Origin of the sequence: Chromobacterium fluminis, assembly GCF_011602385.1 — a bacterium.
Classification (GTDB): domain Bacteria; phylum Pseudomonadota; class Gammaproteobacteria; order Burkholderiales; family Chromobacteriaceae; genus Chromobacterium; species Chromobacterium fluminis.
The window spans coordinates 56,817-112,117 of sequence record NZ_JAAOMA010000017.1 but is presented as its reverse complement, the minus strand read 5'-3'; the positions used below and the strand labels follow the sequence as shown (position 1 = coordinate 112,117).

Here is a 55,301-nt window from a genome sequence, read left to right as displayed (position 1 = left end):
GCGCAGATCGCGGTGCAGGCCTCGTTGACTGGTCACCTGGTGCTGGCCACGCTGCACACCAACGACGCCGCTTCGGCGGTGACGCGGCTGGTGGACATGGGCGTCGAGCCCTTCCTTTTGGCGTCCAGCCTGTTGGGCGTGATGGCGCAACGGCTGGTGCGCCGTCTGTGCCCGCACTGCAAGGCGCCGCATCCGGTGCCGTTGGAAGGTTCGGAGGACACGCCCCACTACCGGCCGGCGGGCTGCCCGAGCTGCGGCCATTCCGGCTACAAGGGGCGCTACGGTGTTTATGAACTGCTCTTGGTCGACGATCAATTGCAGCGCTTGATCCACGATCGCGCTTCCGAGCAGAAAATGCGCGATTACGCCGCCCGCCACGGCATGCGCTCGCTGCGCGACGACGGCCTGCGTTGGGTCAAGGCCGGCGAAACCTCGCTGGAAGAAATCATGCGGGTGACGAGGAACTGATGGCAGCCTTCCGCTTTACCGCTTTCGACCCTGCCGGCAAGGAGCAAAGAGGCTTGCTGGAGGCGGACTCCGCGCGCGCCGCGCGCAGCCAGCTGCGCGAGCGCGGCCTGCTGCCGCTGGAGGTGGAAAGCGTCAGCGCCAAGAACGGAGACGCCGGCAGCTCGGCGCTGCGCCGCGGCCTGCCGCGTGCGGAACTGGTGATGATCACCGAACAGCTATCCACCCTGCTCAACGCGGGCCTGCCGCTGGAAAAGGCGCTGACCGCGGTGACCGAGCAGTGCGAACACCCGCGCAGCCGCACCGTGCTGGCCGCTTTGCGCAGCGATATTCTGGAAGGCAAAAGCTTCGCCCAGGCGCTGTCCGCCGCGCCGGGCGTGTTTTTCCCCTTGTATCGTTCGCTGGTGCAGGCTGGAGAGCAATCCGGTCATCTCGACACCGTGATGGCACGCTTGGCCGAATACCTGGACAAGCGTCAGAACACCCAGCAGAAAGTGATGCTGGCGATGGCCTATCCCGCCGTGGTCACCGTGGTGGCCATCCTGGTGGTGGCCGGCTTGATGAGCTATGTGGTACCGCAGGTGGTTAGCGTGTTCGCGCAGACCAAGCAGACCTTGCCTTTCCTGACGCGGGCGCTGGTGGCCGCCAGCGATTTTCTGCGGCAGTGGGGCATTGCGTTGCTGGCGGGCATCGTCGCCGCGCTCTTCCTGACCGTGCGCGCCTTGCGCGCGCCGGCGCTGAAGCGACGCTTCCACGCCCTGCTGTTGAAGCTGCCGGTGTTCGGCCGCCTACTGCGCGCGCTCAACACCGCGCGGATGGCCAGCACCCTGTCCATCCTGGTGGGCAGCGGCGTGCCGCTGCTGACCGCGTTGGAAACCGCGCGCGGCCTGATGACCTTGCTGCCGATGCAGGACGCGGTCAGCGAGGCGATGGCCAAGGTGCGGGAAGGCGTGGCGCTGTCGCGCGCGCTGCACGCCACCCGTCAATTCCCGCCGGTGCTGATTCATCTGATCGGCAGCGGCGAATCCAGCGGCACGCTGGCGCATATGTTGGACCGCGCCGCCCAGCAGCAGGAGCAGGAGGTGGAGCGCAAGCTCGCCACCTTCACCACCCTGATGGAACCGCTGCTGATCCTGTTCATGGGCGGCATGGTCTTGTTGATCGTACTGGCCATCATGATGCCCATCATCGACATGAACCAGATGGTGCATTGATTTTCGCGGAAAGAAGCACGGCAATGTCTCACAAGGCAGTACTACAGCAATGGGTGTTGGAAGCGCTGGCCGCGCACGGCGGCAAGGCGGATCGGCTGACGGTGGCCAAGCACATCTGGCATACGCGCGGGCGCGAGCTGGAAGGAACCGAGTTGTTCTACACCTGGCAATACGATATGAGCTGGGCGGCGAGCGAGCTGAGAAAGCTGGGCCAGCTCAAGCCGGCCAATGCCGGACCCGCCGGCGTCTGGGAGTTGTCCAGCGACGGCCCCTCCCTGTTTTGACCCTTTGAAACCTCGGTAGTAGGAGTAGATATGCGACACCTTTCCAAAGCGGCCCAGCGAGGCTTCACCCTGATCGAAATCATGGTGGTGATCGTGATTCTCGGCGTACTCGCGGCGTTGGTGGTGCCCAAGGTGATGAGCCGTCCGGACGAGGCGCGCGCCGTCGCCGCCAAGCAGGACCTGGGCGCGCTGAGCCAGGCTTTGAAACTGTATCGGCTGGACAATGGCCGTTATCCCAACAGCGAGCAGGGCCTGCAGGCGTTGGTGCAAAAGCCGACCTCCGCGCCGGAGCCGAAAAACTGGAAGCCGGGCGGCTACCTGGAGCGCTTGCCCAAGGATCCGTGGGGCAATCCCTACCAGTACGCCAACCCGGGCACTCACGGTGAAATCGATATCTGGAGCTTCGGCGCAGACGGGGAGCCGGGCGGCGAGGGCGTGGACGCGGACATCGGCAACTGGGACGCGGTCAAGTAAGACCGGAGCCACTGATGAGCTCCTCCCTTCCGGCGCGCGGCTTCACCCTGATCGAGGTGATGGTGGTGATGCTGATCATCGGCGTGCTGGCCACCACGGTGACGCTCAGCATGCGGCCGGACACTCACCGCCAGGCCTCGGACGAAGCCTACCGATTGGCGCGGGTGCTGGAGCAGGCGGCGGATGCCGCTGAAATGGGGGATCCGCTGGCCCTGATGTGGGATGCCAAGGGTTACGGCTTCCGCCGCCGCGGCGACAACGGGGACTGGGGCGGCGCCAACGACGAATTGCTGGCCGACCGGTTGTGGCCGGAGGGCGTGCACGGCGGCGCTTTGTTGCTGGACGGCCAACCCTGGCCGGCGGGGCGGCCGCTGCCCTTGTGGCAGGACGGGCGCGCCAACGCGCTGGCCCTGCAGATCAAGACCGAGACGCGTGGCCTGGCCGTGACCCTGTCGCCGTTGGGACGAAGCAGGGTGGATGAAGGCTCATGAAGCGCGAGCGCGGCTTTACCTTGTTTGAAGTGCTGGTGGCGCTGGCCATCATCGCAGTGGCTTTGGGCGCTTTGTTGCGGGCCACCGGCCTGGCCGCCGACAACGGCGAAGGGATGAAGCGCCGGATGCAGGCCGCTTGGGAAGCGCAGAACATGATCGCGCTGATGCAGGCGCGCCGCGAATGGCCGGACGTGGGCGAACAGGCGGGAGAGCTGGACGACGACGGCGCGCGCTGGCGTTGGCAGCGCGTGATCAGCCAGACGCCCAACCCCAATTTCCGCAAGGTGGTGGTGCGCGTGCTGGCCCAGGGCGACGGCCGTTACGTGCTGGCCGAGATGACCGGCTACCTGCGCATGAATGTTGGGGGCGGCTCGTGAGGCGCGGCCGGCAGGACGGCATGACCTTGATCGAGATCCTGGTGGCGATGAGTTTGCTCGCCATCTTGTCGGTGCTCGGCTACAAGGCCTTCGGCTCCTTGCTGATCTCGCGCGAACGACTGATGCAGACCAGCGAGCAATGGGTGGACGCCGCGCGCGCCTTCCGGCGGCTGGAAGGCGATTTGACCGGCCAGATGCCGGCGCCGACGCAAGGGCAGGGGCCCAGTCTGGGCGGCAGCCAGCTATTGCTGCAAAGCGACGGCGACGGCCAGACGCTGACCTTGCAGAGTTTTTCCGCCCGCTATCCCGGCGGCCAGGAGCGCATCAGCTACCATGCCGGCGCTCAGGGCCTCAGCTGGGCGGCGGGCGACGCCCAGGGCGCGGCGCCGACCGCCTACGTGCTCTTGGGCAAGGACGCCGCGGTGCGCTGGCGCGTGCTGCTGGACGACGGCAATTGGCTGGACAACTGGCCGTCGCGCGAGGCCAGCCCGGCGCACAGCCCGCGCGCGCTGGAAATGCGCATCCGCATGCCGGGCAATGAATGGGCGAAACGGATATGGGCGCTGCCATGAGGACGCCGGAAAGCCGGAAGCAGCGCGGCATGGCGGTGATCATGGCCTTGCTGATCGTGGCGCTGGCCACCACCGCCGCCTCGCTGGTGCTGTGGCAGCAAGGCCTGTGGTGGCACCAGCTCGACAACGACCGCAATCGCGCCCAGCTGCGCCTGGTGGCCGACGCCGGCCTGGGCTGGGCGATGGAAATCCTGCGCTTTAACAACGGCGCGGCCGGCAACGGCGTGGTGGCCCTGTCGCAGCTGTGGGCCCAGCCCTTGCCGCAGACCGAGGCCCAGGGCGTGACCGTGTCCGGCCGGCTGAGCGATCTGCAAGGGCGCTTCAATCTGAATTCGCTGGTGCAGAACGGTCAGACCAATGCGCGCCAGCTGGTGTTCTACAAGCGGCTATTGACCACGCTGGGTCTGCCCACGCGCTTGTCCGAACCGCTGGTCAAGCAACTGCGCGGCGGCAAGGATCCGGAGGACGCCAGCCAACCAGCGGGAGAGGGCCGGCCGCCGGAGCCGGGTGCTGCCCAGCCCGGCAACCCCTTGCTGCGGGTGGAGATGCTGCGCTGGCTGCCGGGTTACACCCCGGAGGTCTTGGACAAGCTGCTGCCGCATGTGGCCGCCTTGCCGGCCGACGTCAGCCAGATCAACATCAACACCGCCACGCCGGCGGTGATGAAGACGCTGCTGCCGGGCGTGGGCGAAGGCAATCTGCTGGTGCTGCTCAATCAGCGCAAGGTCAATTACTACAAGGACGCCAATGATTTCAAGGCGCGGCTGCCAGCGCCGGGCATCATCGCCGACACCGATATCGCGGCGGCGTCCAATTACTTCATGCTGGACAGCTCGGCCCGGCTGGAGCGGGCGCGGCTGGAAATGCGGGCGCTGATCTACAGCAATATGAACGTGGTGAAGACGCTGTGGCGGCAAGACGGCGCGGCACGCCCGCCGCCGGCCAGGGGAAACGGAAACCAGAATGACAACGCTTAGACTGTATTTGCGGGCCGGTTGGCCCGATAGCGAACCGGGGCTGCCCTGGGCCCTATTGGGCCCGCGCGGCGAACCTAGCGCTCAGGGCGACAGCGCGCCGGCGGGCTGGCCGCGCGCCGATCGTTGCGAACTGATCCTGCCCGCCGGCCGCACCCTGTTCACCCAGGCGCGGCTGCCGGCCGCGGTCAAACAGCCGACGGCGGCGATGATGGGTTTCGCTCTGGAGGAGGGGCTAATCAATGATCCCTCCACCAATCTTTACGCTCTTGGCGGGGAGTTGCCGGACGGTAGTCGGGCGGTGGCGGTGACCGAGGCTTTTCCGGTACGCCGCGCCGTGGCCATGCTCAAGAGCGCGGGGCGGCTGTGCGACCGCATCCTGCCGGAGGAAAGTCTGCTGCCGTCGCCGGCGCGCGACGGTTGGAGCGTGGCGCGTGGCAGCGAAGGCTGGTTGCTGCGGCTGAGCGCCACGCGTGCGGCCTGGCTGCCCTATTGCGGCGAAACGACAGAACAACTGCTGTTCGCGCGGCTGGCGACACAGCTGCCGCCGGCCAGCCTGACCGTGTGCGGGGCTGAAGCGGCGGGGTTGATCGGTTCGCGCCTGCCGGCGTGGCAAGGCGAGCCCAAGCAATTGGCCGCTCATGATTGGCGGCAGGGCCAGGCGCAACAGGCTTTCGACTTCGCCAACGGCGAACTGGCGGCCAATCGGCGCTGGCGCGACTGGGGGCCGGCGCTGAGACGAACCGGCCTGGTGTTGGGCGGCTTGTTGGCGGCGCAACTGGCGCTGACCCTGGGCCAGGCCGGCTGGTACGCCTGGCAGAAACAAAGCCTGTCGGCCGACATCCGCGCCGCCGCCAAGCCCTGGATCGGCGGTCAGGCGATGCCGGGCAGCAGCGCGCTGGCGATGACGCGGGCGGTGGACAAGCTGCGGCTGAGCCACGGCCTGCCGGCTCGCGACGACGCCTTGGAGCTGATGGGCGCGCTGGCCGCGCTCAGCGGCCGCGATCTGCAGACCCGCACGCTCAGCTACGAAGGTGGGCGGCTCAAGCTGCAAGTGGCGGACGTGCCGGCGGAAACCCTGCAGCGCTGGCGCAGCCAACTGGGGGCTAAGCAGATCCGCTTGGACGTGACCGCCACTCAGCAAGGGACCAAAGAACTCAGCCTGTCCCGGGAGCCTTGAAATGAAGCAATACCGTGAACAATTCGTCGCCTACTGGCGACAGCGCAGCCGCCGCGAACAAGGGTTGCTACTGGCGATGGCCGTCGTGCTCGGCGTCGGCGTGCTTTACGCTGGCGTTTGGGAGCCGGCCGGCAAATCGGTGGAGCGCAACCGCGCCGCCGCGGCGCGTCTGCAAGCCGAGCTGAGCTATGTGCAGTCTTTGGCTCGCGAGGCGGAGCAACTGAAGCGTCAGCCGGCGCAAGCGGCGCTGCCGGCCAAGGAACTGTTGCCGGTGATCCGTCAGGTGGCGCAGAGCCAGGGCTTGTCCGAGGCCGGCTGGCAATTGAGCCCCGAGGGCGAGTCCGGCGTGGCGATGGAGGGGACGATGGCGTTCGACGCTTGGGTCAAGCTGGCCGGCGTGCTGGCGGCTCAGCATCAGGTACGCGTGCTCAGCGTGAGGGCGGAGGCGCAGCCGATGCCGGGTCAAGTGCATATCAAGGCGCTGCTGGCGCATGCCGGAGGCGGCGCATGAAACGGAAGATTCTGATAGGCGCGCTATTGGGCGCGCTGTTTCTGGCCGGCCTGATCGCCGCCTTGCCGGCGAGCTTGCTGTCGCTGCCCTTGTTGCGCGCCACCGGTGAGCGCTGGCAGTTCAGCGGCGCGCAAGGCACGGTGTGGCAGGGCAAGACGCAGTTGGTCTATGTCGGCGACAAGGGCGAGGTGTTGCCTATGAGCCGGATTGGCTGGCATTTCCAGCCCAAGGCCCTGTTGTCGGGCCGGGCGATCTGGTTGCTGGAGAGCGACGGCCAGGACGGCAGGCTGGAGTGGGGTTGGGGCGGCGTGGAGGTGAACGGCGTGAATCTGACGCTGCCGGTGGCGGCCTTGGCGAATTTGTCCAAGACCTGGCAGGCGGCGCGGCTGGGCGGCGATCTGCAGCTCAAGGTCGGCCAGTTCAGCCGCAAGGGCGGCCAATTGGCCGGCAATCTGCAGCTCAGCTGGCTGGGCGCGGCCTCGCCCTTGAGCCCGTTGTCGCCGTTCGGCTCCTACCAAATGGACGTCAACGGGGCCGGCGCGGGCGTGGCCTTGAACGTGGCGACGCTGGACGGACCCTTGAATCTGAGCGGGCAGGGGCAGTGGCAGCCGGGGGCGGCCTTCTCGCTGGCCGGCAGCGCCGACAGCCCGCCGGAAAAATACGACGCCTTGAAGCCGCTGATGTTGATGCTGGGCAAATCGAGCGGACCGACCAGCGTGCAGTGGCAGATCCGTCCCGGGGCTTGATGGTCGTTCATTTGTCATGTTATGGAATTTTCTTGTGGTTTTTCCTGTTCAGCGTTACTATAGAAAGGTTTAACCAAACGGGACTGATGCGCCAGGCATCGAGTCCCGTTCTTCACATAAAGCAATTCGAAAACTTAGGGTTGGGACAGATCCCCTCTGTCGCGGCGGCGGTCTTGCGCGAGCAAGGCGGCCGGGCAGGCGGACGGGGTCAACAAAACCGGCGCAGCCGGTTTTTCCTTACCCGTCGCAAACGCAATAGGAGCAGCTTGTGTCAACCGTACCCGCAATCCTTGTCTTGGCCGATGGCACCGTGTTCAAGGGCAGTGCTATCGGGGCCGCCGGACATACGGTGGGCGAGGTGGTGTTCAATACCGCCATCACCGGCTATCAGGAGATTTTGACCGACCCCTCCTATACCAAACAGATCGTCACCCTGACTTATCCCCATATCGGCAACGTCGGCGCGAATTCGGAAGACACCGAATCTCGCGCCGTTTTTGCATCCGGCCTGATCATTCGCGATCTGCCGCTGTTGCATAGCAACTTCCGCGCCGAAGACTCCTTGTCCGCTTATTTGAAGCGGCACAATGTCGTCGCCATCGCCGACATCGATACCCGTCGCTTGACCCGCATTCTGCGCGAAAAGGGCGCCCAGGCCGGCTGCGTGATGGCCGGGGATGTCGATGAGGCGCGTGCGCTGGAGCTGGCGCGGGGCTTCGGCTCCATGGCAGGCCAGGATCTGGCCCAGGTGGTCAGCTGCGACAAGCCTTACGCCTGGACCGAGCGCGAGTGGAAATTGGGCGCCGGCTATCAAGTGCAGGCGTCCACCCGTTTCCACGTGGTCGCCTACGATTTCGGCGTCAAGCACAACATTCTGCGCATGCTGGCCGAGCGCGGCTGCCAACTGACCGTGGTGCCGGCCAAAACTCCGGCCGCCGACGTGTTGGCGCTGAATCCACACGGCGTCTTCCTGTCCAACGGCCCCGGCGATCCGGAACCCTGCGATTACGCCATCGCCGCCATCCGCGACATCCTGGACGCCAAGCTGCCGGTGTTCGGCATCTGCCTCGGCCATCAACTGCTGGGCCTGGCCAGCGGAGCCAAGACGTCCAAGATGAAGTTCGGCCATCACGGCGCCAACCATCCGGTGCAGGACCTGGACAGCGGCCGGGTGATGATTACCAGTCAGAACCATGGTTTCCAGGTGGATGAAACCAGCCTGCCGGCCAATGTGCGCGTTACTCACCGCTCCTTGTTCGACGGCACGGTGCAGGGCATCGCATTGACCGACCGTCCGGCCTTCTCCTTCCAGGGCCATCCGGAAGCCAGCCCGGGGCCGGAAGACGTCGCCTATCTGTTCGACCGCTTCATCGCCTCGATGGCGGAACGCGTTTAAGCGGGGAGCGGGAACATGCTAGGGATTACCGATCTCACCACCTATCTGCTGGGCGCCGTTCTCATCGTGCTGTTGCCGGGGCCCAACTCCATGTACGTGCTGTCGGTGGCGGCGCAGCGCGGCACTCGCGCCGGCTTTGCCGGCGCCGGCGGCATCATCATCGGCGACTTCATCCTGATGACGCTGGCGGCCACCGGCGCGGCCGGCCTGCTGAAGGCCAATCCGGCGCTGTTCGCCGTGGTCAAGTACTTGGGCGGCGGCTACCTGGCCTGGCTGGGCTTCAATATGCTGCGCGGCGCGCTGACGGCTTGGCGCCGCTCCGCCCGTGGCGAGGCGGCCGAGGCCAAGTCGGTGCTGGTGGGCGAGGAGAATCCCTTCGTCAAGGCCCTGCTGATCAGCCTGATGAATCCGAAGGCCATCCTGTTTTTTGTGTCCTTCTTCGTCCAGTTCGTCGATCCCGCCTACCCGCATCCGGCGCTGACTTTCGTCGCGCTGGGGCTGATCGTGGAAGTATGCAGCACGCTGTATCTGACCGCGCTGATCGTCGCCGGCCACCGGCTGGCCCAGGCCTTCCGCCGTCGCCGCAAGTTGAGCGCGGCGCTGGGCGGCTCGGTGGGCGCGCTGTTCGTCGGCTTCGGCGCCAAACTGGCCGCGGCCAGCCTGTAAGGCAGAGATTTAATATTCGCCGTGAAGCGGCCAGGCGTCTCAGGCGTCCGGGCTTCGCGGCAAACAAAATGCAATCATAAAGAGTAGAACCATGCCAAAGCGTAGCGACCTCAAAAGCATTCTGATCATCGGAGCCGGCCCCATCGTCATCGGCCAGGCCTGCGAATTCGACTACTCCGGCGCACAAGCGTGCAAGGCCCTGCGCGAAGAGGGCTACAAAGTCATCCTGGTGAACTCCAACCCGGCCACCATCATGACCGACCCGGACATGGCCGATGTCACCTACATCGAGCCCATCACCTGGAAGGTGGTGGAAAAGATCATCGCCAAAGAGCGCCCGGACGCCATCCTGCCGACCATGGGCGGCCAGACCGCGCTCAACTGCGCGCTGGACCTGGCCAAGAACGGGGTGCTGGAAAAATACAAGGTGGAGCTGATCGGCGCTACCGAGGACGCCATCGACAAGGCCGAAGACCGCGGCCGCTTCAAGGAGGCGATGGCCAAGATTGGCCTGTCCTGCCCGCTGTCCTTCGTTTGCCACACCATGGAAGCGTCGCTGGAAGCACAGGCCAAGGTGGGCTTCCCGACCTTGATCCGTCCGTCCTTCACCATGGGCGGCTCCGGCGGCGGCATCGCCTACAACCGCGAAGAATTCCTGGCCATCTGCGAGCGGGGCTTCGAAGCCTCGCCCACCCATGAGCTGCTGATCGAGCAATCGGTGCTGGGTTGGAAAGAGTACGAGATGGAGGTGGTGCGCGACAAGAACGACAACTGCATCATCATTTGTTCGATCGAGAACTTCGACCCGATGGGCGTGCACACCGGCGACTCCATCACCGTGGCGCCGGCGCAGACGCTGACCGACAAGGAATACCAGATCATGCGCAACGCCAGCCTGGCGGTGCTGCGCGAGATCGGCGTGGATACCGGCGGCTCCAATGTGCAGTTCGCCACCAATCCGGCCACCGGCGAGATGATCGTCATTGAAATGAACCCGCGCGTGTCGCGTTCGTCGGCGCTGGCGTCCAAGGCTACCGGCTTCCCCATCGCCAAGATCGCCGCCAAACTGGCGGTGGGCTTCACGCTGGACGAACTGAAGAACGACATCACCGGCGGCGCCACCCCGGCCTCCTTCGAGCCGTCCATCGACTACGTGGTTACCAAGATTCCGCGTTTCGCCTTTGAGAAATTCCCGCAGGCCGACGACCGCCTGACCACCCAGATGAAATCGGTGGGCGAGGTGATGGCGATGGGCCGCACCTTGCAGGAATCGATGCAGAAAGCGTTGCGCGGCCTGGAAACCGGCCTGGCCGGCTTCGACCCGGTGACCAGCGACGAAGCGGCGATCCGCCACGAACTGGGCACGCCGGGGCCGGAACGCATCCTGTACGTGGCCGATGCCTTCCGCATCGGCATGAGCCGCGACGACATCCACGCGGTCAGCAAGATCGATCCCTGGTTCTTGGCCCAGATCGAAGACCTGATCGGCGAAGAACAAGCGCTGGCCGGCCGCAAGATTGAAGAACTGGACTACGCCGAGCTGCGCCGCCTGAAGCGCAAGGGTTTCTCCGACCGGCGGTTGGGCGAACTCTTGGGTTCGGATCAGGCCGCGGTGCGCGCCAAGCGCTGGAGCTTGAACCTGCACCCGGTGTACAAGCGCGTGGACACTTGCGCGGCGGAATTCGCCACCAATACCGCCTATATGTACTCGACCTATGAGGAAGAGTGCGAATCCAATCCCTCCGACCGCAAGAAGGTGATGGTGCTGGGCGGCGGACCCAACCGCATCGGCCAGGGCATCGAGTTCGACTACTGCTGCGTGCACGCGGCGCTGGCGCTACGCGAATCCGGTTTCGAGACCATCATGGTCAACTGCAACCCGGAAACCGTGTCCACCGACTACGACACCTCGGACCGCCTGTACTTCGAACCGCTGACGCTGGAAGACGTGCTGGAAATCTGCCGCATCGAAAAACCGTTCGGCGTCATCGTCCAGTACGGCGGCCAGACCCCGCTGAAACTGGCGCGCGCGCTGGAAGCCAACGGCGTGCCCATCATTGGCACCTCCCCGGACATGATCGATGCCGCCGAGGACCGCGAGCGCTTCCAGAAGCTATTGCACGAGCTGGGCCTGAAACAGCCGCCCAACCGCACCGCGCGCGCGCCGGCCGAAGCGATGAAGCTGGCCGAGGAAATCGGCTACCCGCTGGTGGTGCGCCCGTCCTACGTGCTGGGCGGCCGCGCGATGGAAATCGTCCACGAGCCGGCGGACCTGGAGCGCTATATGCGCGAGGCGGTGAAAGTGTCCAATGACAGCCCGGTGCTGTTGGACCGCTTCCTCAACGACGCTATCGAAGTCGACGTCGACTGCGTGTCCGACGGCGAGAACGTGGTGATCGGCGGCATCATGCAGCACGTGGAACAGGCTGGGGTTCACTCCGGCGATTCCGCCTGCTCGCTGCCGCCCTACAGTCTGTTCCCGGCGGTACAGGACGAAATCCGCCGTCAGACCGTGGCCATGGCCCGCGCGCTGAACGTGGTTGGCCTGATGAACGTGCAGTTCGCCATTCAGGGCGACACCCTCTACGTGCTGGAAGTGAACCCGCGCGCCAGCCGCACCGTGCCCTTTGTCTCCAAAGTGACTTCCGCGCCGCTGGCCAAGATCGCGGCGCGCGCGATGGCCGGCATCGGCCTCAACGAGCAGGGCTTCACCAAGGAGGTGATCCCGCCGTTCTACGCGGTGAAGGAAGCCGTATTCCCCTTTATCAAATTCCCTGGCGTGGACACCATCCTGGGTCCGGAAATGAAGTCCACCGGCGAAGTGATGGGTGTGGGAAAAACCTTTGCCGAAGCCTACGTCAAAGGCCAGTTGGGCGCAGGCGACCGCCTGCCCAAGACCGGCAAGGTGTTCTTGTCCGTGCGCGACAGCGACAAGAACGGCGCGGTGGAAGTGGCGCGCGAACTGCAGCGCCTGGGCTTCGGCGTCTGCGCGACGCGCGGCACCGCCAAGCACTTGTCTGCGGCCGGCATCGTGGTGCAGGTGGTCAACAAGGTCAATGAAGGCCGCCCGCATATTGTCGACATGATCAAAAACTCGGAAATCGATCTGCTGATCAACACCGTCGATGAAAAGCGCCAGGCGATTCAAGACAGCCACTCCATCCGTCGTTCGGCCTTGCAGGCGCGGATTCCGCAGTACACCACCCTGGCCGGCGCCAAGGCGGTATGCGTGGGCATGGCTCACGCCGAGGAGTTCGACGTCTACAGCGTGCAGGAACTTCACAGCCAGATTCAGGGCTGAGTCCTGACGCGGGGGCTTGGAAGCGGGAGGGGTTTGCCGTTACAATCCCTCCCATAACCCGCTACTTCAAGCCGCCGTCCAGTACGGCGGCTTGTGCTTTTGATGAAGGCGGATGCCGCCTCTGGAGAGAATTCTGAAATGATCAAAGTCCCGTTGACCGTGCGCGGTGCCGAGCTGCTGAAAGAAGAGCTGCAACGCCTCAAGAGCGTGGAGCGTCCGGCCGTGATCGAGGCGATTGCCGAAGCACGCTCGCATGGCGACCTGTCGGAGAACGCCGAATACGACGCGGCCAAGGAGCGGCAGGGCTTTGTCGAAGGCCGTATCGCCGAGCTGGAAGCCAAATTGTCCAATGCGCTGGTGGTGAACCCGGCCGAACTGGACGCCGACGGCCGCGTGGTGTTCGGCGCCACCGTCGAGCTCATGGAGCTGGAGACCGAGGAAAACGTCACCTACCAGATCGTTGGCGACGACGAGGCTGACATCAAGGTGTGCAAGGTGTCGGTCAATTCCCCGATCGCGCGCGCGCTGATCGGCAAGGAAGCCGGCGACGTGGCCGAGGTGGTGGCCCCGGGCGGCATCCGCGAATACGAAGTGCTCGACGTCAAATACATCTGAGTCCCGCCGGCGAGCGGGCTTGACGGTCCGCGCGCGGCGCGGCGTGGGAGAGGGGCTGAGACATGGATGGATTGCGTTCCATCGCCAAGACGTTCTGGATTGGCGGCTTGTGGGTGATCGGCATCATCGTGGCGCCGGTGCTGTTCGCCATGCTGGACCGGGTCACCGCCGGCATGGTGGCCGGCAAGCTGTTCGCCAGCATCGCCTGGGTGGGGCTGGTGTGCGGGGCGATCCTGCTGGTAGACCATATCCGCCGCAACGGCGCGGCGGGGATCAAGGAAAGCGGTTTCTGGCTGGTGATGGGCATGCTGGCCTGCACGCTGATCAATCATTTCGCCGTCACTCCCATCATCGCCAACCTCAAGGCGCAGATGAATCATGCGGCCGAAGGCCTGTTCGGCGGAGGCTTCGCCACCTGGCACGCGATTTCCAGCCTAATCTATCTGGTGCAGAGCTTGATGGGCTTGGTCTACGTCTGGCGCAACGATTAAGGCGCCGTTCACGGTCCGTGAATATCCCGTCTGGAGCGGACAAAACAAAAGCGGTGGCATGCCACCGCTTTTCTTCAAGCGCGATCGCTGCGAACGGCGTTCAGCCCTTCAGCGCCTGCTTGTTCTTAGGCAGAACAATGCGCTCTTTATCGCTGGGGCGCCACAGCACCAGCAACTTGCCGATGTGCTGGACCGGGGCGGCGCCCAAGTCTTCGCAGATCTGCTCGAACATGGCGACGCGCGCTTCGCGGTCGTCGCCCAGCACGCGGACTTTGATCAGTTCGTGGGCGTCCAGATTGATGGCGACTTCGCGGATCACCGCTTCGGTCAGGCCGTTGTTGCCTATCATCACCACCGGGTTGAGGTCGTGCGCCAGTCCCTGCAGATACTTGCGCTGGAACGGCTTGAGTTCAATTTTCATGAGAAATACGGATTTACAAAGCAAAAGCCGATTCTACTCGAGTTGAGCGCTTTCCCAAAGTCCGGACCTAAAATAAATGAAAAACAACAGGATAGCGCGGCTGACCTGTTGCCCCATCTAAATATAAAGAGCATGCACAATGGCTAGAAGCAAGACCAGCAATGGCTGGCTGAAGGAACACGTCAACGATCCCTACGTCAATCAGGCGCAGAAAGACGGCTACCGCGCGCGCGCTGCGTACAAGCTGCTGGAAATCAACGACAAGGACAAGCTGATCGGTGTCGGCACGGTGCTGGCCGACCTCGGTTCCACCCCCGGCAGCTGGTCGCAGGTGGCGGCGCGCATCGTCGGCGACAGTGGCAAGGTGTTCGCGCTTGACATTCTGGACATGGATCCGGTGCCCGGCGTCGACTTCATTCAAGGCGACTTCCGCGAAGAGGAAGTGCTGGCGCAATTCGTGCAATTGCTTGGCGGCCGCGAATTGGACCTTGTAATTTCCGATATGGCGCCCAATATGTCAGGCATGAGCGCCATCGACCAGGCCAGGAGTTTTCTGCTGTGCGAACTGGCGTTGGAATTTGCGCGAGATCACTTGAAACCTGGCGGACATTTTCTCGTCAAAGTGTTCCAGGGCAGCGATTTCCAAGCCTATCTCAAGTCCATGCGCGAGCTGTTCGACGAGGTAGTCACCCGCAAGCCGAAAGCGTCGCGCGACCGTTCCAGCGAAATTTACCTGCTGGGCAAAGGGCGACGCTGACATAAAGTGGCTCGCGGCGTACAATCAAAGCAAATATCTAGACAAGCAACCAAAAAGTCAGGGCACAGAGGAGTCCGCCACTCGTGAACAATATCGGCAAAAACATCGCGATATGGGTCATCATCGGTTTGGTACTGATGACGGTATTCAATCAGTTCAACAAGCGTCAGGATACCCAAAATCAGCTTGAATATTCGCAGTTCATCAGCGATGTCGAGTCCGGCAAGGTCCAGTCCCTGACCATAGAAGGCCACCCGCTGCGCGGGCAATGGCTGAAAGGCAAGCTGACCGACGGCTCCGCGTTCAGCACCTACGCGCCTTACGACCCGCAACTGGTCGACGACCTGATCAAGAACAACGTCCGTTTCTCAGCCAAGCCGGAAGAAGAACCGTCGATGCTGATGAATATTTTCATCAGCTGGTTCCCGATGCTGCTGCTGATCGGCGTATGGGTGTTCTTCATGCGTCAGATGCAGGGCGGCGGCAAGGGCGGCGCGTTCTCCTTCGGCAAGAGCAAGGCCAGAATGCTGGATCAGGACGCCAATACCGTTACTTTCTCCGACGTCGCCGGTTGCGACGAGGCCAAGGAAGAAGTGAAGGAGATCGTCGATTATCTGCGAGACCCTTCCCGCTACCAGAGCTTGGGCGGCCGCATTCCGCGCGGCGTCCTGCTGGCCGGCTCGCCCGGTACCGGCAAGACCTTGTTGGCCAAGGCCATCGCTGGCGAGGCCAAGGTGCCCTTCTTCAGCATTTCCGGCTCCGACTTCGTTGAAATGTTCGTCGGCGTGGGCGCGGCCCGCGTACGGGACATGTTCGAGCAGGCCAAGAAGAACTCGCCGTGCATCATCTTCATCGACGAGATCGACGCGGTGGGGCGTCAACGCGGCGCTGGCCTCGGCGGCGGCAACGACGAGCGCGAACAGACGCTGAACCAGCTTCTGGTGGAAATGGACGGTTTCGACACCAATTCCACCGTGATCGTGATCGCCGCGACCAACCGTCCGGACGTGCTGGACCCGGCCTTGCAGCGTCCGGGCCGTTTCGACCGGCAGGTGGTGGTGCCACTGCCGGATATTCGCGGCCGCGAACAGATTCTGGGCGTGCACATGCGCAAGGTGCCGATCGCCGCCGACGTCAACGCCGAGGTGATCGCGCGCGGCACGCCGGGTTTCTCCGGCGCCGACCTCGCCAACCTGATCAACGAAGCCGCCCTGTTCGCTGCGCGCCGCAACAAGCGCCTGGTAGACATGGAGGATCTCGAGTCCGCCAAGGACAAGATCATGATGGGCGCGGAGCGCCGCAGCATGGTGATGACCGACGAAGAGAAGCGCAACACCGCTTACCACGAGTCCGGCCACGCCGTCGTGGCCAAGCTCTTGCCCAAGGCGGATCCGGTGCACAAGGTCACCATCATCCCGCGCGGCCGCGCATTGGGCGTGACCATGCAGTTGCCGGAGCAGGACCGTTTCGCTTATGACCGCGGTTATCTGCTGGATCGCGTCGCCATTCTGTTCGGCGGCCGCATCGCGGAAGAGCTGTTCATGAATCAGATGACCACCGGCGCTTCCAACGACTTCGAGCGCGCCACGCAAATGGCGCGCGACATGGTGACCCGTTACGGCATGAGCGACAAGCTGGGCCCGATGGTGTACGGCGAGAACGAGGGCGAAGTCTTCCTCGGCCGCTCCATCACTACCCACAAGAATCTGTCCGAAGCCACCATGCAGCAGGTGGACGCTGAAATCCGCCGCATTATCGACGAGCAATACGCGCTGGCGCGCCGCTTGCTGGAAGAGAACCGCGACAAAGTGGAGGCGATGACCGCCGCGCTGCTGGAATGGGAAACCATCGATGCGGATCAGATCAACGACCTGATGGACGGCAAGCCGCCGCGCCCGCCCAAGCCGGGCGCCGGTTTCGCGGCCAAGCCGCAGGAAGACAAGCCGACTCCGCCGGCCGCCGAGGCGACCTCGGATCCGGCTCAGGAAGTCTGAGTCTCTCCGTCACGAAGCCGGGCAAGCCTTGAAGGGCTTGCCCGGCTTTTTTGCGACAATCCGTTCTCATTTCTTCCTCTCCATAGTGTAGCCAGATCATGAAACCCTCTTTGCAATGCGGGCGCTTCACGCTCGATCTGTCCCGTCCCTTGGTGATGGGCATTCTGAACGTCACCCCTGACTCCTTTTCCGACGGCGGCCGTTTCAACGGCCTGGAACAGGCGCTGCGCCACGCCGAGCGGATGCTGGAGGAGGGCGCGGCCATCCTCGATATCGGAGGCGAATCTACGCGACCCAACGCTCCCCATGTCAGTCCGGAGCAAGAGATGGAGCGGGTGCTGCCGGTGCTGGAGCGTCTGCGCGACATCGGCGCGCCGCTGTCGCTGGATACCCGCCGCGCGGCGGTGATGCGCGAAGCGTTGGCCTTGGGCGCGGTGGATTTGGTCAACGACGTGTCGGCGCTGGAAGACGCGGGCGCGTTGGAACTGATGGCGGCTGCCGACGTCGCGGTTTGCCTGATGCACAAGCAGGGCAACCCGGACACGATGCAGGATCGGCCGGAGTACGCGGATGTGGCGGCTGAAGTGGCGGGCTACCTGGTTCGCCGCGTCCAGTTGTGTCTGGACGCCGGCATCGCCCGCGACAGGCTGCTGGTTGATCCCGGCTTTGGTTTTGGCAAGACGCTGGAACACAACCTGGCCTTGCTGCGCGGCTTGCCGGAGATTGAACGCGCCGCCGGTGCGCCGTTGTTGGTGGGCTTGAGCCGCAAATCCATGCTGGGCGCGATCACCGGCGAAGCGGCGCCGGCGGAGCGGCTGGGCGCCAGCGTGGCTGCGGCGTTGGAGTCGGCGCGTCGCGGCGCGCGCATCATTCGCGTGCACGACGTCAAGGCCACCCGTCAGGCCTTGCAAGTGCTGGGCGCTTTGGAAAGTTTGAACTGATAGTGGTGTCTGGCGCACAATAGCCGGCGTAGCGATTACAGCGGTTGGCCAGAAGCCGGCCGGATTCGAGAGAAAAACATGAGCCGTAAATACTTTGGCACCGATGGCGTGCGCGGCGAGGTCGGTCAATTCCCGATCACGCCTGAATTCGTGATGAAACTGGGCTATGCCGCCGGCCGCGTATTGGTCGACCACGACAAGGCGCATCGTCCCACGGTTTTGATCGGCAAGGACACCCGGATTTCCGGCTATATGCTGGAAGCGGCGCTGCAAGCCGGTTTTTCCGCCGCCGGCGTCAATGTGCTGCTGACCGGCCCGTTGCCGACGCCGGGCATTGCTTACCTGACCCGCGCGCTGCGCCTGGAGGCCGGGGTGATGATCTCCGCTTCGCACAATCCGTTCCAGGATAACGGCATCAAGTTCTTCGCCGAAGGCGGCAAGAAGCTGGACGACGCCATTGAGCTGGAAATCGAGTCGATGCTGGAGCAGCCGATGGCGACCAATCCGTCCGAGGAATTGGGCCGGGTGCGCCGCATCGAAGGCGCGGTAGAGCGCTACATCGAGTTTTGCAAAAGCAGCTTTCCCAACGATCGCGATCTCAAGGGCTTGAAGTTGGTGGTGGATTGCGCCCACGGCGCCACCTACCACGTCGCGCCCAAGGTGTTCCATGAACTGGGCGCCGAGGTGGTGACCATAGGCGGCGAGCCGGACGGCTACAACATCAACGAGAAGGTGGGCGCCACCTATCCCAAGACCTTGCAGGTGGCGGTGCTGGAGCACCATGCCGATTACGGCATCGCGCTGGACGGCGACGGTGACCGTCTTATCATGGTGGACCGCGAAGGCACCGTATACGACGGCGATCAGCTGATCTATGTGATTGCCAAGGCGCGCGCGGCCAGGGGCGAGCTCAAGGGCGGCGTGGTCGGCACGGTGATGACCAATCTGGCGATGGAGCTGGCGCTGAACAAACAGGGCGTGGAGTTTGGCCGCGCCAAGGTGGGCGACCGCTATGTGTTGGAAATGCTGCATGGCAAAGGGTGGCAGGTGGGCGGCGAAGCCTCCGGCCATATCTTGTGCCTGGACTGCCACTCTACCGGCGACGGCATCATTTCCAGCCTGCAAGTGCTGGCCAGCCTGACCGATCTGGGCATGAGCCTGGCCGACGCCTGCAGCGACTGGCAGCCGTATCCTCAGACGCTGATTAATGTTCGCCACAACGGTTGCGATTGGAAGAGCGCTTCCGCGGAATCCCTGGCCGCCGCCGAGCAGGCCTTGCAAGGCCGCGGCCGCGTGGTGTTGCGTCCATCCGGCACTGAGCCGGTGGTGAGGGTGATGGTGGAAGCCGACGACAAGGCGCTGGCCGATCAGTGGGCGCAGTCCATTGCGGCGGCGATCCAGAGCGTCGCCTGATCGCGACAGCCGGCTAGCGCCGGCATCAGCATGAAAACGCCATACATTGTTTGTTTGGCGTTTTTTTATTGCCTGAATTTGAAAAGAAGCGGAGCTTACTGTTTTCAGGTGAAACATACAGATAGCGACTTTGCGTGCAACTGTATCTAATGACATCTTTTTGTCATTGCGCACTGGTTAGAATCAGCGCTCCTTACGCTCGTGATGAACCCAGACAATGAAGACAGCAAACGCATTCAAAGCGCTGAGCCCCATCGCCATGGCAGTGGCGTTGGCGATTCCGGCCCTGGCCCAGGCCGCTTGCGGCGCCGCCGGCGCCACTTTGATCCATGAGGTGCAGGGCCGCGCCGTCGGCAGTCCGATGCAGGGCAAGACCGTCACGGTGGAGGGCGTTGTCAGCGGCGCCTTCACCGGAGCCGGCCAACTGCGTGGTTTCTACTTGCAAGAAGAAGCGCGGGACCAGGACGCGGACCCGGCCACTTCGGAAGGCGTGTTCGTCTTCCTCGGCAATCTGGCCGCGCCGGCGCTTAAGCCCGGCGACGTGGTGCGCGTCACCGGCAAGGTGTCCGAGTACAGCCGCAAGGGCGACGCCGCCAGCGAGACCCAGATCACCCCGACCACTATCGCCGCGGTGGAGCAGTGCGCCTACCGCGAGCCGCTGACCTACGCCAGCCTGCGGCTGCCCTTGAAGTCCAGCGCCCAGCTGGAGGCGCTAGCCGGCATGGCAGTGCGCCTGGAAGGTCCTGTCTACGTCGCCGCCAATTACGACTATGGCCGCTACGGCGAACTGACGCTATCCAGCCAGCCGCGGCTGTGGACCGCCACCCAGCGCTTTCTGCCCGGCAGCGCCGAAGCCAAGGCGCTGACCGAGGCCAATCAATTGGACAAGCTGACCCTGGACGACGGCTTGCAGATCCAAAACGCCAATGCCTGGCTGCCGGCGCCCGGCGGCCTCTCCGCCAGCCAGACCTTGCGCAGCGGCGACCGTCTGGACGGCGTGACCGGCGTGGTCAGCTACGCCTTCGGCAAATATCGGCTGCAGCCGCTGGCCGCGCCGCGCGTGACGGCCGGCAATCCGCGCCCCGGCGCGCCGAAGCGTCAGCTGGAAAGCGTGCGTTTCGCCAGTTTCAATGTGCTCAACTTCTTCAATGGCGACGGCCAGGGCAAGGGTTTCCCAACGCCGCGCGGCGCCAAGACTCTGCAGGATTTCGAGCGCCAGCGCGCCAAGATCGTGGCCGCGATCCGTCAACTGGACGCTGATGTAGTGGGCCTGATGGAAATCGAGAATGATGGCTTCGACCGCTACTCGGCGATCCAGGACCTAGTTAATGCGTTGAACCAGGGCCAGCCCCAGCCCAAGCAATACCAATTCGCCAACCCCGGCCTGCCGCAAGTGGGCAGCGACGCGATCACCACGGGGCTGATCTACCGTCCGACCGTGGTGACGGCGGAAGGCAAGGCCGAGGTAAGGGTGGTGGGCAATCCGCAGAAGAACCGGCCGGCCTTGTTGCAGACCTTTGTGCTGGACGCCAAGAGCAAGACCCGGGTCACCGTGGCGGTCAACCATCTGAAGTCCAAAGGCAGCAGCTGCGCGGACCTGGTGGTGGACGGACAGGCGGATGTGGATAAGGGCGACGGCCAGGGTAATTGCAATCTGACCCGGGTGCAGGCGGTGCGCGATCTGATGGCGTGGTACGCCACCCGTCCGCAGCCCGGCCCTAACGACGGCATGCTGTTGCTGGGCGATATGAATTCCTACGCCAAGGAAGATCCGATCCGCGCCTTTGAAAGCGCCGGCTTCAACAATCTGCTGGCGCGCTGGAGCCGCGACGCCTATTCCTATGTATTCAACGGTGAATTCGGCAACCTGGACCATGCCTTGGCCGACAAGCCGCTGAGCTCCATGGTGCTGGCCGCCGGCGAGTGGCATATCAACGCCGACGAGCCGACGGCGCTGGAATACAGCAGCGAGTTCAAGAGCGCGGAGCAGCAACAGAAATACTACGCGGCGGACGCTTATCGTTCTTCGGACCATGATCCCTTGTACGTCGACGTGGCGCGTCGCGGCAACGCGGTGGCGGCTGCGGATGAAGGCGGCTTGGCTCTGTTGCTGGGCTTGGGCGCGTTGGGGGCGACGGCGCTGTGGCGCCGCAAGCGCTGAAGGCCTTGGCCGGCCGGCTGCAGCTGGGTTTGGGCCTCGCCGTCCTGCTGCCGCTGGCCGCGCCCTGGGGCGCGGCGGCGTTGGCGTGGCGTTTCGAGCCGTGGAACGCCGAGGAGTGGTGGCGGGCGCTGAGCGGCGGCTGGGTGCACGCCGACGCGCGTCATGCCTGCCTCAACAGCGCGGCGCTGGCGGTGCTGGCCTGCTTGGGGCGGGACCGGGCGTCGTTGCTGCTGGGGTTGGTGCTGGCGGCGCCGCCTCTAATCGCAGTAATGCAGTGGCTGTGGCCGACGCCGCAGGCCTTTGTCGGCGCGTCCGGCCTGGTTTATTGCTGGTGGGCGGCGCTGGCCCTGACGCAGCCCCGCTGGCGCGGCTTGTGGCTGGCCGCCCTGCTGGCCCGGCTGGTTTGGCAAAGCCTATTTCCGGGTAACTGGAGCGGCGGCGAGCCGGTATTGACGTCGGCGCATTGGAGCGGCGCGGTCTTGGGTGTGTTGGCCGCCTGCGGCTGGCTGCGCTGGATTCAGTTTTTAACGAGGCGCGGCACTCTCGGCGCCACTGCGCACATCAGTTCGTAGCCCAAGGTGCCCGCGCCGGCGGCGACTTGTTCTATCGGCACTTGAGGGCCCCACAGTTCAACCCGGCTGCCAATGCCGGCCTGGGGCAGAGCGCTCAGGTTCACCGCCAGCATGTCCATGGATACCCGGCCGACGATGCCGCTGGGCAGGCCATCCACCGCGACCGGCGTGCCGTTGTCGGCGATGCGCGGATAGCCGTCGGCGTAGCCGCAAGCGACGATGCCGACTCGCATGTCGCGTTCGGCCACCAGGCGGCGGCCGTAGCCGACGGCGTCGCCGGCCGGCACCCTTTGCACCGCGATGACGCGGCTGCTCAGCGTCATCGCCGCCTGTAGGCCCAGGCCGGCGGCGTCGATGTCGGCGAAGGGCGAACAGCCGTAGAGCACGATGCCGGGGCGCACGATGGCGCCGTGGGTATGCGGGTGGCGGAACAGCGCGGCGGAGTTGGCGGCGCTGACCGGCAGCGCGCTGGGCGCAATCAAGGGCTGGAAGCGCCCCCATTGCTCGGCGACGCCGTAGTCGTCGTCGGCGGTGGCGAAGTGGGTCATCAGCGCATCGACGCGCGCGCCGGGCTGAGCGTGCAATTGCGCCAGCGCGGCGGGGGCTTCCGCCGGGGTGAAGCCCAGCCGGTTCATGCCGCTGTTGATCTTGAGCCAGACGGAAACCGGCTGTTTGGCGGAACCTTTGGCCAGCCAGCTTATCTGTTGTTGGGAATGTACCGCGCCGCCTAGCCGGTAATGCGCCATCGCCGCGGCTTCCTCGGCGTCGAAAGCGCCTTCCAGCAGTACGATGTCCTGTTGGACGCCGGCTTCGCGCAAGCGGACGGCGTCCTCGATATTGAGCAGGGCGAAACCGTCGGCGACATCGGCCAAGGCTTGGATCGCGTCCAGCAGTCCATGGCCGTAGGCATTGGCCTTGAGCACGGCGTATGCCTTGGATTGAGGGGCCTGGGCGCGGGAAAGCAGGTAGTTGTGGCGGATGGCGGCGCGGTGGATTTCCACCTGGATAGGGCGAGTCATGTCAAGAAAGTCTGCGTTGGAGGTGTGCTATTATAAGCCCCTGGTGATGTACCCCGATAACGCAGCCGCGCCAGGATCGTCCTGAACGGAGACATGGCGGCAAGCGGAATAAAATGGACACTCTGCAAATACTTCTCGATTTTTTCACTGGCTACGGCTACGTCGCCGTATTCACCGTGTTGCTGGTATGCGGTTTCGGCGTGCCGATCCCCGAAGACATTACCTTGGTGGCCGGAGGCATTATTTCCGGCCTAGGCTACACCAATGTGCATTGGATGTTTCTCGTCGGCATGGCCGGGGTGCTGGCCGGAGACGGCATCATGTTCACCGCCGGGCGCGTGTTCGGCAACCGGGTGCTGAAGTTCCGGCCCATCGCGCGCATCCTGACTCAGGAGCGTTTTGAAGCGGTGCAGGAAAAGTTCGAAAAGTACGGCAATTGGGTACTGTTCGTCGCCCGTTTCCTGCCGGGACTGCGCTCTCCCATCTTTATCACCGCCGGCATGACCCGCCGTATTTCCTACTGGCGCTTTCTGGTGATGGACGGCTTTGCCGCGCTGATCTCGGTGCCGGTGTGGGTGTATCTCGGCTATTACGGCGCCGCCAACCGCGAGTGGTTGATGACCATGGTGCACCGCGGGCAGGCCGGCATTCTGGCGGTGGTGGCCGCCTTGCTGCTGGGCGTGGCCTTCGTCTGGATGCGTCGCCGTCGTCAGCATCAGTGCGTGAAGAAATAAGCTCGCGCCATCCAATGAAAAAAGCTTCCCTGGGGAAGCTTTTTTTACGTCCTTGCGCAGCTGGGGTTCAACCCACTTGCAAGAGATCCACCTCGAACACCAGAGTGGCGTTGGGAGGAATCACGCCGCCGGCGCCGCGCGCGCCGTAGCCCAGCTCGGCCGGAATGGTCAGTTTGCGCTTGCCGCCCACTTTCATGCCGGCCACGCCTTGGTCCCAGCCCTTGATCACATAGCCGGCGCCCAACGGGAAGCTGAACGGCTGGAAGCGGTCCTTGCTGGAATCGAACTTGGTGCCGTCGGTCAGCCAGCCAGTGTAGTGCACGGTGACTTCCTGGCCGCTGACGGCTTCGGCGCCGTCGCCGATCGCCAGTTCTTCGATAATCAGTTCGCTCATGAGATGTCCTTTCGCGCAAGCGCGGGATGAGGCCCGGCCCGGCGGCGCGAAGCGCGGCGCGCGCCAAGGGCCGTGGCAATCGCGGGATTATAGCAGCCGGACGGCCAGCTTGTGTTTTGCGACGCGTGGCGTATAACGGTAAGGATGCGGGGGCTGCCTCGCATCGTATCCTTGAGGGGGATTTGTCATGGACGCGACTCACGATATCCCGCGCGATCGCCCGGTTGCGCGCAAGGTGGAAACCTCCCGGCCGTTGCAATGGCTGAAAAAAGGCTTCCGCGATTTTCAAAAAGCCCCGGCCGACTGCCTGTTTTACGGCGCGGTATTCGTGTTGATGGGGTATTTGCTGACCTTGTACTCCGAGCACTCTCCTGAACTGATTATCACCTTCGCCACCATTTTCCTGTTGGCCGGCCCCTTTTTGGCGATAGGCCTATACGACATCGCCAAGCAGATGGAGGCTTTCGACGGTCATGGGCGGGTCAAGCTGGCGCACAGCATGGCGGCCTGGCGCGTCAACTTGCCGGCTTTTACCTTGTACGCGGCCTTGCTGGCGGTGCTGGTGTTCGGTTGGTTCCGGGTGTCCTTGCTGATGTTCGCGCTGTTCTACGACACTGCCGCCTTGCCGTCCTTGAACGACATTGTGGCCAACGCCTTCAACCCGGACAATGTCGCCTTCCTGGTGGCCTACTTCGCGGTGGGCTTCCTGTTTGCCCAGGTGGTGTTCTCGGTTAGCGTGGTCTCCATTCCCTTGATGTTGGATAAGGAGGTGGACACCGTCACCGCGATGATCGCCAGCGTGCAGGCGGTGCTGAAGAATCTGCTGACGATGGGCATATGGGCGGCTATCATTGTGGCGCTGAGCGCGGTGGGCTTTGTGACTTATTTCCTGGGCCTGATCATCATCATGCCGGTTCTGGCGCTGGCCAGCTGGCATGCTTACCGCGATTTGATCACTTTCGAGAGATGACTGAATAGCTGATGACCCACTCCGTCGTGTTTCTTGACCGGGACAGCTTGCCTGTCCCGGTTCCGCTTTTGCCGTTCCCGTCCGAATATCACGAGTTCCCCTCCACCAGCGTCGAAGACGCGGCGATGAATTGCTCGGGGGCGGATATCGTCATCACCAACAAGGTGCCGTTGCGGCGGGAAACCCTGGAGCAACTGCCCGGGCTGAAGCTGGTGGCGGTGGCCGCCACCGGTTACAACCATGTCGATCTGGACGCTTGTCGCGAGCTGGGCATCGCCGTCTGCAACATCCGCCATTACGGCGACGACACCGTGGCCGAACACGCGCTGACCCTGATGCTGGCCCTGGCCAAGAACCTACCCGCCTATCAGCGCGACGTCGCCGCCGGGGTGTGGCAGCAATCGAGGCAGTTCTGCCATTTCGGCGCGCCGATCCGCGATTTGCGGGGCGCGACCTTGGGCATTGTCGGCGCGGGCGGCATTGGCCTGCGCCTGGCGGAGATGGCCGGCGCGATTGGCATGCAGGTGTTGTTCGTCGAGCGCAAAGGCGCCAAGGAGCTGCGTTCCGGGCATGTGGCTTTTGCCGAGGCCCTGGCGCAGGCCGATGTGATTTCGCTGCATTGTCCATTGACCGAGGACACCCGGGACTTGATCGCCCAGCCGGAACTGATTTTGATGAAGCCCGGCGCCTTGCTGATCAATACCGCGCGCGGCGGCCTGGTTAACGAGGAGGACCTGGTGGCCGCGCTGAAATATGGGCAACTGGGCGGCGCCGGTTTCGATGTGCTGAGCGAAGAACCGCCGGTTCATGGCAATCCTCTGTTGAAAACCCGCTTGCCCAATTTGATTGTCACCCCTCATGTGGGTTGGGCCAGCCGGCAGGCGATGGAGCGTCTGGCCGCACAGCTGGTGGACAATATCGCGGCCTTTGTCGCGGGCATAGAGCGCAATCGTTTGTTGTGAGGCGCGCCTATTTGAGGCTTCAAGCCGGCTAAGGCCGGCTTTTTTGATGATTCATCTTAAATATAATATTTATATAAATGATTTAATATTTTATTTGTTGTTAACTGTTAAAAAACTATTTGCATTTTGTTTATTGTGGGAATAGCATGAGGATGCTCTTCTGGCTTTGCCAGTACGAGCTGCCCCGCTTGATCGCCGTGGAGGGTTTCCCCCCACGGCTCTTTTTTTGCCTGTCGCCAGGCAATGCAAAACGCCCGGCGGAACCGGGCGTTGGTCATGGGAAGCGCTTGTCGGGCGTGCGGCGTCAGTCCGGGATGTCGTTGGGGTTGATGCGGAGTTGCCCCTCCGCCCCCATGCCCAACTTGCCGCGAATACAGCCGATGTAGCGATTCACGTCCGGGCCGCCGCCATGACGCTGAGCGTGCCAGATCATCTCGCCGAGACAATCCATCATCGCGTGCTGCGCCAGATGTTCGCTGCCGTGGCGCAGCGCCAGCTGTGCGTACAGCGAGCGGATGCCGAAGGGCTGGTCGATGGAGCGTTGTTCCTCAATAGCCACATGCAGGCCCAGGTGGAGGAAGGGATTGCTCTGGCCCATTTCCGGAGTCCACTCCTGTTCCATATACTGTTCCGGCCGATCCAGAATGGCGTGATACTCCGGGTGGTCTATAAGAATGGGGAGCACCATTTTTTCCAGATCGGACAAGTCCGTCCTGGATTTGGATTTCTGCCAGGTGTCGAAGAAGAAGCGCCGGGCGTCCTGCCGGCTGGGATTGAACAACATTCGGATAGTGCCTGAGTGGATTCTCGGGAGCGCTCATTATACGAGACGGAGGTGGCCATGACCACGCTTTACGACTTCACCGCCGCGCGCATAGACGGCAGCGAACAGCCGCTGTCGGCCTACACCGGCCAAGTGACGTTGGTGGTGAATACCGCCAGCGAGTGCGGCTACACCCGGCAGTACGCCGGCTTGCAGGACTTGCAGCAAGGCTTGGGCGGCCGCGGACTGGCTGTGCTGGGATTCCCTTGCAATCAGTTCGGCGGCCAGGAGCCGGGCGACGAGGCCGAGATCGAGCGTTTTTGCCGGACGCGCTTCGAGGTGGATTTCCCCATGTTCGCGAAGGTGGAGGTCAACGGGCCGCGGGCTCATCCGCTGTGGCGCTGGCTGACTCAGGCTGACTCCACCCATCCGCACCCGGTGAAGTGGAACTTCACCAAATTCCTGATTGATGCCAAGGGAAGGGTGGTAAAGCGTTACGAGCCGGCGGTGGAGCCGCACGAATTGCTGGAGGATATCGAGGCCTTGCTGCCGCGAGGCGGCTGAGAACCTGTTTACGATCTGCTGCGCGTCGGCGATACGGCGTTGAAAACGGCTTCGAAATGCTCATGTACCGTGTGTACACTCCGCTTTCTCAGCTGTTTTAGCCTTGTCTCACCTTAGCTCGCGAGATCGTAAACACGTTCTGAGAGACTTTGAACCGGCGCTGATGCCCGCTGCTTGCGGCGGGCATGGGAGGCGATCAGCGGCGGCGGAAAATCACGTCCCACACGCCGTGGCCCAGCTTGATGCCGCGGGCCTCGAACTTAGTCAGCGGACGGTAGTCCGGACGAGGCGCGTAGCCATCGGCGGTATTGGCCAGCTGCGGCTGGCTGCTGAACACGTCCATGATTTGCATGGCGTAGTCTTCCCAGTCGGTGGCGGCGTGCAGGTAGCCGCCCGGCTTGAGCTTGGTGATCAGCTTCTCCACCAGCGGCGCCTGGATCAAGCGCCGCTTGTTGTGGCGTTTCTTGTGCCAGGGGTCGGGGAAGAAAATATGCACGCCGTCCAGGCTGCCGTCGGCCAGCATGTGATCCAGCACTTCCACCGCGTCGTGGCGGATGATGCGCAGATTGTTCAATTCCTTTTCCGCGATCAGCTTGCACAGATTGCCGACGCCGGGAGAGTGCACCTCCACGCCCAGGTAGTCTTGACCCGGATTGGCGGCGGCGATTTCGGCGGTGGCGCCGCCCATGCCGAAGCCGATCTCCAGAATTTTGGGCGCGGCGCGGCCGAAGGCCTGCTCCAGATCGATGCGCTCGGGGCGGTATTCGATGCCCCAGCGCGGCATGCCTTCGTCCATCGCGCGTTGCTGGCCGGGAGACAGATGGCCTTGGCGCAGCACGAAGCTGCGGATGGCGCGTTGAAATGCCGGATTTTCCATAGAGAAGCCTGCTGAAAACTCAAAAAAACCGCGATGTTACCGAATCTTGGCCGCCGAGGCGAGCGCGACGGCGATGCGTTCCGGCGCTTGGGCCAGCGCCGCCAGGTAGACGGCGGTGTCGGGCCAGCGGAGTTCCGGCAGCAATTCCCGGCGCAAACGCCGGTTGTCCAACTGCCTGGACTCCATCATATAAGACCATAGACCAGCGGAGACCCGGGCGCGGACTTCCTCGCGCGGCAGCAAGGGCGGCAAGGCCAGGCCAAGCGTGGCGGCGAGCCGGCGATACCACTCGCTGATCGGCAGCGGCTGATCGTCGCTGACGTTGTAGACGCGCGGACCGCCGCGACATTGCCGCAATGCGGCCACGCAGGCGGCGGCAAGGTCGTCGGCGTGGATGTGATTGCTCCAGCTGTCCTCTTCCGGGCGAATCAGCGGCGTTTGCGAGGCGAAGCGGCTCAGCGGCAGGCGGTTGTCGGCGTAGATGCCCGGCGCGCGCAACACGGTCAGTTGACTGCCGTGGGCTGCGGCAAAGCTTCGCAATTGGGTTTCGGCGTCCAAGCGGCGCAAGGCGCGGTCGTTGTGCGGGCGGAGACGGGCGCCTTCGTCCAGCAAAGCCCCGTCGGCGTTGCCGTACACGCCGCTGGTGCTGATATAGACTAGACGCTGTGGTATCCTGCAACCTTTTGCCAACGCAGACAACAACTTGCGCATGCGCAAGTCCTTGCGGCCGGTTTCCTGGGGGGGAGCGGTCAGCAGCAGATCGTCGGCAAGGCCGGCCAATCGGCGCAGAGTGACGGGGTCGTCCAGATCGCCCCGGATGGGCGTGACGCCCTGGCGGCGCAGCGCTTCGGCGCTCGCGCTCGAGCGGCATAGCGCCAGCACTCGCCAGCGGCGGGTCAGTTCCGGCAAAGCGCGGCGCGCGACATCGCCGGCGCCGATGATCATCAAGGTTCGCATGATGTGCATTTTAGCCAGATATTGAGTAGAGGAAACAGATGACAGCGCAGGTGAAAGTGCTCCCCAGCGGGCATACATTTGGCGTCGAGCCGCATGAAACCGTATTGGAAGCGGCGTTGCGTCAGGGAGTGGGCCTGCCCTACGGCTGCCGCGACGGCGCGTGCGGCGCCTGCAAAGGCAAGGTAGTGGAAGGCGAAGTGAGTCAGGATGGTTTCCAGGAGAAAGCCTTGACCGAGGCCGAACGCGCCCAGGGCCTGGCGCTGTTCTGTTGTTCCCGTCCTCAGGGCGACATCACCATCGAGGCTCGCGAAGTGGCCGGAGCCGGCGATATCCAGATCAAGACCTTGCCGTGCCGTGTAGAGAAAATCGAAAAAATCCACGACGTGGCGGTGCTCAAGCTCAAGCTGCCGGTATCGGAGCGCTTGCAGTTCAAGGCTGGTCAATACATTGACATCCTGATGAAGGACGGCAAGAAGCGAAGCTTCTCCATCGCCAATGCGCCGCATGACGACGATTTTCTAGAGCTGCATATCCGTCATCAGCCCGGCGGCTCGTTCTCCGACTATGTGTTCAGCCAGATGAAGGAGCGCGAGATCATGCGCTTCAAGGGGCCCTTGGGCTCCTTCTTCCTGCGCGAGGATTCCGACAAGCCTATCCTCTTCGTGGCCAGCGGCACCGGTTTCGCGCCGGTCAAGGGCATTATCGAGCACGCGATCCACAGCGGCATCCAGCGCGAGATGGTGTTCTACTGGGGCGCGCGGACCAAGGCCGACCTCTATATGGCGGAGCTGGCCGGCGTTTGGCAGGCGCAGAATCCCAACATCACCTTCATACCGGTATTGTCCGACGCGCTGCCGACAGACGACTGGGCGGGTCGCACAGGCTTTGTTCATCAGGCGGTGCTGGAGGATTTCGAAAATCTGTCCGGCTATCAGGTTTACGCTTGCGGCGCGCCGCTGATGGTGGAGGCCGCGCACGGTAGCTTCACGCGCGAGCGCGGCTTGCCGGAGGACGAATTCTTCTCAGACGCGTTCTTCCTGTCCAAGGATATGGGCGGCAGCAAGTGAGCGCATCGGCGCGACATGAATGACGTGCGCCGATTTTTGAGACGGAACTGATCCGAACTGTATCGCTTTGCGAGCAACTGTAATGATATAAGTTGCTGATTTTTAGGAAATGAGCCCCTGGCGAGAGCCAGGGGCTTTTTATTTGCCTTGCATCAAATTTGCAGGTCATGCCATTTGATTTGGGTCAATGGGTGGACGCCCCAACTGGCTAAGATGAGGGTCAAGAAACCTATATGGGGCGTGGCCCCGGAAAAGGAGTGGCGATGGAACTTCTGACTCTGCTTCTCTCCGACGATGTCGGCATTTTAAGCTTGGTGACCATTGTGGTGACCACCTTGGTGGTGCTAGGCGCTCTGGTGGCGATTTTCAAGAACGTGAAAAAGCCAGAGTAAGCGCCTGAGCAAAAAGCATGTATTTATCCTCTTGATGTGTGTGTTGGTGGATGCGGTGGTGGGCCGCATCCACTTTTTTTTGCGCCTTGATCTTGATCCCGCTCTCTTTCATCGCTTAATTGACGCGCGATGCGCGCTTATCCTGAATTTCTCCTTGCCGGAATATCCCCTTCTTGAATCTTCGCCCGCAAAGTTCCACGCATTCAATAATTAATAGTTAGTTAAAAGAAAAGTAAGTAAATATTTTGTGCGCTGCACATTTTATTATTTTGTCATTCTTGTGGGGGGGTTCTATAAAGCTTTTGTTCTATTGCCATTGTGGGTGAGATAGAGCAGGGGTGAGCTATTTGACGCAGGTCAAACGGATGTTCGACTGTTCTGGCGATCACTAAATCCGAGGTATACCATTGTCTCAGATGATAAGAATTTAATTATATAACAACAGATTTGCAGGTTAATGTACTCTCACGGAGAACGAAAATGTCTACGGAAACTGAAACCCAAGGCGGCGGCGCTCCCAAGCTCAAGCTTGGCGCGCTGACCGCTCTGGTGGTGGGCTCCATGATCGGCGGCGGCATCTTCTCGCTGCCTCAGAACATGGCGGCGGGGGCCGGAGCCGGCGCTATCTTGATCGGTTGGGTAATTACCTTCTTCGGGATGTTGACTCTGGCATTCGCTTTCCAGATGCTGGCCAACCGCAAACCGGAAGTTGAAGGCGGCGTTTATGGCTACGCCAAGGCGGGTTTTGGCAACTACATGGGCTTCAACTCGGCCTGGGGTTACTGGATTTCGGCCTGGATCGGCAACGTATCCTACTTTGTGGTGATGTTCTCGGCGCTGGCCTTCTGGTTCCCAGTGTTCGGCGAGGGCAATACCGCCACCGCCATCGTCTGCGCATCCATCCTGCTGTGGGCCTTGCACTTTCTGGTGCTGCGCGGCGTGCACGGCGCGGCCTTCATCAACACCATCACCACCGTGGCCAAATTGGTGCCGTTGGCGCTGTTCATCCTGCTAGTCGTCTTCGCCTTCAAAGTAGATACCTTTAACCTGGATTTCTGGGGCTCGGCCAAACTCGGCTCGGTTGTCGACCAAGTCAAGAGCACCATGTTGGTGACGGTATGGGTGTTCATCGGGATCGAAGGCGCGTCGATGTTCTCCAGTCGTGCGGAAAACATGAAAGAAGTGGGCAAGGCCACTGTGATTGGCTTCCTGTTGACCATCGCCTTGCTGGTTGCGGTGTCGGTGCTGTCGTTGGGCGTAATGACCCAGGCTGAACTGGCCGCGCTGAAAAATCCGTCCACCGCTTATGTGTTGGAAAAAGCCATCGGGCCCTGGGGCGCCAACCTGATGAACGCCGGCCTGGTGATCTCTGTGGGCGGCGCGTTGCTGGCCTGGACGCTGCTGGCTTCCGAAGCGCCCTACCTGGCGGGCAAGGACGGCGTGATGCCCAAGGTATTCGGCACCACTAACGCCAATGGCTCTCCGGCCGCCTCGCTGTGGCTGACCAACGGTCTGATCCAACTGTTCCTGATCATCACTCTGTTCAGTTCCGCGGGTTACCTGGCGCTGCTGTCGCTGGCCACCTCGATGATTCTGATTCCTTACCTGTTGTGCTCCGGTTACGCCTTGCTGGTTGCCAAGCGCGGCGAAGGCTACGCCCAGGGCGAGTCCAGCGGCAAAGAGTTCGGTATCGCCACGATCGCGTCGGTCTACGGCGTTTGGCTGATCTACGCCGCCGGCCTGAAGTATCTGTTCCTGTCGATGGTGCTGTACGCCCCGGGTCTGCTGTTCTACCTGTGGGCTCGCAAGGAACGCGGCGAGAAAGCGTTCACCGGTCCCGAGGCGGTACTGGCTGCGCTGATCGTGGTGGCGGGTTTGTTCGCCGGCTACGAGTTGCTCACCGGAGCGCTGACGCTCTAAGTCGGATGTTGAAGTAAGAAGATTACCGGAGGCGCGCGAGATCCACGGGCCTCCACCAGCTCCCCCAATATCATTAAGGAGTTTGTCATGACCAAGTTTGGTGTTCATTCCGAGTGTGGCAAGTTGCGAACTGTGATGGTGTGCCGTCCCGGCCTGGCGCATAAGCGCCTGACCCCGGACAACTGCCACGGCCTGCTGTTCGACGACGTCATCTGGGTAGAGCGCGCACAGAAAGACCACGCCTACATGGTTGAGCAAATGCGCTCCCGCGGCATCGAGGTGGTGGAAGTGCACGATGCGCTGGCCAAAGTATTGGACGACAAGGCCTCCCGCGCCTGGGTCCTGGACCGCAAGGTCAAGGCCGACAACGTAGGTATCGGCATGTTGCGCGACCTGCGCAGCTGGCTGGATGAAATGCCTTCGTCGCAACTGGCCGAGCATCTGGTGGGCGGCATCGCCAAGTTCGAACTGCCGTTCGACCCGAAAGGCCTGTTTGGCGGCTACCTGGACCAGTCCGAATTCGTGCTGCCGCCGGTGCCTAACAGCCTGTTCCAGCGCGACCCGTCTTGCTGGATCTATGAAGGCGTGACGCTGAACCCGATGTACTGGCCGGCGCGCCGTCAGGAAACCCTGATCCTGCAATCCATCTACAAATTCCATCCGATGTTCGCCGGCAAGGTGAAAGTATGGTGGGGCGATTGCGACCAGGAGCATGGCGCGGCCACGCTGGAAGGCGGCGACGTGATGCCTATCGGCAACGGCGTGGTCCTGATCGGCATGGGCGAACGCACCAGCCCGCAGGCGGTGGTGCAAGTGGCCAAGCGCGTGCTGGGCAAGGAAGGCGGCGCCACTCGCGTGATCGCTTGCCAGATGCCGAAGTCCCGCGCGGCGATGCACTTGGACACCGTGTTCAGCTTCCTGGACATTGACCTGCTGTCGCTGTTCCCGGACGTGGTGGACGACATCACATGCACCAGCATGTACGTTGGCGACCGCGAAGGCGAGGTCCGTTTCGAACGCCATGAAGGCGTGCATCTGGTGGAAGTGGTGCGCCAGGCGCTTGGCCTCAAGGAAATTCGCGTGATTCAGACCGGCGGCGACGCCTACCAGCGCGAACGCGAGCAATGGGACGACGGCAACAACGTGGTGGCGCTGGATCGCCGCGTGGTGGTGGCCTACGACCGCAACACCTACACCAACCGCCTGATGCGCGAGCACGGAGTGGAAGTGATCGAGATTCCGGCTTCCGAGCTGGGCCGCGGCCGTGGCGGCGGTCACTGCATGACCTGCCCAATCACTCGCGACGAAGTGAAACTGTAATTCAATCGTAGTGTCCCGGCCGCGGGCGCGGCCGGGAGGGAAATTCAAGATTCATGTGCAAAAAGACAGGTTGACCGCCGGTTTCCCCGGAAACGACGGCCGGCTTGCCCAGACTCTAATCAGGAGCAATATCATGGCTTTCAATCTGCGCAACCGTAACTTCCTCCGCATGCTGGACTTCACCCCGCGCGAAATCCGCTACATGCTCGACTTGGCCCGCGACCTGAAGCGCGCCAAGTATTCCGGCACCGAACAGCAGCACCTGAAGGGCAAGAACATCGCCCTGATCTTTGAAAAAACCTCGACCCGCACCCGCTGCGCGTTTGAAGTGGCCTGCTACGACCAAGGCGCCAATGTGACTTACCTTGGGCCGTCCGGTTCGCAAATCGGCATCAAGGAATCGATGAAAGACACCGCCCGTGTGCTGGGCCGCATGTACGATGCGATCGAATACCGCGGCTTCGACCAGCACATGGTGGAAACCGAGCTGGCCAAATTCGCCGGCGTGCCGGTTTACAACGGTCTGACCGATGAATGGCACCCGACCCAGATGCTGGCCGACGTGCTGACCATGTGGGAAAACAGCGACAAGCCCATCTCCCAGATCCGCTACACCTATCTGGGCGATGCTCGCAACAATATGGGCAACTCTCTGCTGGTGATCGGCGCCAAGCTGGGCATGGACGTGCGTATCGGCGCGCCCAAGCATTTGTGGCCTACCGACGAGCTGGTGGCGCAGTGTCGTGAAATCGCCGTCAAGACCGGCGCGCGCATCACGCTGACCGAAGACGCCAAGGCTGCAGTCAAAGGCACGGACTTCATCCACACCGATGTATGGGTGTCCATGGGCGAGCCGGCCGAAGTCTGGGCGGAACGCATCAAGCTGCTGAAGCCTTACCAAGTGAACGCCGCGCTGATGGCCGCCGCGGAAAACCCGCAAGTGAAGTTCATGCACTGCCTGCCGGCTTACCACAACAGCGAAACCAAGGTGGGCAAGGAGATTGCCGCGCAGTATCCGGACCTGGCCAACGGCATCGAAGTGACCGAGGACGTGTTTGAGTCCGAAGCTTGCATCGCTTTCGAACAGGCCGAGAACCGCATGCACACCATCAAGGCCATTCTGGTGTCCACGCTGGGCGACTGATAGTCGCTTGAGCATCATCCAGTGATCCGCCGGCCAAGGCTTCCCTGACCGGGAACCTTGGCCGGTTTCATATTCAAGCGCGCACGCGGCATTAAACGGCGGGCGCGGTAGTAAAAAGGAACAGAATATGCGAGTCGTCGTAGCTCTGGGCGGCAATGCCCTGCAACGTCGCGGCGAGGCCATGACCGCCGACAATCAACGCGCCAACGTCAAGGTGGCCGCTGAACAACTGGCCGGCGTGACCCGGCTGGGCCACAACCTGGTGATGTGCCATGGCAACGGGCCGCAAGTGGGCCTGCTGGGCCTGCAGAACGACGCTTATGCCCGCCACGTGGACGAAAAAGTGACGCCCTATCCGCTGGACGTGCTGGGGGCGCAGACAGAAGGCATGATCGGCTACATGGTTGAGCAGGAATTGGGCAATGTGCTGCCCTTCGAAGTGCCGATCGCCACCATTCTGACCCAGACCGAAGTGGACGCCAAGGACCCGGCCTTCAAGAATCCGACCAAGTTCGTCGGCCCGGTTTACAGCAAGGAAGAGGCGGACAAGCTGGCGGCGGAAAAAGGCTGGACGGTGAAGGCCGACGGCGAATACTTCCGCCGCGTGGTGCCCAGCCCGAAACCGAAGCGCATCTTCGAAATGCGCCCGATCAAATGGCTGATCGAAAAAGGCGTGGTGGTGATTGCGGCCGGCGGCGGCGGCATTCCCACTATGTACGAGGGCGACAAGCTGGTGGGCGTGGAAGCGGTGATCGACAAGGATCTGGCCTCCGCCTTGCTGGCGCGTGAAATCGACGCGGACTACTTTGTGATCGCCACCGACGTGAAGAGCGTGTTCGTCGGTTGGGGTACGCCGGAAGCCAAAGCGATCAAACAGGCGCATCCGGACGAAATGGACAAGCTGGGCTTCGCCGCCGGCTCGATGGGCCCGAAAGTGGAGGCCGCTTGCGAATTCGCCCGCCTGACCGGCAAGAAAGCGGTGATCGGCGCCTTGGAGGACATCGAGAAAATCGTCAAGGGCGAGGCCGGCACCGTGGTTTCCACTGAGAAGGCGGGCATCAGCTGGTATTGATGTCGTCAGTGCTTAGCCGCGCGTCAAGGGCTGCCGTCAGGCAGCCCTTTTTGTTGCCTCGTCTCGTCCTAGCCCAGCAGCTTGGTTCGGTGTTGGCGGAGGAGGTCCTGCCCGGCTTGATAGCCGATCTGATACAGCTGGGATAGATTGGAGTGCGACCAGTCCAACTCTTCCGCGCGGCGTTTCGGATCGATCAGCTTGTCGAATTGGATCTTGAGTACCTCGGTGCGTGGCCGGCCTTGGTCGTCCTTGTTGTGCAGCGCCTCGAACAGCTTCAGGTCGTCGCGCGCGATTTCGGTCAGAGGGGTGATGATGGATTGCACCCAGGCGTCGTACAGGCTGCGGGGCGGGTGCAATAGCTTGTCGCTGCCCAGCACGTCGAACACCAGGGTGTAGTCGATATGAGGGTGATCGCGGAACAACTGCTTGAAGTTCAGCGTGTCTATGGCCGCGCCTTCGATGTAGTCGCCGTCGGCCAGAGGATAAGGCGGGTAGATGAAGGGAAAGGACAGCGCGGCCAGGAAATGCTCGTGGCCGATCTCGCTCTTGTCCCAGCAACGCATCTCGCCGAGGGTGATGTTGTACGCGTTCAGGTAAAACTGCGGCGCAATGGTCTTGAGGCGGTCGAAATCCACGATCTCCTCGATGAAGGGCACGTGCGCGCACAGGCCTTGGCTGTTGGGGCTCAGATCGCTGGGGCAGAGCGTGGCCAGCAGCAGCGATGTCCAATCCGCCAGCAGGCGTTGCCAGGGGCCTTGGTCCGCCTGTTGCTGAATGGACTGCAGCAGCGGATTCTGGTTTTGCCAGCTGCGCCACAGGTCGGCGGCCGGGCCGGGTTTGTTGAACACTTTGTAGTTGATCGGCAGCAGCCGGTAAATCGGATCGGATACGCCTAGATCGGCCAGCCGGCGTAAATTGTCCAGCGGCGAGCCCGTGCGCGGCGCCGCGTACAATAGGCCGACAATGGCGCCGGCGCCGGAGGTGGAGATGATGTCGAATTCGACGCCGGCCTCCATCAGCGCGACCAGCGCGCCGGCCATCAAGGTTGCGTTGGGCGCGCCGCCGCCCAAGACCAGCGCAATGCTGGGCCTGTTTGCTTTTGCCATCGAAATCTCCATCGAGAGAGTAGCCGGTTGGTAGAAACCGGCTGGTGCACGGTTAGGTCAATGTCATTATTGCTGTTGAATTATGGATCGCAAGAGGTATTTTGCAACGCAATATGATGTCAGTAATGACAATATGACTTGTTGCGAGAAAGCCGCAACAAGAGCTATTTGTCATTGTGCAATGAAAGATACCTTGCAGTACAAGGTAGTGGTTTGTATAGTGCAACCATAAGCAGATTGATGCCTTGGTCCAATTAACTACCTTGCAATGCAAGGTAGTGGAGCGGCTGGGATCGGGCGGTTTCAAGGAAGGCAAGATGAAAACCCAGTTGAAAAAGGGGACCCTGGACATGTGCGTATTGGCGGTATTGGCCCAGTCCGATAGTTATGCCTACGAATTGGTCAGCACCTTGTCGCGCACGATGGAAATCAGCGAAGGGACGATCTACCCGCTGATGCGTCGTCTGCAGAACGAGTCCTGGGTCAGCACCTATCTGGTGGAGTCCGCGTCCGGGCCGTCGCGCAAGTATTACGCGCTGACCGAGGCGGGAAAGCGGGAACTGGAGCTGATGCGGCGCGAGTGGCAGGAATTCGTCAGCGAAGTGGACAGCGTGCTGAGTCGCCTGCCGGCGGCCGGCCAGCCAGGAGAATGACAAGCATGAACCGCAAAGTGTTTTTGGAGCAGTTGGAACAGGCCTTGGCCGGCATGCCGGCTGAAGATATCCGTGAAATCGTCGCCGATTACCAAGAGTATTTCAGCGACGCGCAAGAGGCCGGTCGGACTGAAGACGACGTAGTCGCCGCGTTGGGCAGCCCGCAGAAGCTGGCCAAAGAGTTGAAAGCGCAGGCGCATTACCGCCAATGGGAGAACCATCGTTCTTTCGGCAATTTGATGAGAGTGGTGGCTTCGGTCGCCGGCCTGGGCGTGCTGAACTTCTTCCTGGCGCTGCCGTTCATGCTCTATCTGCTATGCCTGTCCATAGGCTACATGGTGTCCGGCAGCCTGTTGATAGCCGGCGTGGCGCTGGTGGCGGCTTGGGGAGGCAACAGCCTATTCGGCTGGCCGGAACTGGAGCCGAGCCTTTCGCCGGAGAACGGCAAGATCGAGTTCAAAGTTCAAGCCGAAGGGGAGCCGGTGCACGGCGTGACCCTGAAACAGGGGAGGCTGTTGCTGACGCTGGAGGAGGACGAAACCGCCAGCCTGCAATTGCGGACAGGCGATCCGGTGCGGGTGAGCTACGACGGCGGGGAGCTGAAAGTGGACGCCAGTAATCCGGCGGTGCGGCAATCGATCAAGCGAGAGGGCGAACGCTCCGTCAGCCTGGAGCGCGGGCAACTGCGCGCGCTGACGCTGACGTCGGACGGCGGGGAGAGCATGGTGCTGGCTCAGGACGGGGATGGCCGCTCACTGCGTTGGAGGATGATCTCGGCGGAAGCTTCCGCCGCCTCCGGCGAAGCCGGGCAAGCCGCCGATCTGGTGTTGAGCGACGGAGAGAGCTCGCTGGTGATCAAGGATAAGCGGTTGTCACTGAAGGACGGCAAAGATCATATCGAGATCGACGGCATCCCGGGTTTGTCGCTGCAAAGTTCGGCGGCGGTCAGCGGATTCGTGCTGTTGTTGGTTGGGGGATTAGGGCTGGTGTTCTGCGTATGGCTGACGCGGTTGACTTGGCGCGGACTGGTGCGCTACGTCCGCTACCAGATCGACTTGGTGGCAGGCAGAAACCTGGGCGGCAACGCGGTGTGACGAGTGATGTTTTGACTGGATTTGGGAGAGAAACATGAAACACGATGCATGCATTCAACAATTGCAACTGACCATGGAGCGCTTGCCCGAATCCGAGCTGCGCAAGATTCTCAGCGACTATCGCGAATACATTCGCGACGCGGTGGCCGATCAGCGCAATGAGAGCCGCCTGATCGCCGCGCTGGCGGACTCCCGGCGGCGCACCGTTTCGGCTTTTGCGCGCCAAGGATTGCCGAGCGCTCAGTGGGCGCGGCTAGCCCGCCATGCTTTGGGCGGGATGGCGGCCGCTTGCGGCGTAATCGCGATGTACTGGCTGTTCATGCAATGAGGAAAACCGCCGCCGGCCAAGGCGGCGGCTTCTACTTGGGAAAGGGGAGCGTGATGAGGCGTAGGATAGTGCGGTTGCTGACCTTGACGGTCATGGCGTGCGGCGGGACGGTTCACGCGGCGGAAGCGCCGATTGAAAAACTGGTGATCAACGGCGACGCCGCCGTGCTCAAGCTGAACGCGGACGACAAACGGCCGTATCAGCTTGATCTGAACAAAAGCAATTGGGACGCCAAGCAATGCAGCGCCCAAGTGCGGCGCGAAGGCGGCGTGGTCACGATCACGGTCAAGCTCAACAACAAGCTGCTGGGCACAGGCTGCGGGCTGGAGATCGCCGGCAATCTGAAACCGGGCAAGCAGGTGGAATTGGGGCTGGCTGCGGTCAAGGGTTCGATCCGCGGCGCTTATTCGGCGATCCGGGTGGACAGTAAAGCGGTGGATCTGACGCTGGAGGGAAAGGCTGCCAGCCTCTCCATGTCTGCCGACGCGATCAGGGCGCAGGCCAAGGGCGCTTATGACAAGCTGGCGCTCAAGGGGCAGGCGTTGACGTTGGCGTTCGAGGGCAGCAGCCGCGACATGGCTTTTGACGGCCAGGCGGTGAAGGCGAAGGTGAGGCTGACCGACGCCAAGCCCAGCGGCTCCTTGTCGTTGGACGCCACTACCGGCAAGTTGTCGCTGACGCTGCCGAAGTCCGCGACGCTGCAGTACGAGGTGCGCGGCGCAGCGGCGTCGGTGGACAGCAAGCTGCCCAGCACCGCCGGCGCGCCGTTGAAGCTGAGCGCGCGAGGCCAGGCCTTGAAAGTGGAGGTGGAGACGGATTAAGACGCTGCCAAACAAAAACGGAGCTCGAGGGCTCCGTTCGTATGGCTGGCGAATCCGGTTCAGTAAGCGCAGACGGTGAACAACTCCAGGCCGCCATCGCGCACCAGCTTGCCGCCGCCCAGCTCGGGCAACTCAATGATGGCTGCGGCTTCCAGCACGTCGGCGCCCATGCGCTTGAGCAGCTTGTAGCCGGCCATCATGGTGCCGCCGGTGGCGACGAGGTCGTCGATCAGGATCACGCGGTCGCCGGGTTTGCAGGCGTCGGTGTGCATTTCCACCGCGGCATTGCCGTATTCCAGCTCGTATTCCTCTTCCACCGTGGTGAAAGGCAGCTTGCCGCGCTTGCGGATAGGCACGAAGCCTACGTTCAATTCGTAAGCCAGCACCGAGCCGATGATGAAGCCGCGCGCGTCCAGACCCGCCACTAGATCCACCTTCTCCATCATGTAGCGGTGCACATAGATGTCGATCAGCATGCGGAAGGTTTTCGGGTTCTGCAGCAGCGGGGTGATGTCGCGGAACATCACGCCTTGTTGCGGCCAGTTGGGCACAGTGCGGATCCAGCCTTTCAGATAGCTGGAGTAATCGAGATTGCTAAGGTTTTCCATAGCCTTATTGTACTTCTAAATGAAGAAAGTCGCCGCGCGGCCCACAAGAAAAAGCCCGCCGCGCAGCGCGGCAGGCTAGGAGTCCGCATCAATTATTGACGTTTCAGTGGAAGAAAGCCAGCTTGAAGATCCACAGCGCGGCGATCACCAGTACCGGCAGCTTCAGATCGGAGAAACGGCCGGCCAGGATCTTGATTACCGCGTAGCTGATGAAGCCGAAGGCGATGCCGTCGGCGATGGAGAAGGTGAACGGCATCGCCAGCGCGGTCATTACCGCCGGCGCGGATTCGGTCAGGTCGCTCCAGTCGATCTCGGCCAGGCCGCGCGCCATCAGCACCGCCACGTAGCATAGCGCCGGCGCGGTGGCGTAGGCGGGCACGGTGGCGGCCAGCGGCGACAGCCACAGCGAGGCCAGGAACAGCAGCGCCACCACCATGGCGGTCAGACCGGTACGGCCGCCCACGGCGGTGCCGGCGGCGGACTCGACATAGGCGGTGGTGGACGAAGTGCCCATCACAGCGCCGGCGGTGATCGCCACGGAATCGGCCAGCAGCGCGCGTTTCAGGCGCGGTAGTTTACCGTCCTTGTCCAGTAGGCCGGCGCGATGAGACACGCCGACCAAAGTGCCGGTGGTGTCGAACAGATCCACGAAGAAGAACACGAAGATCACGCCGATCAGGCCGGCTTGCAGCGCGCCGGCGATGTCCATCTTCATGAAGGTGGGCGCCATGCTGGGCACCGGCGCTACCACGCCCTTGAACGGAGACAGGCCCATGGCAATGGACAGCACGGTCACCACCAGGATGCCGATGATGATGGAGCCCGGCACCTTGCGGTATTCCAGCGCCACGATCAGGAAGAAGCCCAGGATGGCTAGCAGGGTGGTGGGCTTGTGGATGTCGCCCAGGGTCAGATAGGTTTCCGGGTGAGGCGCGATCACGCCGGCGTTCTTCAGCGCGATGATGGCGAGGAACATGCCTACGCCGGCGGAGATGGCGAACTTCAAGGACTGGGGGATAGCGTTGACGATGGCCTCGCGCACGCGGAACAAGCTGACTGCCAGGAACACGATGCCGGAGATGAACACCGCGCCCAGCGCGGTTTCCCAGGACAAGCCCATGCCCTTGACCACGCTGAAGGTGAAGTAGGCGTTCAGCCCCATGCCCGGCGCCAGCGCGATTGGGTAATTGGCCACCAGCCCCATGATGGACGTGCCCAGCGCGGCCGCCAGACAGGTGGCGACGAAGACCGCGTTCAGGTCCATGCCGGTGCTGGAGAGAATCAAGGGATTGACCAGGATGATGTAGGCCATGGTCAGAAAGGTGGTAATGCCGGCGATGACTTCGGTCTTCACCGTGGTGCCGTGTTCTTTCAGCTTGAAGAAGCTGTCAAGGAATTGCATGGCGAAACGCGCTCCAAAGGAGATAGGTAGGAAAAAAACGAGCCATTTTATTCAGCCTGAAGAGATTTACCTAAATCTTGACGTGAAAATAACTTGGCGATTAACAGCAGGCGCACGCTTATGGTATTCTGGAGAATTACTCATTTGGCAGGAAAGCGCCTTTTCATGAGCCAGCCAACCGGTAATATCTTTATCGTGGTCGCTCCTTCCGGTGCGGGGAAAACCTCGCTGGTGACGGCCTTGCTCCAGGCGGAGCCATCCGTGGAACTGTCCATTTCTTATAGCACGCGTGCGCCGCGCAAGGGCGAAGAGGACGGCAAGCATTACCACTTTGTCGATCAGACCACGTTCAAGTCCATGATAGAGCGCGGCGATTTCCTCGAGTACGCGGAAGTCTACGGCAACTTTTATGGCACCAGCGCGCCGTGGATACGCAGCCGTCTGGAAGTGGGGCAGGACATCCTGCTGGAAATCGATTGGCAGGGCGCCGAGCAGGTGCGCAAGGTCTTCCCCGAGGCGATCGGCATCTTCATAGCGCCGCCGTCTATCGAGGAACTGGAGCGCAGGCTGCGCGGCCGCGCCACCGATAGCGAGGACGTGATCCGCCGCCGGCTGGCCTCCGCTCGCGCCGAGATCGACAAGATCGCCGAGTACGACTACATCGTGGTCAACGACGATTTCGAGCGCGCTCGCCTCGATTTGATCAGCGTCGTGCGCGCCAACCGGCTGCGCAGCGCCATCCAGTGCCGCAAGCTGGCGGCTATGCTGGCGCGGATGGGGCAGGCCGGCTGATCCGTCCGTTTGTTGGTGAGTCGACTAAAATTTAGATATAGTGATCCCTCTGGGCGTTGCCGTCGCCGCAAGAACGGCGACCGACAACGCCCTTGGCAACTTTGAGAAAGAAAGCATATGGCCCGTATTACTGTTGACGATTGCCTGGACCGCATCCAGAACCGTTTCGACCTGACCCTGGCCGCCGCCTACCGCGCGCGTCAAGTGGCTTCCGGCGCCAGCCCCTTCGTTGAAGCCGGCCGCCATAAGCCCACCGTTGTCGCGCTGCGAGAAATCGCCGCCGGCCACGTCGGCAAGGAAGTTCTGAGCCGCGGCAAAGCCTGATAGCGAGTGGGTGGTGGGTTATGGCAACCGGCATTGAGGATGAAATCGACTATAACGCCCTGATCGACAGCGAAGCGCAAGCGTTCTTCGAGTCTGTCGCGCGTTATCTCAAGCCGGAAGACGTCCAGTTGTTGCGGCAGGCTTTCGAAGTCAGCCGCGCCGCCCACGAAGGGCAGACTCGCAAGAGCGGCGAGCCTTACATCACGCATCCGCTGGCGGTGGCCGGCATGCTGGCCGAGTGGCGGCTGGACGTGCAGGGGCTTGCCGCCGCATTGCTCCACGATGTGCTGGAAGACACCGGCGTCACCAAACCGACGCTGATCGAAAAGTTCGGCAAGATCATCGCGGATCTGGTGGACGGCCTCTCCAAGCTGGAGCGGCTGGAATACCAGACCAAGGAAACCGCGCAAGCGGAAAGCTTCCGCAAAATGGTGCTGGCGATGGCGCGCGACATTCGCGTCATCATCGTCAAGCTGGCGGACCGGCTGCACAATATGCGCACGCTGGATTCGATGCGCGAGGACAAGCGGCGGCGCATCGCGCTGGAAACCCTGGAAATCTACGCGCCGATCGCCAATCGCATCGGTCTCAACAAGGTTTATCGAGAACTCCAGGACCTGGCGTTCAAGCACCTGCACCCGCATCGCTACGGCGTGCTGTCCAAGGCGGTGCGCGCCGCGCGCGGCAACCGTCGCGAAGTGGTGACCAAGATTTTGCAGTCCGTCAGCCAGAAGCTGGTGCAAAGCAATATCGAAGCCACTATCAAGGGGCGGGAGAAAAACCTCTACAGCATCTACAAGAAAATGCAGGAAAAACACCTGTCGTTTTCCGAGGTGCTGGATATCTACGGCTTCCGCGTCGTCGTCAACGACATCCCCGGCTGTTATTTGGCCCTGGGCGCCTTGCATAGTCTGTACAAGCCGATTCCCGGCAAATTCAAGGATTACATCGCCATTCCCAAGGGCAATGGCTATCAGAGCTTGCACACCACCTTGTTCGGTCCCTATGGCACGCCGGTGGAGATGCAAATCCGCACCCGTGAGATGAACAGCGTGGCCGAGGCTGGCGTGGCCTCGCACTGGATGTACAAGAGCGGCGACGGCGTCAACACCGCGCAGCAGCGCACTCACCAGTGGTTGCAGAAAATCATGGACATGCAGGAGGAGAGCGACGATCCGGTCGAATTCCTTGAGCATATCAAGATCGACCTGTTTCCGGACGAGGTCTACGTCTTCACGCCCAAGGGCAAGATCATGGTGATGCCGCAGGGCGCGACGCCGGTGGACTTTGCCTACGCGGTGCACACCGACATCGGCCATCGCTGCATTGCCGCGCGCGTCAATCACGCGCTGGTGCCGCTGCGCACCGTGTTGCGCAACGGCGACACCGTGGAAATCATCACCTCCACCCAGGCCAAGCCCAATCCGTCCTGGCTGACCTTCGTGCAGAGCGGGCGGGCGCGTTCCGGCATCCGCAACTATCTGAAGAGCCTGCAACAGGAAGAGGCGGTGGGGTTGGGCGAGAAACTGCTCAAGCAAGCAATCGGCGCGCTGGCGGTGACGCCGCTGGCGCTGAGCGATGAACTGTGGGTGGCGTATCTGGCCGCTTTTGGCGAGAAGCTCGCTTCTCATCAAGATGTGCTGGCCGATATCGGCGCCGGCAAACTGATGCCCATCGTGGTGGCGCGGCGCTTGCTGGAGCTGGCCGGCGAACGGTTGGGCGAGGAAGTGAAAGTGGGGCCGGTGACCATACGCGGCAACGAGGGCGGCATGGTGCAGCTGTCGCCGTGTTGCAATCCGCTGCCGGGTGACGACATTTTGGGCGTGATCACCAAGGGCCAGGGCCTTGTCATTCACCGCAAGGGATGTCCAAACGCGCGGCGGGCGGATCACGACAAGCTGCTGGACGTCAATTGGGAGGCGCAGCGCGACCGCATGTTCGGCGTTACCGTCGGCGTATTGTCCCGCAACGAGCGCGGCGCGCTGGCGGATATCGCCACCGCGATCTCGCAGGCCTCGGCCAATATCGAAAGCGCCGACACCCAGGACAGCAGCCGCGACGGCGACGGCCTGTTCAATATCCACTTCCGCTTGCAGGTGGAGGGCGTCGAGCATCTGGAGCGGGTGCTGAGCGCTATCCGCGTGCTGCCGGTGGTGCAGCGCGTGCAACGGAGATGAGATGCTGAAACTCAAGATCAACGGCGAGGGCCGCGAACTGGCCGATGTAGCCAACGTGGCCGAGTTGGTGGCGGCGTTGGACCTTGTCGGCAAGCGCGTGGCGCTGGAAAAGAATGGCGAGATCGTGCCGCGCAGTCAGTATCCGGCCACCGGACTGGTCGACGGCGACGAACTCGAAATCGTGGTGGCCGTCGGCGGAGGCTGAGCGGCAAAGCTGATAGAGGTGCAGGAGTGGCGGATCAACTGATCATCGCAGGCAAGGCTTACAATTCGCGTTTGCTGGTGGGGACCGGCAAGTATCGGGATTTTGAGGAGACGGCACAGGCGCTGGACGCGTCGGGAACGGAAATCGTCACCGTCGCCATTCGCCGAGTCAACCTGGGGCAGAATGCCGGCGAACCCAATTTGCTGGACTTTTTGCCCAAAAACCGGTATAACCTTCTCCCCAATACGGCGGGATGTTATTCCGCCGACGACGCCATTCGTACTTTGCGCCTGGCCAGAGAGCTTCTGGACGACCATCGTCTGGTCAAGCTGGAGGTGCTGGGCGATCCGAATACCTTGTTCCCCAACGTCAAGGAAACCCTAAAAGCGGCTGAAGTATTGGTGGCCGAGGGCTTCGATGTCATGGTGTACACCTCGGATGACCCCATCATCGCCCGCGAGCTGGAGCAAATGGGCTGCTGCGCCATCATGCCGCTGGCCAGCCTGATTGGCTCCGGGATGGGGATTCTGAATCCGTGGAATTTGAAGTTGATTATTGAGCAGTCCAAGGTTCCCGTGCTGGTTGACGCCGGCGTCGGCACCGCGTCCGACGCGGCGATCGCGATGGAACTGGGCTGCGATGGCGTGCTGATGAATACCGCGATTGCCGCCGCGCAACAACCGGTGTTGATGGCCCACGCCATGAAACAGGCTGTAGAAGCAGGCCGCTCGGCATATCTTGCCGGCCGGATGCCGAAACGTTTTTATAGTGCAGTACCTAGTTCTCCTAGTGAGGGGGTGATTTCTTCCGTCAAGCCGTGATGCGTAAAGCGCCACAGATTGCTTGGTCGGAACGCTTCAGACTTTTCCAAACCGCGTAAGATTGTTAAAATGCTGTTTTTTATAGCCCCAGTCACGTCTGGGCGCTAGGAACTAAGGATACTAGATTCAATGCCGAACATTCGTGTTAAAGAGAACGAGCCGTTTGAAGTTGCAATGCGTCGCTTCAAGCGCGCAGTGGAAAAAACCGGTCTGCTGACCGAACTGCGCGCCCGCGAGTTCTACGAAAAACCGACTGCCGAGCGCAAGCGCAAGCACGCCGCTGCCGTTAAGCGCCATTACAAGCGCATTCGCAGCCAAATGCTGCCGCCGAAACTCTACTAAGAGTTCGTCTGGTCAGTAAGCAGGACCGCAGGCTTAGCCTGCGGTTTTGCCATTTGTAGTTCCCCGTTTGCAGACTCTGACGGCATGGGTTTTGAATTTCTCAAAACCAATGTCATCAGGGTTTGACTCTCTCTCAAGTGCGCACCCGCCGTCCGCGACGGGTGGCGGTCATCTTCCGGAAAGCAAGCAATGAGCCTCAAGCAGCGAATCAGCGACGACATGAAATCTGCAATGAAAGCGCGGGAAAGCGACAAACTGGCGGCTATCCGTCTGTTGCGGGCAGCCATCAAGCAGAAGGAAGTGGACGAGCGCGTGGAGCTGGACGATGCCGGCGTCGTCGCCGTCATCGACAAGATGCTCAAGCAGCGCCGCGATTCGATCAGTCAGTATGAGGCGGCCCAGCGCCAGGACCTGGCCGACAAGGAAAAATTCGAGATGGACGTGCTGATGGCTTATATGCCGCAGCAATTGTCCGCTGAGGAGGTTGACGCGTTGGTGGCCAAGGCCGTCGCCGACAGCGGCGCCGCTGGCATGCAGGACATGGGCAAGGTGATGGGGCTGTTGCGGCCGCAATTGGCCGGCCGCGCCGATATGGCGCAGGTGTCCGTCTGCATCAAGGCCAAGCTGGCCGGCTGAGCCTGCTTCGGGCCGCTTTGTCGGCCCGAGTCATCGGTGACCTTGCTTGATCCCTCAGGATTTTGTTGACCAGTTGTTGTCCCGCGTCGATATCGTCGACGTGGTGGATCGTTACGTCCCCTTGAAAAAGGGCGGTCAGAACTATCTGGCCTGCTGCCCGTTTCATAAGGAAAAGTCGCCGTCGTTCACGGTAAGCCCGTCCAAGCAGTTTTATCACTGCTTTGGCTGCGGCGCTCACGGTTCGGCCATCGGCTTCGTGATGGAATACCAGGGGCTGGGCTTTGTCGACGCGGTGAAACTGCTGGCCGAAGGCATCGGCATGCAGGTGCCGGACAGCCGTGCCCACGCCAATCCAGAGGCCAGCCGCGCCGCGCGCGAGCGCAAGCTGTCGCTGGAACAGATGATGCAGATGGCGGCAGGCTACTACAAACAGCAGCTGAAGTCCGCGCCCAACGCCATTTCCTATCTGAAAGGCCGGGGTTTGAGCGGAGAAGTGGCGGGTCGCTTCGGCCTGGGCTTCGCGCCGGACGGCTGGCAGAACCTGGAGACGGTTTTTCCGGATTATCAGGACGACAAGCTGGTCGATACCGGCTTGGTCATCGTCAATGAAGAGAAGGGCCAGCGTTACGACCGATTCCGCGATCGGGTGATGTTCCCCATCCGCAACCAGCGCGGCGCGATCATCGGCTTCGGCGGCCGCGTGATGGGCAAGGGCGAGCCCAAGTACCTGAACTCGCCGGAAACGCCCTTGTTCGAGAAGGGCCGGGAATTGTACGGCCTCTACGAGGCGCGCCAGGCGATACGGGATAAAAACCGCGTGCTGGTGGTCGAAGGCTATATGGACGTGGTGGCGCTGGCTCAGTTCGGCGTCGCTTACGCGGTGGCCACGCTGGGCACCGCCACCACCGGCGAACACGCGCGCAAGTTGATGCGCCACGCGGACCAGGTGTACTTCTGCTTCGACGGCGACAAGGCCGGCCAAAAGGCGGCCTGGAGAGCTTTGGAAAACAGCCTGCCGCAATTGCAGGACGGCAAGGCGTTGAATTTTCTGTTCCTGCCGCAGGAACATGACCCGGACAGCTATATCCGCGAGTTCGGCGCCGAGGCCTTTGAAAAAGTATTGGAAGAGCAGAGCCTGCCTCTGTCCGTTTACTTCACCCGCGAATTGTGTCGCGAGGTGAACCTGACCACGCCGGAAGGCAAGGCAGATCTGATCCGTCAGGCCGCGCCCCTTCTGGCGCAGATTGCCGCTCCGGCACTGGGCTTCATCATCAAGAAAAGACTGGCGGAACTCGCCGGTGTGGATGTCGACGAATTCGACATGTTGACGACGGGCCAACGGAAGTCGGAGCGCAAAGGCAAGCGGGAGCACCGTTTGCCGGAGGTATCGCATCGCCCGCCACAATCCTCCATGGTGACGCGCCTGATCAAATGGCTGCTATTGAACCCTGGTTGGGCCGGTGATGTGCGTTTGCCGGACAGTATGGCACTGTCCGACGAGCTTGCTTGTTTTGCCATGTTGGCCGAATGCGTGCAAGGGCACGACCAGCCGCCGAATACGGCGCAATTGATGGAAAGCCTGCGTGGCACTCCATACGAAGGGCTGGTGGATAGTGTTCTGCAGCAGGCCATGCAGGATCCGGACGAGTTCGCCGATCCCAGCGAGGAGGATAGGCAGCAGTTTCAGGACGGCACAGCCAAGCTCCTGAAAATGCTGCATCAAACTCAGGTGGAGCGGCTAAAACAAAAGGACCGGAACGAAGGCCTGACTCCGGAAGAAGTCAGATTGCTAGGGGAATTGCTGCGGGATTTGCTGGCGCCAAACGCTTGACGACGTCGCCGCCCCGGCAGATTGCAGAGCAGTCGGGCGCACGCGCCGGATTGCCAAAAGCGATGCCGCGGTTTTAAAAGCGCCCCGCAGGGCTACACAAACAGCGTTGTTTGCTTGTGTTATTATCAACTGTTTTTTTCGGCTTATTTCAAGCAGGAAGCGAAATGGCGGCCTCTCCCGAAAATCAAAAAGACGTGCAGGAAAACGAAACCGAAGTGATGAGCCTGGAAGAGCAGCGTAAACGCCTGCGCCAGTTGATCGCCTTGGGTAAAGAGCGTGGGTATCTGACCTACGCGGAAATCAACGACCACCTGCCGGAAGACGTGTCCGACGCTGAGCAGATCGAAAACATCATCACGATGATTTCCGGTCTGGGCATTCAGGTTTCCGACGAGGCGCCGGATGCGGACACTCTGCTGATGTCCGACGCCACCCCGCCGGTGGCCGACGAAGACGCCGTGGAAGAAGCCGAAGCGGCGCTGTCCTCGGTGGATTCCGAATTTGGCCGCACCACGGATCCGGTGCGCATGTATATGCGCGAAATGGGTTCAGTGGAGTTGCTGACCCGCGAAGGCGAGATCGAAATCGCCAAGCGGATCGAAGACGGCCTGAAGTACATGATCCAGGCGATTTCGGCTTGTCCGGGCACCATCGCCGAAGTGTTGGAGCTGGTGGAACGCGTCGGTCGCGACGAAGTGCGCGTGGACGAGGTGGTCGACGGCTTCATCGATCTGAACGCGCCGTCCGAGGAGGAGGCCGCGTTCGCCGCGCAGGCGGAAGAGGACGAGTTGCTCGACGCCGAGGCCGAAGAGGAAGAGGAAGAAGAGGAGGAGGAAGGCGACGCCGCCGACGCCGCCGGTATCAACCTCGAAGAGCTGAAGCAGCACGCGCTGGAGCACTTCGCCGGCGTGCGCATGTTGTTTGACAAGATGGTCAAGGTGCTCTCCGCCAAGGGTGCGCAGAGCAAGGAATACCTGGAGCTGCAAGACGCGATCACCACTGAGTTCATGCTGGTGCGCTTCTCCACCCGCCAGGTGGAAAGCCTGTGCGACTCGCTGCGCAGTCGCGTCAACGAAATTCGCACTTACGAGCGCGACATCCAGGATATCTGCGTTAGCCGCGTGCGTATGGAGCGTGCTCACTTCATCAAGGTGTTCCCGGGCAACGAGACCAATCTTGATTGGGTGGAAAACGAGATCCATTCGGGCAAGGGCTGGGCGGAGGCGTTGACCCGCTTCAAACACGCGATCATCGAGAAGCAGACCAAGCTGTCCGAGTTGCAGGATCGCGCGATGCTGCCGATCAAGGCGCTTAAGGAAATCAATCGCCAGATGTCGGCGGGCGAATCCAAGGCGCGCCGCGCCAAGAAAGAGATGATCGAGGCCAACCTGCGTCTGGTGATCTCCATCGCCAAGAAGTACACCAACCGCGGCCTGCAGTTCCTCGACCTGATCCAGGAAGGCAATATCGGTTTGATGAAGGCGGTGGACAAGTTCGAATACCGCCGCGGCTACAAGTTCTCGACCTACGCCACCTGGTGGATTCGCCAGGCGATCACCCGCTCCATCGCGGACCAGGCGCGCACCATTCGTATTCCGGTGCACATGATCGAGACCATCAACAAGATGAATCGCATCAGCCGTCAGATTCTGCAGGAAACCGGCCACGAGCCGGACCCGGCCGAGTTGGCGGAAAAGATGGAGATGCCGGAAGAGAAGATTCGCAAGATCATGAAGATTTCCAAGGAGCCCATCTCCATGGAAACCCCGATCGGCGACGACGACGATTCCCATCTTGGCGACTTCATCGAAGACCAGAACAACCTGGCGCCGTCCGACGCTGCGATGTACTCCAGCCTGAAGGACGCCACCAAGGAGGTGCTGGACACGTTGACGCCGCGCGAGGCCAAGGTGCTACGCATGCGCTTTGGCATCGACATGAACACCGACCACACGCTGGAAGAGGTGGGCAAGCAGTTCGACGTGACTCGCGAGCGCATCCGCCAGATCGAAGCCAAGGCCCTGCGCAAGCTGCGTCATCCGACCCGTTCGGAACGCCTGCGCAGCTTCTTGGACAACGAGCCGGGCGGTCAGTGATTCGATGTGACGCCGGTTTAGGCTAAAAGCTTGAGCTGGACGAAAACCCCAAGCCGTCGGTATTCGGCGCTTGGGGTTTTGCTTTTTGGCTGTTATAATGCGCAACTCTGGGCCTCTAGCTCATGCTTGGTTAGAGCAGCGGACTCATAATCCGTTGGTGCCGAGTTCGACTCTCGGGGGGCCCACCAAGACTTCCACGCGGAACGCGGCGGTTCTTGGCGAATCACATCAGAAGCCGACGCTTAAGTCGGCTTTTTTGTTTCGGTCGGCCGCGTCGCGGTCGCGACACCTCCCGTCTCTTCGTTGAGCGCTTCCCCGCCTGCAGATTTCCGTGCCGGATAGACGTAGCTTTTAGCTATTTTCCCGCTATGCTGATGGGGAAAATCAATATGCGATGTCGTTTTCAGTTACTATCTAGCGTTTCGCGCATTATTGCGCGCTCTCATGTGGAAAAGACCGAATGCCCCAGAAGGAAAAAAAGGCGGCAAGCAGCAACGCCACATTGGCCGACAAGGTATTTCAGGAGTTGCGGCGGGATATTCTGCTGGGCGTATACCGCCCGTCGCAGAAACTGCTGTTGCATGATCTCAAGGCGCGTTACGACGCCGGAGGCTCTCCTATCCGGGAGGCGCTATTGCGCCTGAGCTGGTGCAAATACGTGGTGATGGAACCGCAGCGCGGCTTTTGGGTGGCGCCGATTTCCCGCCATGAGCTTTACGATATTCTGCTGGTGCGCCGAGTGCTGGCGGAGGAGGCGGTGCGCCGCTCGCTGGAGCAGGGCGATGAGGCGTGGGAACTGGAGGTGTTGGCCAGCTACCACCGTTTGAGCCGGATAGATCTGAACGACGTGAATGTGGATCTGCAGGACTGGGCGGACCGCCACATGACGTTTCACCTGGCCATCATCAGCGGCAGCCACTCGCCGGTGATTGTGGAGGTGATGGAGTCCTTGTACAACCGTTTGGAGCGCTATCGACACATCTGGTTCGATCCGGCCTTGCCGACCTCCAAGCGCTACAGCGACGATGGGGAGCATCAGGCCATCATGCAGGCGGTGCTGGCCAGGGATGCGGACCGGACGCTGCAATTGTTGGATCAGCACTATTCCCACGTGATGCAGGTGGTGGAAGGCCTGAGCACGGAAGCCTTTCAGCCCCGCTAGTCACTGGCTCGCTGGCCGATCCGAGGCCGGCGGCCTCGCCCGTTCGCCATCAGGCTCGGGGCGAGGGGCGAGCCCGGCGCTTCAGCGTCCGGGCCGTTTCATGCGGTTTCTCGCGTTTATTCCCAAATCAACAGACAGTATTGCTTCTTGCCGCGCCGCAACAAGGTATAGCGTTGATGGCGGCGGTCGGCCTGTTCCAGTCGAGCTTCCAGCGCCTCCGCTCTGGCGCCGTTAACGCTGACCGCGCCGCTTTGCAGCAGCGTGCGGGCCTCGCTTTTGGACGCGGCCAGGCCGCTGGCCGCCAAGGCGTCGATCAGCGGCGTGGATTGCTGCGGCAAGGTCAGCCGCGGCATGCCATCCTGGGCCAGTTGAGCGAAGTCCTCGGCGCTAAGGCGCTCTACATCGTTGTCGAACAGGCTGAGGGTGATGCGCTGGGCGGCGGCGAGCGCGGCCGGGCCGTGAACCAGCTCGGTCACTTGTTCGGCCAGGATGCGTTGCGCCCGCGGCTTGCCGCCGGAGGCGCGGTCCTCGGCCTCGATGGCCTCGATCTCCGCATTGGATAAAAAGGTGAAATAGCGCAGGAAGCGGTAGACGTCGGCGTCGGCCGCGCCCAGCCAGAACTGGTAGAAGGCGTAGGGCGAGCACTTGTTCGGGTCCAGCCAGACCGCGTTGCCTTCGCTCTTGCCGAACTTGGTGCCGTCGCTATTGGTGATCAAGGGCATGGTCAGGCCGAAGGCCTGCTGCTGGTTCACCCGTCTGACAAGGTCGACGCCGGCGGTGATGTTGCCCCATTGGTCGGAGCCGCCGATCTGCAGCTTGCAGCCGAAGCGGCGGTTCAGCTCAACGAAGTCGTGGCTCTGGAGCAGGCTGTAGGCGAACTCGGTGAAGGAGATGCCGACATCGTCGCGGTGAATCCGCTGTTGTACGGATTCCTTCTTGATCATGGCGTTGACCGAGAAATGCTTGCCTACATCGCGCAGGAAATCCAGCGCGCTCATGCTGGCGAACCAATCGTGGTTGTTGGCCATCAGGGCCGGGTTGTCGCCTTCGAAGCTGAGGAAGGGCTCCACCTGACGGCGGATCTTGTCCACCCAGCCGGCCACCACGTCCGCGGTGTTGAGCTTGCGCTCGCTGGCCTTGAAGCTGGGGTCGCCTATCATGCCGGTGGCGCCGCCTACCAGGGCGATGGGGCGGTGCCCGGCCATCTGGAAGCGCTTGAGCAACAGCAGCGGCACCAGGTGGCCCAGGTGCAGGCTGTCGGCGGTGGGGTCGAAACCGCAGTACAGGGTGACCGTTTCCCGGGACAGCAGCGCGTCGAGCGCGTCCGCGTCGGTGGCCTGGGAGATCAGGCCGCGTTGCTGCAGATCCCGGATCAGGGTCGATTGCTTCATTTCGTTTACCTCCATGATTGCGGCGCGCGGCCTTGTTGGCCGCGCGTCCGGACGACGGCGCGGATGCGCCGTCAGAACACGGGCAGCAGTCCCTGCATCACCAAGATTTGGAACAGGATGATGGCGAGGCCGGAGCCGCCTATCGCCCAGTGCAGAGTGCCGCCGCCGCTGACCTGGTAGCCGGGCTGGTAGTTGTCCTGGCTACGCAGCTTGATCAGGGCTAGCGCTGGGAACAGGATGGCGAGCACCACCAGAAAAATGGCGGCGGCGCCCAGCGCGGCGACGAAGCCGCCGGGGAAGAACAGCGCGAAGCCCAGCGGCGGCAGATAAGTGATCAGCGCGGTTTGCAGCCGCTGCCGCAGGCTGTCGCCGCGTTTCAGTGTGCTGGCCATGGCGTCGAACAGGCCGAGCGATACGCAAAGATAGGAGGTGAACAGCGCGATGGACGAGAAGGCGGACAGCAGGGAAGGCACTTGCGGCGTGGGCACCAGCGCGTGGAACTCGTCCAGAAACATGCCCACCGAGCCGTTGTGGGCGGATATGGCCTGGAAGCTGTGGCTGCCGTATCGCGGCAGCGTGCCCAGGGTGTTGAACACCCACAGCAGGTAGACGCCCATGGGAATCAGGCTGCCGGCGATGAAGACGTTGCGCAGCGTGCGAGGTTGGTCGCGGCCCAGGTATTTGACCATGCTGGGTACGCTGCCGTGAAAACCGAAGGCGGTCAGAAACATGGGGATGGCGGCCAGCATGTATTTGGCCGAATCCGTGCTTTCCGACAGGTTGCCGGTGTCGACGTAGGGCTGGATGACCGCGCTTAGCGCGAGAAAAATCAGGATGTTCAGGCTGAACAGCAGCCGGTTGACCTTGTCCACCGCCGTGGTGCTGGCGAAGACGATGCCGCCGATCAGGGCGGTGAAGACCAGCGAAACCTGGGCGGGAGACAGGCTTAGGCCCAAGTACTGGTGCAGGCTGGATTGATAGGTGGAGCCGCCGCCGGAGATATAGGCGGAGGAGAGCGCGTAGAGCAAGAGCAGCAGGCTGGCGTTGATCAGATAGCTGCCCTTGGCCTTGAACAGCGAGCGGGCGATGGCGTCGAAGCCGTAGCCTTCGGGAAAGGACAGGCAAACCTCCAGCAGCATCAGGCCGGTGTAGGTCATCAACGCCCAGATCAGAAACAGGGTCAGGCAGGCGTAGCCGAAGCCCATGCCGGCGGATACCAGCGGCAGCGCCAGCATGCCGGCGCCCAGCATGGTGCCGGAAATCAGCAAGGTGGCCCCTATGGCCTTGAAATTGACTTGCATGTGGAATCCTCAACCATCCTTGATGAAGAGAAGGATGCGT

Annotated in this window: 58 protein-coding genes and 1 tRNA gene (1 of these 59 only partly in view); 48 read left to right on the top strand and 11 right to left on the bottom strand. The window is 62.2% G+C overall.

The window, feature by feature from the left end:
- The 16 genes from gspE to HA052_RS13620 all read left to right on the top strand — a co-directional run.
- A protein-coding gene (gene gspE, locus HA052_RS13695; protein WP_043637902.1) for a type II secretion system ATPase GspE crosses the window boundary here: on the top strand, positions 1-468 show its 3' portion. 993 nt of this gene lie to the left of the window's left edge; only the last 468 of its 1,461 coding nucleotides appear in the window; its start codon lies beyond the left edge, outside the window; the stop codon is at positions 466-468.
- On the top strand, positions 468-1,679 hold the full coding sequence (gene gspF / locus HA052_RS13690) for a type II secretion system inner membrane protein GspF (RefSeq protein WP_166452328.1): 1,212 nt from the start codon (positions 468-470) through the stop codon (positions 1,677-1,679). Before gspE ends, gspF begins: the two co-directional genes overlap by 1 nt.
- Before the next feature lie 23 nt (positions 1,680-1,702).
- Entirely contained in the window at positions 1,703-1,963 is a 261-nt protein-coding gene (locus HA052_RS13685) for a hypothetical protein (protein WP_166452327.1), read from the top strand.
- A 30-nt stretch (positions 1,964-1,993) separates the two neighbouring features.
- Positions 1,994-2,437 carry a type II secretion system major pseudopilin GspG gene (gene gspG, locus HA052_RS13680; protein WP_166452326.1) on the top strand — a complete coding sequence of 148 codons (444 nt, stop codon included), beginning with the start codon at positions 1,994-1,996 and terminating at the stop codon, positions 2,435-2,437.
- A 14-nt stretch (positions 2,438-2,451) separates the two neighbouring features.
- Positions 2,452-2,928 carry a prepilin-type N-terminal cleavage/methylation domain-containing protein gene (locus HA052_RS13675; protein WP_166452325.1) on the top strand — a complete coding sequence of 159 codons (477 nt, stop codon included), beginning with the start codon at positions 2,452-2,454 and terminating at the stop codon, positions 2,926-2,928.
- Entirely contained in the window at positions 2,925-3,305 is a 381-nt protein-coding gene (gene gspI / locus HA052_RS13670) for a type II secretion system minor pseudopilin GspI (protein WP_019100907.1), read from the top strand. The genes HA052_RS13675 and gspI overlap by 4 nt, the downstream gene beginning before the upstream one ends.
- Complete coding sequence (locus HA052_RS13665) at positions 3,302-3,877, top strand: type II secretion system protein GspJ (RefSeq protein WP_346774559.1); 576 nt, start codon at positions 3,302-3,304, stop codon at positions 3,875-3,877. Before gspI ends, HA052_RS13665 begins: the two co-directional genes overlap by 4 nt.
- On the top strand, positions 3,874-4,854 hold the full coding sequence (gene gspK / locus HA052_RS13660) for a type II secretion system minor pseudopilin GspK (RefSeq protein ID WP_166452324.1): 981 nt from the start codon (positions 3,874-3,876) through the stop codon (positions 4,852-4,854). The genes HA052_RS13665 and gspK overlap by 4 nt, the downstream gene beginning before the upstream one ends.
- Positions 4,841-6,031, top strand: coding sequence for a type II secretion system protein GspL (gene gspL / locus HA052_RS13655; protein WP_166452323.1), 1,191 nt, complete (start codon positions 4,841-4,843; stop codon positions 6,029-6,031). Before gspK ends, gspL begins: the two co-directional genes overlap by 14 nt.
- A gap of 1 nt (position 6,032) precedes the next feature.
- Entirely contained in the window at positions 6,033-6,542 is a 510-nt protein-coding gene (locus HA052_RS13650) for a type II secretion system protein M (RefSeq protein ID WP_081545257.1), read from the top strand.
- Positions 6,539-7,288 (top strand): type II secretion system protein N, encoded by a 750-nt coding sequence (locus HA052_RS13645; RefSeq protein ID WP_166452322.1) that lies wholly within the window; start codon positions 6,539-6,541, stop codon positions 7,286-7,288. Before HA052_RS13650 ends, HA052_RS13645 begins: the two co-directional genes overlap by 4 nt.
- A 268-nt stretch (positions 7,289-7,556) precedes the next feature.
- Complete coding sequence (carA, locus tag HA052_RS13640; protein ID WP_166452321.1) at positions 7,557-8,684, top strand: glutamine-hydrolyzing carbamoyl-phosphate synthase small subunit; 1,128 nt, start codon at positions 7,557-7,559, stop codon at positions 8,682-8,684.
- A gap of 15 nt (positions 8,685-8,699) precedes the next feature.
- Entirely contained in the window at positions 8,700-9,350 is a 651-nt protein-coding gene (leuE, locus tag HA052_RS13635) for a leucine efflux protein LeuE (protein ID WP_166452320.1), read from the top strand.
- A gap of 91 nt (positions 9,351-9,441) precedes the next feature.
- The gene (carB, locus tag HA052_RS13630; RefSeq protein WP_166452319.1) at positions 9,442-12,651 is read left to right on the top strand and encodes a carbamoyl-phosphate synthase large subunit; all 3,210 of its coding nucleotides are present in this window, start codon (positions 9,442-9,444) and stop codon (positions 12,649-12,651) included.
- A gap of 138 nt (positions 12,652-12,789) precedes the next feature.
- Entirely contained in the window at positions 12,790-13,266 is a 477-nt protein-coding gene (greA, locus tag HA052_RS13625) for a transcription elongation factor GreA (RefSeq protein WP_081545262.1), read from the top strand.
- A 62-nt stretch (positions 13,267-13,328) separates the two neighbouring features.
- Complete coding sequence (locus HA052_RS13620; RefSeq protein WP_081545263.1) at positions 13,329-13,757, top strand: DUF4149 domain-containing protein; 429 nt, start codon at positions 13,329-13,331, stop codon at positions 13,755-13,757.
- A gap of 100 nt (positions 13,758-13,857) precedes the next feature.
- On the opposite strand, the gene yhbY is transcribed toward HA052_RS13620, so the two are convergent.
- Positions 13,858-14,178 (bottom strand): ribosome assembly RNA-binding protein YhbY, encoded by a 321-nt coding sequence (gene yhbY, locus HA052_RS13615; protein WP_081545264.1) that lies wholly within the window; start codon positions 14,176-14,178, stop codon positions 13,858-13,860.
- Between the two features lie 139 nt (positions 14,179-14,317).
- On the opposite strand from yhbY, the gene HA052_RS13610 reads away from it, so the two are divergent.
- From HA052_RS13610 to HA052_RS13585, 6 genes are all read left to right on the top strand, one after another.
- Positions 14,318-14,935: an RlmE family RNA methyltransferase gene (locus tag HA052_RS13610; protein WP_081545265.1), complete on the top strand. Its 618-nt coding sequence runs from the start codon at positions 14,318-14,320 to the stop codon at positions 14,933-14,935.
- A gap of 83 nt (positions 14,936-15,018) precedes the next feature.
- Entirely contained in the window at positions 15,019-16,929 is a 1,911-nt protein-coding gene (gene ftsH, locus HA052_RS13605; RefSeq protein ID WP_081545266.1) for an ATP-dependent zinc metalloprotease FtsH, read from the top strand.
- Between the two features lie 98 nt (positions 16,930-17,027).
- A complete protein-coding gene (folP, locus tag HA052_RS13600) occupies positions 17,028-17,870 on the top strand; it encodes a dihydropteroate synthase (protein WP_081545267.1) in 843 nt (280 codons plus the stop codon).
- Positions 17,871-17,948: 78 nt separating this feature from the next.
- On the top strand, positions 17,949-19,283 hold the full coding sequence (gene glmM, locus HA052_RS13595; protein ID WP_081545268.1) for a phosphoglucosamine mutase: 1,335 nt from the start codon (positions 17,949-17,951) through the stop codon (positions 19,281-19,283).
- A 217-nt stretch (positions 19,284-19,500) separates the two neighbouring features.
- Entirely contained in the window at positions 19,501-21,444 is a 1,944-nt protein-coding gene (locus HA052_RS13590) for an ExeM/NucH family extracellular endonuclease (RefSeq protein WP_166452318.1), read from the top strand.
- On the top strand, positions 21,426-22,016 hold the full coding sequence (locus HA052_RS13585; RefSeq protein WP_166452317.1) for a rhomboid family intramembrane serine protease: 591 nt from the start codon (positions 21,426-21,428) through the stop codon (positions 22,014-22,016). Before HA052_RS13590 ends, HA052_RS13585 begins: the two co-directional genes overlap by 19 nt.
- Here HA052_RS13585 and alr read toward each other — a convergent pair.
- Entirely contained in the window at positions 21,962-23,035 is a 1,074-nt protein-coding gene (alr, locus tag HA052_RS13580) for an alanine racemase (RefSeq protein ID WP_166452316.1), read from the bottom strand. The two genes, HA052_RS13585 and alr, sit on opposite strands and share 55 nt — an antisense overlap.
- Before the next feature lie 113 nt (positions 23,036-23,148).
- Between alr and HA052_RS13575 the strand changes: the two genes are divergently transcribed.
- Complete coding sequence (locus HA052_RS13575; protein ID WP_166452315.1) at positions 23,149-23,769, top strand: DedA family protein; 621 nt, start codon at positions 23,149-23,151, stop codon at positions 23,767-23,769.
- 67 nt (positions 23,770-23,836) lie between these two features.
- On the opposite strand, the gene HA052_RS13570 is transcribed toward HA052_RS13575, so the two are convergent.
- On the bottom strand, positions 23,837-24,163 hold the full coding sequence (locus tag HA052_RS13570) for an FKBP-type peptidyl-prolyl cis-trans isomerase (RefSeq protein WP_081545272.1): 327 nt from the start codon (positions 24,161-24,163) through the stop codon (positions 23,837-23,839).
- Positions 24,164-24,350: 187 nt separating this feature from the next.
- On the opposite strand from HA052_RS13570, the gene HA052_RS13565 reads away from it, so the two are divergent.
- Positions 24,351-25,133 carry a DUF2189 domain-containing protein gene (locus HA052_RS13565; protein ID WP_166452314.1) on the top strand — a complete coding sequence of 261 codons (783 nt, stop codon included), beginning with the start codon at positions 24,351-24,353 and terminating at the stop codon, positions 25,131-25,133.
- 11 nt (positions 25,134-25,144) lie between these two features.
- Positions 25,145-26,095, top strand: a complete 951-nt coding sequence (locus HA052_RS13560; protein WP_166452313.1) for a D-2-hydroxyacid dehydrogenase — start codon at positions 25,145-25,147, stop codon at positions 26,093-26,095.
- A 304-nt stretch (positions 26,096-26,399) separates the two neighbouring features.
- Here the strand turns inward: HA052_RS13560 and HA052_RS13555 are convergent, their stop codons facing one another.
- A complete protein-coding gene (locus HA052_RS13555) occupies positions 26,400-26,879 on the bottom strand; it encodes a DUF1841 family protein (RefSeq protein ID WP_206118898.1) in 480 nt (159 codons plus the stop codon).
- 57 nt (positions 26,880-26,936) lie between these two features.
- On the opposite strand from HA052_RS13555, the gene HA052_RS13550 reads away from it, so the two are divergent.
- A complete protein-coding gene (locus HA052_RS13550; RefSeq protein WP_081545275.1) occupies positions 26,937-27,422 on the top strand; it encodes a glutathione peroxidase in 486 nt (161 codons plus the stop codon).
- Between the two features lie 196 nt (positions 27,423-27,618).
- Here the strand turns inward: HA052_RS13550 and trmB are convergent, their stop codons facing one another.
- A complete protein-coding gene (gene trmB, locus HA052_RS13545) occupies positions 27,619-28,299 on the bottom strand; it encodes a tRNA (guanosine(46)-N7)-methyltransferase TrmB (RefSeq protein ID WP_166452312.1) in 681 nt (226 codons plus the stop codon).
- Between the two features lie 36 nt (positions 28,300-28,335).
- Entirely contained in the window at positions 28,336-29,256 is a 921-nt protein-coding gene (locus HA052_RS13540) for an NAD-dependent epimerase/dehydratase family protein (protein WP_166452311.1), read from the bottom strand.
- Between the two features lie 38 nt (positions 29,257-29,294).
- On the opposite strand from HA052_RS13540, the gene HA052_RS13535 reads away from it, so the two are divergent.
- The 6 genes from HA052_RS13535 to arcC all read left to right on the top strand — a co-directional run bounded on the left by HA052_RS13535 (position 29,295) and on the right by arcC (position 36,171).
- Positions 29,295-30,323, top strand: coding sequence for a CDP-6-deoxy-delta-3,4-glucoseen reductase (locus tag HA052_RS13535; RefSeq protein WP_166452310.1), 1,029 nt, complete (start codon positions 29,295-29,297; stop codon positions 30,321-30,323).
- Positions 30,324-30,586: 263 nt separating this feature from the next.
- Positions 30,587-30,715 (top strand): DUF3149 domain-containing protein, encoded by a 129-nt coding sequence (locus HA052_RS13530; protein WP_019103856.1) that lies wholly within the window; start codon positions 30,587-30,589, stop codon positions 30,713-30,715.
- A gap of 480 nt (positions 30,716-31,195) precedes the next feature.
- Positions 31,196-32,635, top strand: coding sequence for an arginine-ornithine antiporter (gene arcD, locus HA052_RS13525; protein WP_081545280.1), 1,440 nt, complete (start codon positions 31,196-31,198; stop codon positions 32,633-32,635).
- Between the two features lie 87 nt (positions 32,636-32,722).
- Entirely contained in the window at positions 32,723-33,955 is a 1,233-nt protein-coding gene (locus HA052_RS13520; protein WP_081545281.1) for an arginine deiminase, read from the top strand.
- Positions 33,956-34,088: 133 nt separating this feature from the next.
- Positions 34,089-35,099 (top strand): ornithine carbamoyltransferase, encoded by a 1,011-nt coding sequence (locus HA052_RS13515; protein WP_081545282.1) that lies wholly within the window; start codon positions 34,089-34,091, stop codon positions 35,097-35,099.
- Positions 35,100-35,226: 127 nt separating this feature from the next.
- Complete coding sequence (gene arcC, locus HA052_RS13510; RefSeq protein ID WP_081545283.1) at positions 35,227-36,171, top strand: carbamate kinase; 945 nt, start codon at positions 35,227-35,229, stop codon at positions 36,169-36,171.
- Positions 36,172-36,239: 68 nt separating this feature from the next.
- Here the strand turns inward: arcC and HA052_RS13505 are convergent, their stop codons facing one another.
- Complete coding sequence (locus tag HA052_RS13505) at positions 36,240-37,277, bottom strand: patatin-like phospholipase family protein (RefSeq protein ID WP_166452309.1); 1,038 nt, start codon at positions 37,275-37,277, stop codon at positions 36,240-36,242.
- Between the two features lie 245 nt (positions 37,278-37,522).
- Between HA052_RS13505 and HA052_RS13500 the strand changes: the two genes are divergently transcribed.
- The 4 genes from HA052_RS13500 to HA052_RS13485 are packed head-to-tail and all read left to right on the top strand — an operon-like array spanning position 37,523 to position 40,173.
- Positions 37,523-37,930, top strand: coding sequence for a PadR family transcriptional regulator (locus HA052_RS13500; RefSeq protein WP_240937365.1), 408 nt, complete (start codon positions 37,523-37,525; stop codon positions 37,928-37,930).
- Positions 37,931-37,935: 5 nt separating this feature from the next.
- Positions 37,936-39,024: a DUF1700 domain-containing protein gene (locus tag HA052_RS13495; protein WP_166452308.1), complete on the top strand. Its 1,089-nt coding sequence runs from the start codon at positions 37,936-37,938 to the stop codon at positions 39,022-39,024.
- A 34-nt stretch (positions 39,025-39,058) separates the two neighbouring features.
- The gene (locus HA052_RS13490) at positions 39,059-39,352 is read left to right on the top strand and encodes a DUF1700 domain-containing protein (RefSeq protein WP_081545286.1); all 294 of its coding nucleotides are present in this window, start codon (positions 39,059-39,061) and stop codon (positions 39,350-39,352) included.
- A 53-nt stretch (positions 39,353-39,405) separates the two neighbouring features.
- Positions 39,406-40,173 carry a hypothetical protein gene (locus tag HA052_RS13485; RefSeq protein WP_166452307.1) on the top strand — a complete coding sequence of 256 codons (768 nt, stop codon included), beginning with the start codon at positions 39,406-39,408 and terminating at the stop codon, positions 40,171-40,173.
- A gap of 59 nt (positions 40,174-40,232) precedes the next feature.
- Here the strand turns inward: HA052_RS13485 and HA052_RS13480 are convergent, their stop codons facing one another.
- Both HA052_RS13480 and HA052_RS13475 read right to left on the bottom strand, forming a co-directional pair.
- Positions 40,233-40,781: an adenine phosphoribosyltransferase gene (locus tag HA052_RS13480; RefSeq protein WP_019103866.1), complete on the bottom strand. Its 549-nt coding sequence runs from the start codon at positions 40,779-40,781 to the stop codon at positions 40,233-40,235.
- Positions 40,782-40,884: 103 nt separating this feature from the next.
- Positions 40,885-42,183 (bottom strand): NCS2 family permease, encoded by a 1,299-nt coding sequence (locus HA052_RS13475; RefSeq protein WP_166452306.1) that lies wholly within the window; start codon positions 42,181-42,183, stop codon positions 40,885-40,887.
- Between HA052_RS13475 and HA052_RS13470 the strand changes: the two genes are divergently transcribed.
- From HA052_RS13470 to HA052_RS13415, 12 genes are all read left to right on the top strand, one after another.
- Positions 42,182-42,352 (top strand): hypothetical protein, encoded by a 171-nt coding sequence (locus HA052_RS13470; RefSeq protein WP_166452305.1) that lies wholly within the window; start codon positions 42,182-42,184, stop codon positions 42,350-42,352. The genes HA052_RS13475 and HA052_RS13470 overlap by 2 nt on opposite strands.
- Positions 42,349-42,975: a guanylate kinase gene (gene gmk, locus HA052_RS13465; protein ID WP_081545288.1), complete on the top strand. Its 627-nt coding sequence runs from the start codon at positions 42,349-42,351 to the stop codon at positions 42,973-42,975. Before HA052_RS13470 ends, gmk begins: the two co-directional genes overlap by 4 nt.
- 117 nt (positions 42,976-43,092) lie before the next feature.
- Positions 43,093-43,299 carry a DNA-directed RNA polymerase subunit omega gene (gene rpoZ, locus HA052_RS13460; protein ID WP_019103869.1) on the top strand — a complete coding sequence of 69 codons (207 nt, stop codon included), beginning with the start codon at positions 43,093-43,095 and terminating at the stop codon, positions 43,297-43,299.
- Between the two features lie 20 nt (positions 43,300-43,319).
- Positions 43,320-45,476 (top strand): RelA/SpoT family protein, encoded by a 2,157-nt coding sequence (locus HA052_RS13455; RefSeq protein ID WP_081545289.1) that lies wholly within the window; start codon positions 43,320-43,322, stop codon positions 45,474-45,476.
- Between the two features lies 1 nt (position 45,477).
- A complete protein-coding gene (gene thiS / locus HA052_RS13450) occupies positions 45,478-45,681 on the top strand; it encodes a sulfur carrier protein ThiS (RefSeq protein ID WP_166452304.1) in 204 nt (67 codons plus the stop codon).
- 26 nt (positions 45,682-45,707) lie between these two features.
- Positions 45,708-46,502 carry a thiazole synthase gene (locus HA052_RS13445; protein WP_048414236.1) on the top strand — a complete coding sequence of 265 codons (795 nt, stop codon included), beginning with the start codon at positions 45,708-45,710 and terminating at the stop codon, positions 46,500-46,502.
- A gap of 129 nt (positions 46,503-46,631) precedes the next feature.
- The gene (rpsU, locus tag HA052_RS13440; RefSeq protein ID WP_039756346.1) at positions 46,632-46,844 is read left to right on the top strand and encodes a 30S ribosomal protein S21; all 213 of its coding nucleotides are present in this window, start codon (positions 46,632-46,634) and stop codon (positions 46,842-46,844) included.
- 189 nt (positions 46,845-47,033) lie between these two features.
- Positions 47,034-47,480 carry a GatB/YqeY domain-containing protein gene (locus tag HA052_RS13435; protein ID WP_166452303.1) on the top strand — a complete coding sequence of 149 codons (447 nt, stop codon included), beginning with the start codon at positions 47,034-47,036 and terminating at the stop codon, positions 47,478-47,480.
- Positions 47,481-47,526: 46 nt separating this feature from the next.
- Entirely contained in the window at positions 47,527-49,311 is a 1,785-nt protein-coding gene (gene dnaG, locus HA052_RS13430; protein WP_166452302.1) for a DNA primase, read from the top strand.
- A gap of 164 nt (positions 49,312-49,475) precedes the next feature.
- A complete protein-coding gene (gene rpoD, locus HA052_RS13425) occupies positions 49,476-51,407 on the top strand; it encodes an RNA polymerase sigma factor RpoD (protein WP_081545293.1) in 1,932 nt (643 codons plus the stop codon).
- Between the two features lie 109 nt (positions 51,408-51,516).
- A tRNA-Ile gene (locus tag HA052_RS13420) sits at positions 51,517-51,595 on the top strand.
- A 272-nt stretch (positions 51,596-51,867) separates the two neighbouring features.
- Positions 51,868-52,569, top strand: a complete 702-nt coding sequence (locus HA052_RS13415; protein ID WP_166452301.1) for a GntR family transcriptional regulator — start codon at positions 51,868-51,870, stop codon at positions 52,567-52,569.
- Positions 52,570-52,685: 116 nt separating this feature from the next.
- On the opposite strand, the gene tyrS is transcribed toward HA052_RS13415, so the two are convergent.
- Both tyrS and HA052_RS13405 read right to left on the bottom strand, forming a co-directional pair.
- Entirely contained in the window at positions 52,686-53,960 is a 1,275-nt protein-coding gene (tyrS, locus tag HA052_RS13410; protein WP_166452300.1) for a tyrosine--tRNA ligase, read from the bottom strand.
- 71 nt (positions 53,961-54,031) lie between these two features.
- Positions 54,032-55,261, bottom strand: coding sequence for an aromatic amino acid transport family protein (locus HA052_RS13405; RefSeq protein WP_166452299.1), 1,230 nt, complete (start codon positions 55,259-55,261; stop codon positions 54,032-54,034).
- Positions 55,262-55,301: the final 40 nt, after the last annotated feature.

Excerpts from the sequence above, each read along its gene's own strand:
- gspF (WP_166452328.1), top strand. The coding sequence starts at position 468 with ATGGCAGCCTTCCGCTTTACCGCTTTCGACCCTGCCGGCAAGGAGCAA.
- HA052_RS13685 (WP_166452327.1), top strand. The coding sequence starts at position 1,703 with ATGTCTCACAAGGCAGTACTACAGCAATGGGTGTTGGAAGCGCTGGCC.
- gspG (WP_166452326.1), top strand. The coding sequence starts at position 1,994 with ATGCGACACCTTTCCAAAGCGGCCCAGCGAGGCTTCACCCTGATCGAA.
- HA052_RS13675 (WP_166452325.1), top strand. The coding sequence starts at position 2,452 with ATGAGCTCCTCCCTTCCGGCGCGCGGCTTCACCCTGATCGAGGTGATG.
- gspI (WP_019100907.1), top strand. The coding sequence starts at position 2,925 with ATGAAGCGCGAGCGCGGCTTTACCTTGTTTGAAGTGCTGGTGGCGCTG.
- gspK (WP_166452324.1), top strand. The coding sequence starts at position 3,874 with ATGAGGACGCCGGAAAGCCGGAAGCAGCGCGGCATGGCGGTGATCATG.
- gspL (WP_166452323.1), top strand. The coding sequence starts at position 4,841 with ATGACAACGCTTAGACTGTATTTGCGGGCCGGTTGGCCCGATAGCGAA.
- HA052_RS13650 (WP_081545257.1), top strand. The coding sequence starts at position 6,033 with ATGAAGCAATACCGTGAACAATTCGTCGCCTACTGGCGACAGCGCAGC.
- HA052_RS13645 (WP_166452322.1), top strand. The coding sequence starts at position 6,539 with ATGAAACGGAAGATTCTGATAGGCGCGCTATTGGGCGCGCTGTTTCTG.
- leuE (WP_166452320.1), top strand. The coding sequence starts at position 8,700 with ATGCTAGGGATTACCGATCTCACCACCTATCTGCTGGGCGCCGTTCTC.
- carB (WP_166452319.1), top strand. The coding sequence starts at position 9,442 with ATGCCAAAGCGTAGCGACCTCAAAAGCATTCTGATCATCGGAGCCGGC.
- greA (WP_081545262.1), top strand. The coding sequence starts at position 12,790 with ATGATCAAAGTCCCGTTGACCGTGCGCGGTGCCGAGCTGCTGAAAGAA.
- HA052_RS13620 (WP_081545263.1), top strand. The coding sequence starts at position 13,329 with ATGGATGGATTGCGTTCCATCGCCAAGACGTTCTGGATTGGCGGCTTG.
- yhbY (WP_081545264.1), bottom strand. The coding sequence starts at position 14,178 with ATGAAAATTGAACTCAAGCCGTTCCAGCGCAAGTATCTGCAGGGACTG.
- HA052_RS13610 (WP_081545265.1), top strand. The coding sequence starts at position 14,318 with ATGGCTAGAAGCAAGACCAGCAATGGCTGGCTGAAGGAACACGTCAAC.
- folP (WP_081545267.1), top strand. The coding sequence starts at position 17,028 with ATGAAACCCTCTTTGCAATGCGGGCGCTTCACGCTCGATCTGTCCCGT.
- glmM (WP_081545268.1), top strand. The coding sequence starts at position 17,949 with ATGAGCCGTAAATACTTTGGCACCGATGGCGTGCGCGGCGAGGTCGGT.
- HA052_RS13590 (WP_166452318.1), top strand. The coding sequence starts at position 19,501 with ATGAAGACAGCAAACGCATTCAAAGCGCTGAGCCCCATCGCCATGGCA.
- alr (WP_166452316.1), bottom strand. The coding sequence starts at position 23,035 with ATGACTCGCCCTATCCAGGTGGAAATCCACCGCGCCGCCATCCGCCAC.
- HA052_RS13575 (WP_166452315.1), top strand. The coding sequence starts at position 23,149 with ATGGACACTCTGCAAATACTTCTCGATTTTTTCACTGGCTACGGCTAC.
- HA052_RS13570 (WP_081545272.1), bottom strand. The coding sequence starts at position 24,163 with ATGAGCGAACTGATTATCGAAGAACTGGCGATCGGCGACGGCGCCGAA.
- HA052_RS13565 (WP_166452314.1), top strand. The coding sequence starts at position 24,351 with ATGGACGCGACTCACGATATCCCGCGCGATCGCCCGGTTGCGCGCAAG.
- HA052_RS13560 (WP_166452313.1), top strand. The coding sequence starts at position 25,145 with ATGACCCACTCCGTCGTGTTTCTTGACCGGGACAGCTTGCCTGTCCCG.
- HA052_RS13555 (WP_206118898.1), bottom strand. The coding sequence starts at position 26,879 with ATGTTGTTCAATCCCAGCCGGCAGGACGCCCGGCGCTTCTTCTTCGAC.
- HA052_RS13550 (WP_081545275.1), top strand. The coding sequence starts at position 26,937 with ATGACCACGCTTTACGACTTCACCGCCGCGCGCATAGACGGCAGCGAA.
- trmB (WP_166452312.1), bottom strand. The coding sequence starts at position 28,299 with ATGGAAAATCCGGCATTTCAACGCGCCATCCGCAGCTTCGTGCTGCGC.
- HA052_RS13540 (WP_166452311.1), bottom strand. The coding sequence starts at position 29,256 with ATGCGAACCTTGATGATCATCGGCGCCGGCGATGTCGCGCGCCGCGCT.
- HA052_RS13535 (WP_166452310.1), top strand. The coding sequence starts at position 29,295 with ATGACAGCGCAGGTGAAAGTGCTCCCCAGCGGGCATACATTTGGCGTC.
- HA052_RS13530 (WP_019103856.1), top strand. The coding sequence starts at position 30,587 with ATGGAACTTCTGACTCTGCTTCTCTCCGACGATGTCGGCATTTTAAGC.
- arcD (WP_081545280.1), top strand. The coding sequence starts at position 31,196 with ATGTCTACGGAAACTGAAACCCAAGGCGGCGGCGCTCCCAAGCTCAAG.
- HA052_RS13520 (WP_081545281.1), top strand. The coding sequence starts at position 32,723 with ATGACCAAGTTTGGTGTTCATTCCGAGTGTGGCAAGTTGCGAACTGTG.
- HA052_RS13515 (WP_081545282.1), top strand. The coding sequence starts at position 34,089 with ATGGCTTTCAATCTGCGCAACCGTAACTTCCTCCGCATGCTGGACTTC.
- arcC (WP_081545283.1), top strand. The coding sequence starts at position 35,227 with ATGCGAGTCGTCGTAGCTCTGGGCGGCAATGCCCTGCAACGTCGCGGC.
- HA052_RS13505 (WP_166452309.1), bottom strand. The coding sequence starts at position 37,277 with ATGGCAAAAGCAAACAGGCCCAGCATTGCGCTGGTCTTGGGCGGCGGC.
- HA052_RS13495 (WP_166452308.1), top strand. The coding sequence starts at position 37,936 with ATGAACCGCAAAGTGTTTTTGGAGCAGTTGGAACAGGCCTTGGCCGGC.
- HA052_RS13490 (WP_081545286.1), top strand. The coding sequence starts at position 39,059 with ATGAAACACGATGCATGCATTCAACAATTGCAACTGACCATGGAGCGC.
- HA052_RS13485 (WP_166452307.1), top strand. The coding sequence starts at position 39,406 with ATGAGGCGTAGGATAGTGCGGTTGCTGACCTTGACGGTCATGGCGTGC.
- HA052_RS13480 (WP_019103866.1), bottom strand. The coding sequence starts at position 40,781 with ATGGAAAACCTTAGCAATCTCGATTACTCCAGCTATCTGAAAGGCTGG.
- HA052_RS13470 (WP_166452305.1), top strand. The coding sequence starts at position 42,182 with ATGGCGAAACGCGCTCCAAAGGAGATAGGTAGGAAAAAAACGAGCCAT.
- HA052_RS13475 (WP_166452306.1), bottom strand. The coding sequence starts at position 42,183 with ATGCAATTCCTTGACAGCTTCTTCAAGCTGAAAGAACACGGCACCACG.
- gmk (WP_081545288.1), top strand. The coding sequence starts at position 42,349 with ATGAGCCAGCCAACCGGTAATATCTTTATCGTGGTCGCTCCTTCCGGT.
- rpoZ (WP_019103869.1), top strand. The coding sequence starts at position 43,093 with ATGGCCCGTATTACTGTTGACGATTGCCTGGACCGCATCCAGAACCGT.
- HA052_RS13455 (WP_081545289.1), top strand. The coding sequence starts at position 43,320 with ATGGCAACCGGCATTGAGGATGAAATCGACTATAACGCCCTGATCGAC.
- thiS (WP_166452304.1), top strand. The coding sequence starts at position 45,478 with ATGCTGAAACTCAAGATCAACGGCGAGGGCCGCGAACTGGCCGATGTA.
- rpsU (WP_039756346.1), top strand. The coding sequence starts at position 46,632 with ATGCCGAACATTCGTGTTAAAGAGAACGAGCCGTTTGAAGTTGCAATG.
- HA052_RS13435 (WP_166452303.1), top strand. The coding sequence starts at position 47,034 with ATGAGCCTCAAGCAGCGAATCAGCGACGACATGAAATCTGCAATGAAA.
- rpoD (WP_081545293.1), top strand. The coding sequence starts at position 49,476 with ATGGCGGCCTCTCCCGAAAATCAAAAAGACGTGCAGGAAAACGAAACC.
- HA052_RS13415 (WP_166452301.1), top strand. The coding sequence starts at position 51,868 with ATGCCCCAGAAGGAAAAAAAGGCGGCAAGCAGCAACGCCACATTGGCC.
- tyrS (WP_166452300.1), bottom strand. The coding sequence starts at position 53,960 with ATGAAGCAATCGACCCTGATCCGGGATCTGCAGCAACGCGGCCTGATC.
- HA052_RS13405 (WP_166452299.1), bottom strand. The coding sequence starts at position 55,261 with ATGCAAGTCAATTTCAAGGCCATAGGGGCCACCTTGCTGATTTCCGGC.